This window comes from Aporhodopirellula aestuarii, from assembly GCF_023701485.1.
In the GTDB taxonomy this organism is placed as follows: domain Bacteria; phylum Planctomycetota; class Planctomycetia; order Pirellulales; family Pirellulaceae; genus Rhodopirellula; species Rhodopirellula aestuarii.
This window is the reverse complement of the sequence record NZ_JAMQBK010000024.1, coordinates 1-56,387: the sequence shown is the minus strand read 5'-3', so window position 1 is coordinate 56,387 and position 56,387 is coordinate 1. Positions and strand designations below refer to the sequence as shown.

At 54.4% G+C, this 56,387-nt stretch carries 53 protein-coding genes and 25 tRNA genes (1 of these 78 running past the window's edge); 56 read left to right on the top strand and 22 right to left on the bottom strand.

Features of this window, described 5'->3' with window-relative positions; all coding sequences use genetic code 11:
• The 4 genes from NB063_RS08560 to NB063_RS08545 form a co-directional block, all read left to right on the top strand.
• Positions 1-36, top strand: the 3' portion of a protein-coding gene (locus NB063_RS08560) for a hypothetical protein (protein ID WP_250928326.1). It extends 387 nt beyond the left edge of the window; the window shows 36 of its 423 coding nt (coding positions 388-423); its start codon lies off the left edge, out of view; the stop codon is at positions 34-36.
• A gap of 147 nt (positions 37-183) precedes the next feature.
• On the top strand, positions 184-429 hold the full coding sequence (locus tag NB063_RS08555) for a hypothetical protein (RefSeq protein ID WP_250928325.1): 246 nt from the start codon (positions 184-186) through the stop codon (positions 427-429).
• 1 nt (position 430) lies between these two features.
• Positions 431-1,156, top strand: coding sequence for a DNA alkylation repair protein (locus NB063_RS08550; RefSeq protein WP_250928324.1), 726 nt, complete (start codon positions 431-433; stop codon positions 1,154-1,156).
• Positions 1,141-1,761: an HD domain-containing protein gene (locus tag NB063_RS08545; RefSeq protein WP_250928323.1), complete on the top strand. Its 621-nt coding sequence runs from the start codon at positions 1,141-1,143 to the stop codon at positions 1,759-1,761. The genes NB063_RS08550 and NB063_RS08545 overlap by 16 nt, the downstream gene beginning before the upstream one ends.
• A 7-nt stretch (positions 1,762-1,768) precedes the next feature.
• Here the strand turns inward: NB063_RS08545 and NB063_RS08540 are convergent, their stop codons facing one another.
• Together NB063_RS08540 and NB063_RS08535 are read right to left on the bottom strand one after the other, a co-directional pair.
• On the bottom strand, positions 1,769-1,960 hold the full coding sequence (locus tag NB063_RS08540) for a hypothetical protein (RefSeq protein ID WP_250928322.1): 192 nt from the start codon (positions 1,958-1,960) through the stop codon (positions 1,769-1,771).
• A 4-nt stretch (positions 1,961-1,964) separates the two neighbouring features.
• Positions 1,965-2,264 carry a TIGR03643 family protein gene (locus tag NB063_RS08535; protein WP_250928321.1) on the bottom strand — a complete coding sequence of 100 codons (300 nt, stop codon included), beginning with the start codon at positions 2,262-2,264 and terminating at the stop codon, positions 1,965-1,967.
• 299 nt (positions 2,265-2,563) lie between these two features.
• On the opposite strand from NB063_RS08535, the gene NB063_RS08530 reads away from it, so the two are divergent.
• The 6 genes from NB063_RS08530 (at position 2,564) to NB063_RS08505 (ending at position 7,845) form a co-directional block, all read left to right on the top strand.
• A complete protein-coding gene (locus NB063_RS08530) occupies positions 2,564-3,496 on the top strand; it encodes a metallophosphoesterase family protein (protein WP_250928320.1) in 933 nt (310 codons plus the stop codon).
• Between the two features lie 86 nt (positions 3,497-3,582).
• Positions 3,583-3,813 (top strand): sulfatase/phosphatase domain-containing protein, encoded by a 231-nt coding sequence (locus NB063_RS32565; protein WP_407652572.1) that lies wholly within the window; start codon positions 3,583-3,585, stop codon positions 3,811-3,813.
• Positions 3,810-5,366: a sulfatase-like hydrolase/transferase gene (locus NB063_RS08520; protein ID WP_322975092.1), complete on the top strand. Its 1,557-nt coding sequence runs from the start codon at positions 3,810-3,812 to the stop codon at positions 5,364-5,366. The genes NB063_RS32565 and NB063_RS08520 overlap by 4 nt, the downstream gene beginning before the upstream one ends.
• 2 nt (positions 5,367-5,368) lie before the next feature.
• The gene (locus NB063_RS08515; protein WP_250928318.1) at positions 5,369-7,024 is read left to right on the top strand and encodes a glycoside hydrolase family 172 protein; all 1,656 of its coding nucleotides are present in this window, start codon (positions 5,369-5,371) and stop codon (positions 7,022-7,024) included.
• Between the two features lie 22 nt (positions 7,025-7,046).
• Complete coding sequence (locus tag NB063_RS08510; protein WP_250928317.1) at positions 7,047-7,292, top strand: CIA30 family protein; 246 nt, start codon at positions 7,047-7,049, stop codon at positions 7,290-7,292.
• Between the two features lies 1 nt (position 7,293).
• A complete protein-coding gene (locus tag NB063_RS08505) occupies positions 7,294-7,845 on the top strand; it encodes a sugar O-acetyltransferase (protein ID WP_250928316.1) in 552 nt (183 codons plus the stop codon).
• Between the two features lie 60 nt (positions 7,846-7,905).
• Here the strand turns inward: NB063_RS08505 and NB063_RS08500 are convergent, their stop codons facing one another.
• Both NB063_RS08500 and NB063_RS08495 read right to left on the bottom strand, forming a co-directional pair.
• Positions 7,906-8,469: a GNAT family N-acetyltransferase gene (locus NB063_RS08500; protein WP_250928315.1), complete on the bottom strand. Its 564-nt coding sequence runs from the start codon at positions 8,467-8,469 to the stop codon at positions 7,906-7,908.
• On the bottom strand, positions 8,466-8,855 hold the full coding sequence (locus NB063_RS08495; protein ID WP_250928314.1) for a CoA-binding protein: 390 nt from the start codon (positions 8,853-8,855) through the stop codon (positions 8,466-8,468). The genes NB063_RS08500 and NB063_RS08495 overlap by 4 nt, the downstream gene beginning before the upstream one ends.
• Positions 8,856-8,941: 86 nt before the next feature.
• On the opposite strand from NB063_RS08495, the gene NB063_RS08490 reads away from it, so the two are divergent.
• From NB063_RS08490 to NB063_RS08385, 22 genes are all read left to right on the top strand, one after another.
• Positions 8,942-9,400 (top strand): DUF1569 domain-containing protein, encoded by a 459-nt coding sequence (locus NB063_RS08490; protein WP_250928313.1) that lies wholly within the window; start codon positions 8,942-8,944, stop codon positions 9,398-9,400.
• A 398-nt stretch (positions 9,401-9,798) separates the two neighbouring features.
• Positions 9,799-9,870, top strand: a tRNA-Phe gene (locus tag NB063_RS08485).
• 42 nt (positions 9,871-9,912) lie between these two features.
• Positions 9,913-9,985: transfer RNA gene (locus NB063_RS08480), tRNA-Pro, on the top strand.
• Positions 9,986-10,183: 198 nt separating this feature from the next.
• Positions 10,184-10,256, top strand: a tRNA-Lys gene (locus NB063_RS08475).
• A 12-nt stretch (positions 10,257-10,268) separates the two neighbouring features.
• Positions 10,269-10,341 (top strand) — tRNA-Ile (locus NB063_RS08470).
• A 27-nt stretch (positions 10,342-10,368) separates the two neighbouring features.
• Positions 10,369-10,441: transfer RNA gene (locus tag NB063_RS08465), tRNA-Lys, on the top strand.
• A gap of 20 nt (positions 10,442-10,461) precedes the next feature.
• Positions 10,462-10,532, top strand: a tRNA-Thr gene (locus NB063_RS08460).
• A gap of 54 nt (positions 10,533-10,586) precedes the next feature.
• A tRNA-Gly gene (locus NB063_RS08455) sits at positions 10,587-10,657 on the top strand.
• Between the two features lie 8 nt (positions 10,658-10,665).
• A tRNA-Asn gene (locus NB063_RS08450) sits at positions 10,666-10,737 on the top strand.
• Between the two features lie 85 nt (positions 10,738-10,822).
• A tRNA-Gly gene (locus NB063_RS08445) sits at positions 10,823-10,894 on the top strand.
• A 106-nt stretch (positions 10,895-11,000) separates the two neighbouring features.
• Positions 11,001-11,075: transfer RNA gene (locus NB063_RS08440), tRNA-Gln, on the top strand.
• A gap of 2 nt (positions 11,076-11,077) precedes the next feature.
• Positions 11,078-11,153, top strand: a tRNA-His gene (locus NB063_RS08435).
• Positions 11,154-11,170: 17 nt separating this feature from the next.
• Positions 11,171-11,243: transfer RNA gene (locus tag NB063_RS08430), tRNA-Asp, on the top strand.
• A gap of 107 nt (positions 11,244-11,350) precedes the next feature.
• Positions 11,351-11,425 (top strand) — tRNA-Glu (locus NB063_RS08425).
• 21 nt (positions 11,426-11,446) lie between these two features.
• A tRNA-Ser gene (locus NB063_RS08420) sits at positions 11,447-11,530 on the top strand.
• 108 nt (positions 11,531-11,638) lie between these two features.
• Positions 11,639-11,709: transfer RNA gene (locus NB063_RS08415), tRNA-Trp, on the top strand.
• 8 nt (positions 11,710-11,717) lie between these two features.
• A tRNA-Val gene (locus tag NB063_RS08410) sits at positions 11,718-11,789 on the top strand.
• Between the two features lie 50 nt (positions 11,790-11,839).
• Positions 11,840-12,109, top strand: a complete 270-nt coding sequence (locus NB063_RS08405; protein ID WP_250928312.1) for a hypothetical protein — start codon at positions 11,840-11,842, stop codon at positions 12,107-12,109.
• A gap of 64 nt (positions 12,110-12,173) precedes the next feature.
• Positions 12,174-12,247: transfer RNA gene (locus NB063_RS08400), tRNA-Leu, on the top strand.
• Positions 12,248-12,274: 27 nt separating this feature from the next.
• Positions 12,275-12,345, top strand: a tRNA-Ala gene (locus NB063_RS08395).
• 5 nt (positions 12,346-12,350) lie between these two features.
• Positions 12,351-12,422: transfer RNA gene (locus NB063_RS08390), tRNA-Leu, on the top strand.
• 12 nt (positions 12,423-12,434) lie between these two features.
• A tRNA-Leu gene (locus NB063_RS08385) sits at positions 12,435-12,508 on the top strand.
• Positions 12,509-12,538: 30 nt separating this feature from the next.
• Here NB063_RS08385 and NB063_RS08380 read toward each other — a convergent pair.
• Both NB063_RS08380 and NB063_RS08375 read right to left on the bottom strand, forming a co-directional pair.
• Positions 12,539-12,889: a four helix bundle protein gene (locus tag NB063_RS08380; RefSeq protein ID WP_250928311.1), complete on the bottom strand. Its 351-nt coding sequence runs from the start codon at positions 12,887-12,889 to the stop codon at positions 12,539-12,541.
• A 166-nt stretch (positions 12,890-13,055) separates the two neighbouring features.
• Positions 13,056-13,406: a four helix bundle protein gene (locus tag NB063_RS08375; protein WP_250928310.1), complete on the bottom strand. Its 351-nt coding sequence runs from the start codon at positions 13,404-13,406 to the stop codon at positions 13,056-13,058.
• 57 nt (positions 13,407-13,463) lie between these two features.
• Between NB063_RS08375 and NB063_RS08370 the strand changes: the two genes are divergently transcribed.
• The 8 genes from NB063_RS08370 to NB063_RS08340 all read left to right on the top strand — a co-directional run bounded on the left by NB063_RS08370 (position 13,464) and on the right by NB063_RS08340 (position 16,637).
• Positions 13,464-13,536 (top strand) — tRNA-Val (locus NB063_RS08370).
• A 79-nt stretch (positions 13,537-13,615) separates the two neighbouring features.
• Positions 13,616-13,701: transfer RNA gene (locus NB063_RS08365), tRNA-Ser, on the top strand.
• A 93-nt stretch (positions 13,702-13,794) separates the two neighbouring features.
• Positions 13,795-13,866 (top strand) — tRNA-Arg (locus tag NB063_RS08360).
• A gap of 16 nt (positions 13,867-13,882) precedes the next feature.
• Positions 13,883-13,956, top strand: a tRNA-Thr gene (locus tag NB063_RS08355).
• 268 nt (positions 13,957-14,224) lie between these two features.
• A complete protein-coding gene (locus NB063_RS08350) occupies positions 14,225-15,082 on the top strand; it encodes a slipin family protein (RefSeq protein WP_250928309.1) in 858 nt (285 codons plus the stop codon).
• Positions 15,083-15,181: 99 nt separating this feature from the next.
• Positions 15,182-15,253: transfer RNA gene (locus NB063_RS08345), tRNA-Arg, on the top strand.
• A 242-nt stretch (positions 15,254-15,495) separates the two neighbouring features.
• Positions 15,496-15,693, top strand: coding sequence for an SEC-C metal-binding domain-containing protein (locus NB063_RS32560; protein ID WP_008700113.1), 198 nt, complete (start codon positions 15,496-15,498; stop codon positions 15,691-15,693).
• A gap of 368 nt (positions 15,694-16,061) precedes the next feature.
• Positions 16,062-16,637 (top strand): chalcone isomerase family protein, encoded by a 576-nt coding sequence (locus tag NB063_RS08340; RefSeq protein ID WP_250928308.1) that lies wholly within the window; start codon positions 16,062-16,064, stop codon positions 16,635-16,637.
• A gap of 68 nt (positions 16,638-16,705) precedes the next feature.
• Here NB063_RS08340 and NB063_RS08335 read toward each other — a convergent pair whose 3' ends face one another.
• Positions 16,706-16,915: a hypothetical protein gene (locus tag NB063_RS08335; RefSeq protein ID WP_250928307.1), complete on the bottom strand. Its 210-nt coding sequence runs from the start codon at positions 16,913-16,915 to the stop codon at positions 16,706-16,708.
• Positions 16,916-16,960: 45 nt separating this feature from the next.
• Between NB063_RS08335 and NB063_RS08330 the strand changes: the two genes are divergently transcribed.
• The 3 genes from NB063_RS08330 (at position 16,961) to NB063_RS08320 (ending at position 19,017) form a co-directional block, all read left to right on the top strand.
• A complete protein-coding gene (locus NB063_RS08330; RefSeq protein ID WP_250928306.1) occupies positions 16,961-17,284 on the top strand; it encodes an IS66 family transposase in 324 nt (107 codons plus the stop codon).
• A 192-nt stretch (positions 17,285-17,476) separates the two neighbouring features.
• On the top strand, positions 17,477-17,668 hold the full coding sequence (locus tag NB063_RS08325) for a hypothetical protein (protein ID WP_250928305.1): 192 nt from the start codon (positions 17,477-17,479) through the stop codon (positions 17,666-17,668).
• 98 nt (positions 17,669-17,766) lie between these two features.
• Positions 17,767-19,017: a DUF1559 domain-containing protein gene (locus tag NB063_RS08320; RefSeq protein ID WP_250928304.1), complete on the top strand. Its 1,251-nt coding sequence runs from the start codon at positions 17,767-17,769 to the stop codon at positions 19,015-19,017.
• 82 nt (positions 19,018-19,099) lie between these two features.
• On the opposite strand, the gene NB063_RS08315 is transcribed toward NB063_RS08320, so the two are convergent.
• Together NB063_RS08315 and NB063_RS08310 are read right to left on the bottom strand one after the other, a co-directional pair.
• Positions 19,100-19,516, bottom strand: a complete 417-nt coding sequence (locus NB063_RS08315; RefSeq protein WP_250928303.1) for a hypothetical protein — start codon at positions 19,514-19,516, stop codon at positions 19,100-19,102.
• A gap of 130 nt (positions 19,517-19,646) precedes the next feature.
• Positions 19,647-19,871: a transposase gene (locus NB063_RS08310; RefSeq protein WP_250928302.1), complete on the bottom strand. Its 225-nt coding sequence runs from the start codon at positions 19,869-19,871 to the stop codon at positions 19,647-19,649.
• Positions 19,872-19,909: 38 nt separating this feature from the next.
• Here NB063_RS08310 and NB063_RS08305 point away from each other — a divergent pair, with 38 nt between their 5' ends.
• The 4 genes from NB063_RS08305 to NB063_RS08290 all read left to right on the top strand — a co-directional run bounded on the left by NB063_RS08305 (position 19,910) and on the right by NB063_RS08290 (position 23,388).
• Positions 19,910-20,209: a transposase gene (locus tag NB063_RS08305; RefSeq protein WP_250928301.1), complete on the top strand. Its 300-nt coding sequence runs from the start codon at positions 19,910-19,912 to the stop codon at positions 20,207-20,209.
• A complete protein-coding gene (locus NB063_RS08300) occupies positions 20,206-21,078 on the top strand; it encodes an IS3 family transposase (RefSeq protein WP_250928300.1) in 873 nt (290 codons plus the stop codon). The genes NB063_RS08305 and NB063_RS08300 overlap by 4 nt, the downstream gene beginning before the upstream one ends.
• A 246-nt stretch (positions 21,079-21,324) precedes the next feature.
• Positions 21,325-22,665, top strand: coding sequence for a B12-binding domain-containing radical SAM protein (locus tag NB063_RS08295; protein ID WP_250928299.1), 1,341 nt, complete (start codon positions 21,325-21,327; stop codon positions 22,663-22,665).
• Between the two features lie 420 nt (positions 22,666-23,085).
• Entirely contained in the window at positions 23,086-23,388 is a 303-nt protein-coding gene (locus tag NB063_RS08290) for a hypothetical protein (protein WP_250928298.1), read from the top strand.
• A gap of 71 nt (positions 23,389-23,459) precedes the next feature.
• Here NB063_RS08290 and NB063_RS08285 read toward each other — a convergent pair whose 3' ends face one another.
• The 8 genes from NB063_RS08285 to NB063_RS08250 all read right to left on the bottom strand — a co-directional run bounded on the left by NB063_RS08285 (position 23,460) and on the right by NB063_RS08250 (position 42,850).
• Positions 23,460-25,106 carry a phospholipase D-like domain-containing protein gene (locus NB063_RS08285; protein ID WP_250928297.1) on the bottom strand — a complete coding sequence of 549 codons (1,647 nt, stop codon included), beginning with the start codon at positions 25,104-25,106 and terminating at the stop codon, positions 23,460-23,462.
• The gene (locus NB063_RS08280; RefSeq protein ID WP_250928296.1) at positions 25,103-26,056 is read right to left on the bottom strand and encodes a CBS domain-containing protein; all 954 of its coding nucleotides are present in this window, start codon (positions 26,054-26,056) and stop codon (positions 25,103-25,105) included. The genes NB063_RS08285 and NB063_RS08280 overlap by 4 nt, the downstream gene beginning before the upstream one ends.
• A gap of 194 nt (positions 26,057-26,250) precedes the next feature.
• Positions 26,251-27,315, bottom strand: a complete 1,065-nt coding sequence (locus tag NB063_RS08275; protein WP_250928295.1) for a sensor histidine kinase — start codon at positions 27,313-27,315, stop codon at positions 26,251-26,253.
• A gap of 15 nt (positions 27,316-27,330) precedes the next feature.
• Positions 27,331-27,993 carry a response regulator gene (locus tag NB063_RS08270; RefSeq protein ID WP_250928294.1) on the bottom strand — a complete coding sequence of 221 codons (663 nt, stop codon included), beginning with the start codon at positions 27,991-27,993 and terminating at the stop codon, positions 27,331-27,333.
• A 50-nt stretch (positions 27,994-28,043) separates the two neighbouring features.
• On the bottom strand, positions 28,044-30,011 hold the full coding sequence (locus NB063_RS08265; protein ID WP_250928293.1) for a hypothetical protein: 1,968 nt from the start codon (positions 30,009-30,011) through the stop codon (positions 28,044-28,046).
• Complete coding sequence (locus tag NB063_RS08260; protein ID WP_250928292.1) at positions 29,986-34,698, bottom strand: Eco57I restriction-modification methylase domain-containing protein; 4,713 nt, start codon at positions 34,696-34,698, stop codon at positions 29,986-29,988. The genes NB063_RS08265 and NB063_RS08260 overlap by 26 nt, the downstream gene beginning before the upstream one ends.
• Positions 34,699-34,760: 62 nt before the next feature.
• Complete coding sequence (locus NB063_RS08255; RefSeq protein WP_250928291.1) at positions 34,761-37,622, bottom strand: helicase-related protein; 2,862 nt, start codon at positions 37,620-37,622, stop codon at positions 34,761-34,763.
• Between the two features lie 5 nt (positions 37,623-37,627).
• Complete coding sequence (locus tag NB063_RS08250; RefSeq protein WP_250928290.1) at positions 37,628-42,850, bottom strand: DEAD/DEAH box helicase; 5,223 nt, start codon at positions 42,848-42,850, stop codon at positions 37,628-37,630.
• A gap of 265 nt (positions 42,851-43,115) precedes the next feature.
• Between NB063_RS08250 and NB063_RS08245 the strand changes: the two genes are divergently transcribed.
• Genes NB063_RS08245 through NB063_RS08215 form a run of 7 tightly spaced genes read left to right on the top strand, consistent with a single transcriptional unit; the run spans position 43,116 to position 51,549 of the window.
• A complete protein-coding gene (locus tag NB063_RS08245; protein WP_261367271.1) occupies positions 43,116-43,445 on the top strand; it encodes a helix-turn-helix domain-containing protein in 330 nt (109 codons plus the stop codon).
• Between the two features lie 26 nt (positions 43,446-43,471).
• Complete coding sequence (locus NB063_RS32425; protein WP_250928288.1) at positions 43,472-44,401, top strand: nuclease-related domain-containing protein; 930 nt, start codon at positions 43,472-43,474, stop codon at positions 44,399-44,401.
• 56 nt (positions 44,402-44,457) lie between these two features.
• Entirely contained in the window at positions 44,458-46,293 is a 1,836-nt protein-coding gene (locus tag NB063_RS08235; protein WP_250928287.1) for a DUF262 domain-containing protein, read from the top strand.
• Between the two features lie 60 nt (positions 46,294-46,353).
• A complete protein-coding gene (locus tag NB063_RS08230; protein WP_250928286.1) occupies positions 46,354-49,935 on the top strand; it encodes a DUF3427 domain-containing protein in 3,582 nt (1,193 codons plus the stop codon).
• A complete protein-coding gene (locus NB063_RS08225) occupies positions 49,932-50,285 on the top strand; it encodes a S24 family peptidase (RefSeq protein ID WP_250928285.1) in 354 nt (117 codons plus the stop codon). The genes NB063_RS08230 and NB063_RS08225 overlap by 4 nt, the downstream gene beginning before the upstream one ends.
• On the top strand, positions 50,282-51,250 hold the full coding sequence (locus NB063_RS08220; protein WP_250928284.1) for a metallophosphoesterase: 969 nt from the start codon (positions 50,282-50,284) through the stop codon (positions 51,248-51,250). The genes NB063_RS08225 and NB063_RS08220 overlap by 4 nt, the downstream gene beginning before the upstream one ends.
• The gene (locus NB063_RS08215; RefSeq protein ID WP_250928283.1) at positions 51,247-51,549 is read left to right on the top strand and encodes a cyclic-phosphate processing receiver domain-containing protein; all 303 of its coding nucleotides are present in this window, start codon (positions 51,247-51,249) and stop codon (positions 51,547-51,549) included. Before NB063_RS08220 ends, NB063_RS08215 begins: the two co-directional genes overlap by 4 nt.
• A 14-nt stretch (positions 51,550-51,563) precedes the next feature.
• Here NB063_RS08215 and NB063_RS08210 read toward each other — a convergent pair whose 3' ends face one another.
• From NB063_RS08210 to NB063_RS08190, 5 genes are all read right to left on the bottom strand, one after another.
• The gene (locus NB063_RS08210; RefSeq protein WP_250928282.1) at positions 51,564-51,821 is read right to left on the bottom strand and encodes a hypothetical protein; all 258 of its coding nucleotides are present in this window, start codon (positions 51,819-51,821) and stop codon (positions 51,564-51,566) included.
• Positions 51,822-51,910: 89 nt separating this feature from the next.
• Positions 51,911-52,309 (bottom strand): thiol-disulfide oxidoreductase DCC family protein, encoded by a 399-nt coding sequence (locus tag NB063_RS08205; protein WP_250928281.1) that lies wholly within the window; start codon positions 52,307-52,309, stop codon positions 51,911-51,913.
• A gap of 3 nt (positions 52,310-52,312) precedes the next feature.
• Positions 52,313-52,921 carry an SOUL family heme-binding protein gene (locus tag NB063_RS08200; protein ID WP_407652583.1) on the bottom strand — a complete coding sequence of 203 codons (609 nt, stop codon included), beginning with the start codon at positions 52,919-52,921 and terminating at the stop codon, positions 52,313-52,315.
• A gap of 120 nt (positions 52,922-53,041) precedes the next feature.
• The gene (locus NB063_RS08195; protein ID WP_250928279.1) at positions 53,042-53,437 is read right to left on the bottom strand and encodes a TspO/MBR family protein; all 396 of its coding nucleotides are present in this window, start codon (positions 53,435-53,437) and stop codon (positions 53,042-53,044) included.
• Between the two features lie 104 nt (positions 53,438-53,541).
• Positions 53,542-53,811 carry a toxin-antitoxin system HicB family antitoxin gene (locus NB063_RS08190; protein ID WP_250928278.1) on the bottom strand — a complete coding sequence of 90 codons (270 nt, stop codon included), beginning with the start codon at positions 53,809-53,811 and terminating at the stop codon, positions 53,542-53,544.
• An 882-nt stretch (positions 53,812-54,693) separates the two neighbouring features.
• On the opposite strand from NB063_RS08190, the gene NB063_RS08185 reads away from it, so the two are divergent.
• Both NB063_RS08185 and NB063_RS08180 read left to right on the top strand, forming a co-directional pair.
• A complete protein-coding gene (locus NB063_RS08185) occupies positions 54,694-55,104 on the top strand; it encodes a hypothetical protein (protein ID WP_250928277.1) in 411 nt (136 codons plus the stop codon).
• A 135-nt stretch (positions 55,105-55,239) separates the two neighbouring features.
• A complete protein-coding gene (locus NB063_RS08180) occupies positions 55,240-55,638 on the top strand; it encodes a hypothetical protein (RefSeq protein ID WP_250928276.1) in 399 nt (132 codons plus the stop codon).
• Positions 55,639-56,387 lie beyond the last annotated feature (749 nt).

Here is a 56,387-nt window from a genome sequence, read left to right as displayed (position 1 = left end):
GGTTGGTCAAGCTACGCTGATTCGTACGACGATTGAAATTCGTGGGCACGACAAACTCTTCTACACACAAGCCAGCGTCACGCTGGCTTGTGTCGTTTGGCACCGCCGGTATTCGATTTGTTGAAGGGAATGTACAACTAGCACTTCGTAACAAAACGTTTCATTTCAACATGGAGACACGAAGTGGCCAAGAAGAAAGCAACCAAAGCAGCCGTCAAGAAAACGCCTGCAAAGAAGAAAGCCCCAACCCTCAACGACTTATACAATGAAGTCTCTCGAAAAGCAGATACAGACGGTTTGAAAATCAGCGTCGCCGAGACCAAGCGAGTATTGGCATGCTTTTTCGATGTCCTCGAAGACTACAAACCGGCCGAAGCATTCGACTTCGTCGCCAAAGGTCTGAAGCGCGCGGGTACTCGGCGTCGCTAAGATGACGGCGAAGCAGGTTCTTTCGGCGGTTCGCGCGGTGGCTCGCGAGGATAAGGCTGCGTTTCTGCCTGGGTTCTTTCAGGCGGTGGCCGGTGGGTACGGCGAGGGCGATCGGTTTCTTGGCTGCGTGGTGCCGGACCAGCGGAAGGTGGCTCGGCAGTTTCGTGATTTGTCGCGAGATGAATTGATAAAACTGTTTGCGTCGCCCTGGCATGAGTGTCGGCTGACCGGAATGTTGATTCTGGTTGGTCAGTACGAACAGGCGGCGAAGCCGAAGAATCCTCATCGTGATTTTGAATGCCGCGAGATTGTGGACTTCTACTTGGCGAACCTCGATGCGGTGAACAATTGGGACATCGTTGACACGACCTCCCCAAAGATTCTCGGGGCTTGGTTGGTTGAAAATTACGATGAACGAAGCGTTCTCGATCGGCTGGCGGCGAGCGAGGTGTTGTGGGAGCGACGCGTGGCGGTGTTGGCGACTCTCTCGCTCATCAAGAATGACGAGTTCGAGGAAATCGTCGAGCTTGCCGAGCGTCTGATGGATGATGGGCACGACTTGATGAACAAGGCAATCGGATGGATGCTTCGCGAGATGGGCAAACGCGATCAGTCTCGATTGGAAAGGTTCTTAAAGAAACATGCCAGGACAATGCCGCGCACGATGCTTCGTTATTCAATTGAAAAGTTGTCGAGGGAAGACCGAACGAAATGGATGAACCAGTGACCGAGCAGCTTGTTGAGAAAGTCGAAGCCATCGTCCGCGAACGCATGGACGGGCAGGCTGCGGGTCATGGCATGGATCATGTGCTTCGGGTGCTGGTGTCTGCGCGTGCGATTCAATCAGAAGTCGGCGGCGAATTGCAGATCGTTGAATTGGCGGCTTTGCTGCACGACGTCGGCGATGCGAAGTTCCATGACGGCGTCGAGCGGAGTGCCGAGTTCGCTCGTGAAATTCTGAGCGGCCTGGGTGCGGGCGATGATTTGATCGAGCATGTCGCTCACATCGTCGATAACATCTCGTTCCGCAAAGGAGACTCCGCGAAACCGCTATCGCTGCAAGGCCAAATTGTGCAGGACGCGGATCGGCTGGACGCACTCGGAGCGATCGGGATCGTGCGGACGATCGAGTACGGTGCAGCGTTTGACCAGCCGTTCCATTTGCCTGACGCCGGTGACGCGAAAACGGGCGTTGGGCATTTCCACGAAAAGCTGTTCAAACTGAAGTCGTTGATGAACACCGACGCGGGCCGGCGTATGGCGGAAGACCGCGAGGCATTCATGCGAACTTTTTTGAATCAGTTTCTGCTTGAGTGCGGAGAGGCATCCTGACACCGCGTCAGTGACGCTTCTTGCTCTTCCACGTGCCGCCGTATTGGTAGTGCGAGTTGCCCGGTTTGACTTTTTCGAGGCACGCGGGGCAGACGAATATCCACTGGCCGTCTTCGTCTATGCGAACGCGGTAGAGCACGTCGCGGGTTTCTTCGCAGCGGGTACACGCCTTGGTGCGGACGCGTTTGATCTTCGCCATCGCACTAGCCACGCTGCGATTTGGCTCGGAAGCGACGTTGCTCGTCACCGGCGTCGGTTTCGGCGAATTTGGCTTCGTGCTTGGTCGTGCGGCCTTGCGTTCGCTTTCGCCACATTTTGAACGAGTTCGCGGTCATCTCGGATCGCATCATCTTGATGACGTCGCCGGGCGTTAGACCGAACTGGTCGCGGATCGCGTCGAAGCTGGTTCGATCCTCCCACGCCATCATGATGACGCGGTCGATCTGGCCGCGGGTGAGTTCACCTTTAGGTCGCGGGATTCCGATTTCTTTGTTGTTGCTCATGCATCATCATTACAGTGGGTCAAACTGCTTGGCTCCTGGCGGCATTTTTGGCTGGTCTTGATAGATTTAGACTATCCAGTCAATGAACCAAGGCTTGCCGAGCATCTTGGAAAGTTTGAATAGTGAACTGAGAAGTTTGAAAAGCCAATCGAGCAATCTCGGCGGCAACCGAGTGAAGTTCGTTTGATAAGGATTGACAAACAACTGTGATCGATGTGCCTGAATTTTGAAGCCGGGGAATGGTGCTACAATGCTGGATGATGATACGAGCCCGCCATTCGGCACTTAAAGGACGATCCATGTCGCTGCATCTGATTCCTGCTTCTCGAAGGCGATTTGTTCAAGCATCTCTGGCCACCGCGGCGGTCACATTGGGATGTCCTTCCCTGATGGCGGCGACGGAAGAATCTGCCGATCACTGGGCACTGTTGGCCGACACGCACATCGCCGCGGACAAGAACGCGGTCTCTCGTGGTGCGCACATGTTCGATAACTTCAACAAGATCATCGACGAACTGCTGGCTGAAGAAAACAAGCCGCTCGGCGTGATCATCAATGGCGACTGTGCCCGCTTAAGGGGACGGCCAGGTGACTACGCAACGTTGCGAGAAGCTGTCGATCGAATTACTACAGCAGGTTTGCCCGTACACATGACGATGGGCAACCACGACGATCGCGATCCGTTCTATGGTGCGTTCACAAAACAGAAACCCGATGCTGTGTTGGTCGACGGAAAACACGTCGCAATTCTGCCAGGACGTCACGCTAATTTGTTTTTGGTGGATTCGCTGAACATCGTCAATGAAGTCTCAGGCAAACTTGGAGAGATTCAGTTGCAGTGGCTTGCCAAGTCGCTAGCCGAACACAGCGACAAGACCGCGATCGTGATCGGCCACCACGATCCACAGTTCCTACCGAAAGGTTCAACTGCAAAAGTGAGTGGTTTGGCGGATACGGCGAAGTTTATTGATGTGTTGCATTCGCAGCCGCACGTTCAAGCGTATTTCTACGGTCACACGCATGACTGGAAGCTGACCAAAACATCAGAGGGCGTTCTTTTGATCAACCAACCGCCCTGTGCATACGTCTTCAATCCCAAGCGTCCAAACGGATGGGTGCTATTAGAAGTCCAAGTAGAAACGCTCGCGGTTGAACTGCGAGCGCTAAACAAGCAACATCCGCAGCATGGCGAATCCCACACGTTGGAGCATCGATTTACGACTGTGTCTTAGTCGCGGTCCAAGCGATCCTCAGCGACAACGGACGTTTCCATGGCTCCCACGGTCTCTATGACAAAGCGATCCTCTATGATGAGTCCGTGAAAGCTCCCTTCATTGTGTTTGACGGGCGCGTTGCGAAAGCAGATCGGGGGCGCCGTGAGCCTGCTCTGATGTCTTCAGTCGATGTCGCGCCGACCATCGTCTCGTATGCAGGGCTCAAGATTCCAGATAACATGCAGGGCCGCGACCTGACTCCAGTGATTCAGCAAACTCAAGACCGCGAGCGTCATGCAGTGATCAGCTCGCAAGAAGGGCATCCTCAACAATGATGAAAATGATCACGAAAATACTCTGTTCACTTAGCGCCATATCCGCGCTCTCTACCTGTGCGTTTGCCGTAACGGGGTTTGCTGATGAGCAACCCAACATCGTCCTGATTTTCGCCGACGATCTTGGTTATGGCGATCTCAGTTGCTATGGCGCGACCAAGCTGCAGACTCCAAACATCGACAGGCTGGCAAAAGAGGGACGTCGTTTTACCGATGCCCATTCGGCATCGGCAGTCTGTACGCCCTCTCGCTATGCCTTGCTGACTGGCGAATATCCTCACCGGAAAAGCCTGTATGCGCCAGTGTTTTTGAAAACCGGATTGGTGATTGATCACGACCAGCAGACGATTGCGAGCGTATTGAAGGATGCCGGCTATGAAACGGCAATCATCGGCAAGTGGCACCTCGGCTTTGGTGACAAGACCCCTGACTGGAACGGTGAACTAAAACCCGGCCCGCTGGAGCTGGGCTTTGATTATTATTTCGGGTTGCCTGTCGTGAACAGTCATCCGCCTTTTGTGTATGTGGAAAATCATCGGGTGGTGGGAATGGTGCCCGAAGATCCGTTTGTCTATGGGAAGAAGGCGAAGACCCAGGAAATTCCCGAGAAGATGAAACTTGATAACATCGGCGGTGCCGATGCGGCGCATGCGCTCTATGACGATTATCAAGTCGGTACCACGCTGACCAAAAAAACGGTCCAGTGGATTAAGGAATGCGGCGAAAAAAAATTCTTCCTTTGCTTGTCGACTACGAACATTCACCACCCGTTTACGCCGGCTCCCCGTTTTCAGGGCACCAGTGAATGCGGATTGTATGGCGACTTCGTGCACGAGCTGGACTGGATCGTCGGCGAGGTCGTGAAAACGCTGGAGCAGCAGGGGGTGGCGGACAATACGCTGATCATTGTCACCAGCGATAACGGCGGCATGTTTAATCATACCGGCCAGGAAACGTGGAAGATGGGGCATGCCTTAAACGGTAAATATCTCGGTTTCAAGTTCGATGCATGGGAAGGAGGGCACCGCGTTCCGTTTATTGTCCGTTGGCCTGGCAAGGTGGAAGCTGGAAGCACATCCGATGAGCTGATCTGCAACGTGGACATGATCGCCAGTTTTGCCGCGTTGACCGGTCAGACGCTGCAAGACGGCCAGGGTCAGGATAGCGTCAACATCCTGCCGGCTCTGACGGGCGGATCGGTGGAGCGGGATCATCTGTTGTTGTCACCCTTTAAGAAAAGCCACCTTTCCATCCGTAAAGGGAAATGGATGTATATTGGCGGGCAGGGCGGAGGCGGATTCACTTCTAAAGAGGTCGGAAATCACGGTTTCGGTGGCCCGGCGGCGATTACATTTACTGGGCGTGAAAACAGTGATATTGAAAACGGGAAGATCAAAAAAGGCGCGCCGCCTGCTCAGCTTTATGATCTGAAAAACGATCCGGCGCAGACGACCAATCTGTATAACAGTTATCCCGAAGTTGTGCAGGAGATGGAGGCTTTGCTGAAAAGCTACAAGCCGGCTACTTCGATTAAAAAGAAAGCAAAGAAATAATCATGAGAATAATCACGACAGTAGTCTGTTCACTTAGCGCCTTTGCTGCGCTCTCTACCTGTGCGGTTCACGCGCAAGAATCGGTAAGCATTGTGTCATTGCTAAAGGAAATGGTGGATCGCGATTCGGTGGCGCGTTTTCCGGAAACGGATTTTCGCCTCAAGCAACATAGCAGCTACAATCGAGCATCGAAGACACCCGAGGAGCCGAAGGGCTGGTTTACCAACCAGGACTATAATCCTAAGCGCGCGAATACCCACAACTTCATTCGTATCGAAGAGAACAATGGCCGCAAAGAGTGGGTGTTGATGGACCACCAGGCTCCTGGCGCAATTGTCCGGACTTGGATGCCTTGGCTCAATCAGAAGAAGCCTGGCACGGATATAACAATGCGGATCTATCTTGATGGTTCCGAGGAGCCTGCGTTTGAGGGGAATATGTTGGGCCTGTTCGACGGCACCGGCTTGATCCCTTACCCTCTCGCGCACCCGTCGCTGCGCTCTGCGGTGAGTTTCTTCCCGATCCCTTATGCCAAGAGCTGCAAAGTCACCACGGATAGCAAGCCGTTCTTCTTTCAGTTTACCTTTCGTGAATACACGGAAGGCACTCCGATTAAGACCTTCACCATGGCTGATTTCGATGCGGCCAAAGAACTGACCGAGGCAACGGGCAAACAGCTGCTCCATCCCACTGCCGTTGGTGCAGGCGATCCGCTGAAATTCAGTGCCACACTCGATGATCAAGCAGAGCAGTCGCTGCAACTGCCAGCGGGTGTGGCCTCGGTGCGAGAGCTATCGGTTAAGCTCGGGGATTACTCAAACCCAAACATCACACGATTGGTCGTGCTGAAGATGGAGTTTGATGGTAAGCCGACTGTCTGGTGCCCGATCGGAGATTTCTTTGGCTCTGGTATTGGTTTGAATCCTGTGGAAGGTTGGTATCGCACCGTGTCTGAAGACGGCACGATGAGTTGCCGCTGGGTCATGCCCTATCAAAAGGGTGGGAAAGTTTCGTTGCTCAATCTGAGTGGTGCACCGGTGGATGCGGAGCTGGAAGTCAAAACTGGCGACTGGAAGTGGGACGAGGATTCCATGTATTTTCATGCTGCTTGGCACGGTCAGTATCCAGTGCCAACACGTCCTTTTTCGGATTGGAACTACGTCACCCTCAAGGGCAAAGGCGTCTATGTCGGCGATACATTGACCATCATGAACCCGGTTGAAAAGTGGTGGGGCGAAGGCGATGAGAAGATCTGGGTCGATGGCGAGGACTTTCCCTCTATTTTCGGAACGGGAACCGAAGACTACTACGCGTATTCCTGGGGAGGTCGCAGCACAGACTTCTACCAACACCCTTTCCACGCTCAGCCGTTTGCCAATAAATACAACAAGTTAAACCGCAAACCAGAATCCGATGACTCCCGCAATGCGCAAGGGTTCAGCGTGGAAACACGTAGTCGTGCCTTGGATACGATGCCCTTTGGTAGCTCTCTCCAATTGGATATGGAAGTGTGGTCAGGCACGGATTGCGACATGGGCTACCAAGTTGGAACGTACTGGTACGCCTATCCAGAAACTACGTCCAACCGCAAGCCGGAACCCGCGGAAGTGCTCAATGTGCCGCCGCTACCGGATGGCATCACGGGACTCGAGCCTTAAACGCTGTCGAGTGAACTGTCCCGTGTCAATCAATCTTTACACACCCGATCGCCGTACCGCATTCTCGTACCAATTGGAGTTCGACACGAAAGCCGATCAATGGACCGAAGTCAAACTTCCCGTCGATAAGTTCGTCGCTCATTCCTACGGCCGCCCCATGCCCAACATGAAGCTGACGCCCAGCCAAGTTCATTCCGTCGGCATCTTGCTCGGTGACAAGAAGCCAGGGCCGTTCGAGATATTGGTTGACTCGATCGTGGTTGAGTGAGATGAGTGAAAAGCAAAAGATGCTCGCCGGTCAACCTTACGATCCCGCTGACAGTGAGCTGACGGCCGATCGCCTGCACGCGCGGAAGCTACTCCATGTGTTGAACAACGCCGAACCGGGCGACGCCGATAGTTTGAGAAACGTTTGCCGCGAACTGTTCGGAAGCGGTGGAGATACCGTTTGGCTCGAACCACCTTTTCGCTGCGATTACGGGACCAACATCTATCTTGGCGAGAAGGTGTATTTCAACTTCGACTGCGTGATCTTGGACGTTTGCGAAGTGCGGATCGGGAACAATGTGTTCATCGCTCCCGGCGTTCACATCTATGCCGCCACGCATCCACTCGACGCAGAACTGCGCCGCACCCAAGAGTTCGGCAAACCTGTCACGATCGGAAATGATGTGTGGATCGGCGGTAGAGCGATCATTTGTCCTGGCGTAACGATTGGCGACCGCAGTGTCATAGGTGCCGGCAGCGTGGTGTCGAAGGACGTGCCGGCCGGAGTTGTTGCGGCTGGCAATCCTTGCCGAGTGATTCGTGAACTTGAATAACTAAGAGGGTAGTGGACGGTTACTTCCTCAACATTTGGGTGAAAACTGCCGGACGCGGCTTCACTCGATCCAGTACTTCGGATGATTGAGGGCGTCAGAGCAGCGGATAGTTCCCTCGCAATTCTCAATCGTGCCGGGCGTCAGTTCCGCCACCATCCACGCATCTGCGTTTTGAGGTGGGATCGGGTAGGTTGCTTGAAGACCTTGGGCACCGGCGGGCTTGAATCCGAAACGAGAATAGTAATCCTGATAGCCGAGGACAAAGACGAGGTTCACGCCGGAAGCCTTCAGCTGGCTTAGACCTTCACGCGTTAGGCGAGCACCAATTCCCTGACGTTGCCGATTCTGAACAACGGCCAGCGGCGCGAGAATCCGTGTACTGACTTGGCTATGGTCCGGTTCAATTTTCACAGACGTAAAAAGAAGGTGGCCAACCAATCCGGCATCAGTTTCAGCAACGAGCGATAGCATTGGATCGCCGGAAGCGTCATCGAGCATCTCATCGACCAGCTTGACGATCACCGGACCTTCGTCCTCGCCGAAGGCGTTCATGTGGACCGCAAGAATTGCATCGCGATCCTGTTCCGCGGCTACTCGAATCCTGCCTGTCTCTTGGGTCTTCATTGAAGTGCCAACAGAACGAGGATACAACTGCCATCGTCGATGACGGTGATGCCCGATTCGCGTGCGGATTCACTGGCCTGATCGTCTTCGGCTCCGGGTTGCATCCAAATGTGCTTCACTCCGGCCGCGATTGCGTCGGCGACGACTTTGCGCGTGACCTCGGGCGGTGTGATGATTGAGAGAGCTTCGGGGACGAGCGGTAGGTCGGCGATCGACGGGTAGGCTTGGTGGCCTTCGATTTCGTCTTGGGCTGGATTGAGCGGGTAGGTCTCTCGGTTGGCGGCGAGCAGGGCGCGGAAGACCTTGTTGCCGTACTTGTGTTGACGATTGGATGCGCCGGCGACTGCGTAGGTTTTCGCAGCGAGAAACTTCTCGATTGAGTTCATAGAGAGTTACGTATCGAGGGTTGGCTCTGCATCGACAATGCTTGCACTACGGTTTCAACAATGTCCTATCCCGTTAAACTAACCGCATGGAACAACTGCGGGAACTACACTTCGACGATCTGAACGCGGCGGCCCGAGAGGCACGATCGCTACTGCAGAGCGGATACAACCAGAATGGCAATTGGTCGCTGGGGCAAATTTGCCGCCATCTGGTACTGGTGCAAGATCCGAGTGTTGATGGCTATCCGAAGTGGATGTCGTTCTTCGCGTTCTTGCGTCCTGTGATGCGGCGAATCCTCTTGCCGAAAGTTCTCAGTGTCGATTCACCGCGTGGAATTCGTACAGCGTCGATGTTCGTTCCGCCGGCCGATCTGGATGACGCTGGTGAGGTTGAGGCTTTTGCTGCGAGCGTGGATCGGTTCTACGCTCACGTTGGTGACTATGCTCCGCATCCAGCGTTTGGGCGACTGCCACGTGAGCGGATTGAGCAAATTCATTCTGCACATGCCGCTCACCACTTGCGTTTCCTTGTACCCCGCGACTGATTTATTTTCGCGTCCAATGAGTACTTTCGAGCCTGAGCGGTGTTTCATGTTCGTGTGAGGCACTGTCGGCCAAGAATGTTTTTCGCAGAAGCTGACATTTTTGGCGAACCATATCGCTGCGAAAGAGTCTATCTCTCCGAACACACAAGTCACATTCATAGACAAGCGAGTAACGAGCTTTCTGATGTTATCAAAAAACCAATCCAGTCGACTCGAACAGATACACGAAGGCAATGCGTTCGGCGGGCAACCGTTGAATACAGATAATGCCCCGGCGTATCCGCGTCTGATGTGACACTCGCTTTCAAAAGCGAACGACTTCTTTATGAAGGCTCGGTGTCACGCAGACATCGAGCCTTTTTTCGTGTCCATACCGGACGAACCCAACAAGCCAACATGGGCTGGTAGCTGAGACGGTCTAGCGGCGGTCTGAAGAACCGCAGACGAGGATTCGAGCGCCTCCCGGCCCACTGACAAGGAAGATATGCGCCGACGGAATCGGCAACACACATCGGATACAGGTGCAGATGGAAGCACGCCTGCTTTGGGAGCAGGAGGGTCTCGGTTCGACTCCGAGGTGTCCGACTTGAATAGGAACCACATGGTAGTCGAGGGCTGGTTGCCCAAACACGGCTGATAACCGAGTTGCGCTGAGTTCAATTCCCAGGGCTACCACTTTGGAAGTTTGAAGTTGGAAAAGTGAAGTTTGAAAGGAGAGAAACGATGCGAAGCATCCAACTGTCATGCCTACAGTCTAAACGCCTAATACCTAAGGCCTACTCTGGGGTTGTGGTGTAACTGGCAGCATGACGGACTTTTAATCCGTTCGGTGAGGGTTCAACTCCCTTCGGCCCCATCGGCTACGCATCGGCGTGTAGCTCAGGGGTAAGAGCGGCGTCCTTATAAGGCGACGGTCGCGGGTTCAATTCCCGCCACGCCGACTGAACGAAGCAACGACGACAACACATGGGATTGTGGCAGACAAGGTAGTGCATCGGACTCTTAATCCAAGCGATGTGAGTTCGATTCTCACCGATCCCACTTGAGACATTTTGAAAGAAGCACTGATGGTCTAACGGCAAGACTCCTCCGTCGTAACGAGGTGATGCGGGTTCGATTCCGGCTCGGTGCTCTTTTGACGCTTCGGCGTTATTGATTTTTGACAATTTGGTAGTGATGCATTTTTGCGCCCATGATGTAGCGGTAGCCTGCTGCCTTGCCATGGCGGAAGTGTGGGTTCGACTCCCACTGGGCGCTTTGCAGATTCCGGTGTGGCCCAATGGTAAGGCGGCTCCCTGTTAAGGAGACGAGTGATGGTTCGAGTCCATCCGCCGGAGCTTCGCGAAGTTTGAAGGGTGAAGCGAGAAGTGTGGAATAGCTCGCTTCGTTCCACACCTCGCCCTTCAAACTTCCGCATATTTCGTGTCCTTGGCCGAGCGGCAAAGGTTCCGGACTTCCAATCCGGCTAGGTGGGTTCGACTCCCGCAGGACACTCTTTTGATTGTGAGAACTCTCTCCGGCGCGTAGTCGCGACGTGAGCCTTTGAAGCTCGCTGATCGGGTTCAATTCCCGGACGGAGTGCTTTACAAAGTTTTGTTACGCCGGAGTAGCAGTTGTTGGTCGCTGCACCTCGCTCTGAACGAGGAGTTCATTGGTTCGATTCCAGTCTCCGGTGCTGTGGCCAGATCTGGTGTTGGTTTCCAGAGACTCACTGTGAATGAGTTTGTCGCCGGTTCAATTCCGGTTGGTCACCCTCGTGCGAACATTTTCGGTGGCAAGTTCCTCTGGGAAGGAAGCTTGATTGTCTATCAAGTTGCTGCGGGTTCGACTCCCGTTGCCATCGCTTTCTATTCGCCGCATTCGACTACTGGCTAGGTCGGCTGCTTCTCAGGCAGCAGGAAGGAGATCGAAACTCCTATGCGGTACTCGCTTCGATCGAAGCAACAAAACGGCGTGGTAGATTCTGATGGCAGAATCGTCTGGTTTTCATCCAGGAGTTCGCGGGTTCGATTCCCGCTCACGTCACTGCGTTTGATCACGCAATACGGAAGTCACCCGGCCGGATGAGGACACTGTCTTGAAAACAGCTGCGGTCAAAAACCGTTGTGGGTTCGAGTCCCACGGCTTCCGCTCGACAACATGGGAGCGTTTCCACACGGGAGGTTGTAACCCTTCTGCCTTTAATTGTGTGGTAGTCGGCGAGAGGTGCGATTCCTTGCGTTCCCACTTTTGAAACAGACGTCTCTGGTGTAACGGTAGCACTGCTGATTCCAAACCAGTTAGTCAGGGTTCAAATCCTTGGGGACGTGCTTTTCTCGGTCCTGTGGTCCAACGGCGACGACACCTGTTTTACACGCAGGAAACGATGGTTCGATTCCATCCGGGACTACTGCCGGCGTCACGGTGACGCTGGTCCGCGATTAACCAAGGAGAACGACGATGTCCAGAAATGTGAAGTACGTGCAATGTGCGATGAGACGCAACATCGCCGGCGGATCAGTGCGAACGACATCGTACATCCCTCAAGAGTTTGCGAAGATCGGCCGCGTCCTGAGGTTGAAAGACGACAACGTCGGTTGGGTCGATGGCTGGGTGGTCGAATGTGTCGGTGACGTGATCGTCGAAGGCGACCAACTCCCTGATTCGCACAAGGCGATCAAGAACCATCGCAAGTCGACCGGCGATAGCACGCCGCGCCTGCATGCGTAACACGTTGGCAGCCAAGGGAAGGACGCGGTCGGTCGCGTTCTTCCCAGCGGCACCAGCGATCAACGCCTAGATACGCCAACCGGCCGAGCGGCTCGACTTAAACCCGAGTGATTGCAGGTTCGACTCCTGCTCTGGGCACTTTTCAAATTCAATGAAGAACAACATGGGGCGCTCGTCCAACGGGAAGACGTCTGTTTTGCACGCAGAAAATCGGGGTTCGATTCCCCGGTGCTCCACTCGCGCTGAGGTAGGCCAACGGCGAGCCGCTTGTCTTAGGAACAAGTGCTTGCGGGTTCGACTCCCGCCCTCAGTACTGATTCAACATGCTGTGGTACGCAAACCGGCAAAGCGGCGAATTTCAAACGTTCGTGTTTGAGGGTTCGACTCCCTCCCGCGGCATTAGCCGATTAGCTTTTAGCTGATTAGCCGTTAGCTCTTCCGGATGGAGCGGATCAAGGCGGCTAGGACTTTCGATGTTTCGTTCAACTTGGATTGAAAATCCGTGTGGTCAGCTCCAAAACCAAGGCGGACGCCAAGCGAGGTTTGATACTCGAGTTCTCGTAGCGAACCGTATGCGATATCGAGGAATCGCAAAAACTCGGCTTCTGTCTGCCTTCCACATCCTTCAACGATGTTTGATGGGACCGACACTGCGGCACGCCGCATCTGCGATGTCAAGCCAAACTGCTCTTCACGCGGAAAGTTCGCAGTGAACTTGTACGTCAGCAACGCGACTTCATCGGCCAATTCAAAAGCACGTAGTTTATTGTGATCTCTCATTTGTTTCTCCTGACAAGTGAAGCTAATTGCTAAACGGCTAACAGCTAACAAGCTACCTCATTGCGGGTGAGCCAGGCTCATCCGGGCCTCATAAGCCTGGACCGTCGGGTGCGACCCCCGAACCCGCTACTTTTGGCTAGCTGATTAGCAGTTGGCTTGTTAGCGATTAGCTTTTTCGGATGGAACGGATCAACGCTGCCAAGACCTTCGATGTCTCGGTAAGTTTAGTCTTCAATTCCGGCGATTCCGCAGCAAAGCCGAGGCGGGAAGCGAGCGATGTTTGGTATTCAACCTCTCGCAGTGAACCGTAGGCGATGTCTAGGAAACGAACAAAGTCGGCTTCGCTTTGACGTCCGCATCCTTCAACGATGTTCGATGGGATCGACACCGCGGCCCGTCGCATTTGCGATGTCAGTCCGAATTGTTCCTCTCGCGGAAAACTGGACGTGAATTTGTAGATCAACAGTGCAACTTCATCCGCCAAAGTGAAGGCCCGCAGTTTCGTGTGGTCTCGCATGTCTTGTTCCCCATTTTTTGCTAACGGCTAACTAGCTAAATGCTAACAAGCTACCCCGATCGCGTGGTCCAGCGGCTAAGACGCCTGCGTGACAAGCAGGAGACCGATGGTTCGATTCCATCCGTGATCACTGAAGAATAGCTAATTCGCCCTTAGCCAATTCGCATTTAGCTAATTGCTAACACGCTAAACGCTAACGAGCTATTCCTGGAAGGCAGCCGGATACGGTTTGCCGGGCCGCACTGCTAACGCGTGCCACCTTCGGGTGATGAGGGTTCGACTCCCTCGCCTTCCGCTTATGCTAGCCGTTTAGCGGTTAGCAAATTGGAGGATTAGCAAGAACAGATTAGCTAACTGCTAACAAGCTAAACGCTAACCAGCTATTCCTGGCTCGATGGTGAAACGGACATCATCTCTGGCTTCTAACCAGAAGTTCCGGGTTCGATTCCTGGTCGAGCTACTAATGCGACAACCAAGCCGACGTGGCTCGACATAGAAAGGCGCTGCTCTTGTAAAGCAGATCATGCTGGTGCGAACCCAGTCGTCGGCTCTTGTGACTTAATGACCAATAACATGACTCGTGAGTGTGCTGGATAGCACGGCAGTCCTCGAAACTGTCGGACCAGGTTCGATTCCTGGACGAGTTACTTGCCTCGGCGGTGTCAGGAGCGAGCAGCCACCTGGTTACTGCGATCACCTCTCGGAATGAACGCTCTGAATTGCCACATCTGAAAGCTTGTTCTCCACATCGGCTCCGCTCCGAGGCTCCTTACACAATCACTAAAAACAGAAACGCAAGCATCGAAAGGAGGTGCGACATGATGATTTCAGGTGCAGGACGAGAGTTCATTATCAAGGACACGCACCGCGGCTTGTACTACGAAGACGGCAAGCTGACCAAGGTGCTCGAAGCTGGTCGTTACAAGATTCCACCGCGCAAGCAGTGGTTCAACGAACTGCCAACGGTCGAGTGCATGCTGGTCGACATCCGCGAACGCGAGTTGACGATCAAGGGCCAGGAAATTCTGACCGCTGACAAGGTCGCCATCCGAGTCAGCATCTTGGTGCAGTTCCGTGTGACCGATCCGAAGTCTGCGATCCACACAGTGGACCAGTTCGAGGACCGACTTTACAGCGATGTGCAATTGGCAGCGCGTCGATCGCTTGCGTCGATGAATCTGGAAGAGATTCTCACCAACCGAAACCGGTTGAGCGAAGACATCCTTTCAGACGTAACGGAGTCTGCGAATGGTTACGGTGTTGCGATTCGTCGCGCTGACGTGAAGGACTTGATCTTCCCAGGAAACCTGCAGGAGATCATGAACCGAGTGTTGGCGGCGGAGCGACAGAGCCAAGCACAGTTGGTGGAGGCTCGAACGCGAGCGGAAGTTGAGCAAATCGAGTCTGAATCACGAGCAGAGATCACGCGACGAGATGCTGAAGCGGATGCGGAAGCCCTTCGATTGCGAGAGCAAGCAGAGGCCGAGCGCCAGCGAGCGAAGGTGGATGCGGAAACGCAGGCCTACGAGCAACGTGCGAAGGCAGCATCAGTGTTGGAAGGACACCCAGCGTTGTTGCGACTGGCTGAGCTTGAAACGCTTCGTGATTTGGCAAAGAACGCCAACGCACGACTGTATCTCGATCTCGAAAGAGGTCGAGTGAGTCAGGAGGAATAATCGTCGACGAAGAATGATTCGCGAAGGACGCGAACCAGACCGAGTCGAACGATGTCACCTACGCAGTGCCGGCAAGCAATGTTTGTCGTCGCTGCATTCGCCTTGCGAGTGTGATGGACAGCACGACGGTCTTCGAAACCGTTAGACGGGGTTCGACTCCCTGGCGAGGTACTCGGCTTTACCTTAAAGCCGCATTTCAAAATGTTCTCGGAGTGTGCCGGATTCGCACGCGACTTTGCGAAGGTCGTAGACCAGGTTCGATTCCTGGCGAGAGCACTGACTAATCGACTGCAGACTCGGATTACATCTTGAAAATGTAAACCATCTGAGTTGTCCCTTCGCCGATTGGTCTTTGCACATTTAGACGTTTTCACACTCAAACCGGAGCAGAACGATGCGATACGAACATCTGTATGACGACGACAACGCCCAATGCTTTCGAGCCGATGAGTAAACGTCGCAAAGGCTACCCGTCAGAAACGAAAGTCAAACGCGGAGTCCGAATCATACAAGGCAAGCAACTTGAGGAAAAGCTCGGCCGCAACGACCTATGCCCATGCGGCAGCGGTCAGCGGTTCAAACGTTGTTGCCTACGATCGGGGCGTCTGTGATGGCGTCAATCGCGACGACTACTTTTAGAGAATGAGTCTTGAGGGATGAGACTTGAGTTGTGAGGGAATCAGGAAGATGAGCGAAGGGAGCGGATGAGCCCAGCGAGTACCCTTGCTGTTTCATCCGCTTTTATTGCAAGTTGTTCGGCGGTCTCGCCAGTTGTGTATTCAAGCCGCCGAGCGATCGTCAGTTGATACTTGATTCGGCGAGTCAGGCTACGGAGGAATGTAACGTTCAACGTTCGGGAAGGTAAAAACTCGGCTTGTCAAAGATCCAGATTCTTTACTAGGGTAAAAATCCCTGGCCCTGCGCCATCAGGTGCGCGAGTTGACGAGGTCGTGTCACGCTTATCTCAAAGGTTATTCCTGTGCCCAAACTCTCTTCAAAGATCACGGCTATTCTGCTCCTTTTTGTCGTTACGGCAATGGCGAATGACGCGACAGCAGAGGATTTTCCGCAACAGATTCAGGCGGGCCAACATCGACTGATCCTGAACGGATCGGGATCGCGTACGAAGTACTTATTAGAGATGTATGTTGCCGGGCTGTACCTTAGCAACGAAACCCAAAGTCCTGCTGCGATTGCCGGTGCCGACGAGGCGATGTCGATCCGGATCAAAATCACTTCGGGGTTTGTCAGCCAGGAGAAACTGGTGGATTCGCTGACCGAAGGATTCCGAAATGCGACCGGCGGAAACGTGACGCCAATCCAGCCTCAAATCAATCAGTTTCGCAAATGCTTCGCCGAAACAATCACCAAAGGTGACACTTACGATTTCATCTACCTGCCAAAGTACGGCGTTGCCGTTCACAGGAACGCTAAACTCAAAGGCGTCATTGCCGGAATCGAATTCAAAAAAGCATTGTTCGACATCTGGCTGTCAGATAATCCGGCCGATGAAAACCTGAAAAATGCCATGCTGACCAAACCGACGCGGCGTTAGGAAAATGCGTGCGAAGCAAGGATTCAGGATAATGAGTCCTGAGCGATGAGTCTTGAGTCGTGAGAGGTTTAAGACGACGAGCGAAGTGAGCGGATGAGACCTGCGAGCACGCTTGCTGTTTCATTCGCTTGGCTAGCAAGTTGTTCGGCGGTCTCTCCGTTTGTGTACGCGAAGCAAGCCTTCGCCGGCATCGTGCTGGTCTGCGTGGAGTGAAAGACGTGCTGCTGAAGGGCTTTAAGTATCGCAACCGATTTCGACGCTGGGAGATGACTGCTCATGGAATGAAAGTGATGGCGGGTCGGTTGACGATGCAGATGTAGAAGTTGGTTCGTCACCCGAAGACGCACGCTGCCAATGAACGCTTCGCCAAGTTCTCGGAAAAGCATCTCGATAGTCTGTTCACGTTCCTGCGTCATCTCAACCCTGACGCAACAAACTGGCGTGGTGAACAAGCGATCCGTCCCGCGGTCGTCAATCGAAAGGTGTGGGGCGGCAATCACACCGAAGTCGGTGCATTGGCTCAAGCACGAATCATGAGCGGGATGCAAACGTGCAAGCAACGACTGGCCGATCCTTTCGAATTCATCGGCCGTCAACTGACCGCAATGAGCCCGCTCGCCCTGTCACTCCCTATCACGGCACGGTAAGAAAGTACCGTTGTCGAACGGTAAGGGATCATAATTCTCGATAATGGTTCAGTTCATTATTGATGCATGAAGATTGATCCTTTGCATCAATCAGGCCTACTTCTACGATTCGAAATCGGTACAGTTAGCGGGATGACCAAATCTTTCAGAGTATCTCACGCTTCGATCACCCAATGACTTGCAGCACACACGATGCTTCTTTCACAAAGCGGATTAATACGTTGGCAATGCGTCCTTCTTTTTTCGGTCGCCTTGGTTCTAGGCTGTAGTGACACCGAACCCCACACCACAAGTGGTGATGAGCTCTCCAACTACTTGGAGCAACATCCCGAACTTGCCGAGGCAGTGGAAGATGATGTCGACCCTGCCATGAACCAAGAATAGCGGTTGGCTTCGGTCAATATTGAACTTTTCGATATGGTCAAAGTTCGTGCTTCTTTCACTCGCTATTGAAATCCACCTCTTACACAAACCGGTGTCCAATGTTTCATTCGATTAGTTCAAGACGACGAACCGCATTTACTCTTGTTGAACTGTTGGTGGTGATCGCCATTATCGGTGTTTTAGTTGGACTATTGCTTCCGGCTGTCCAAGCGGCTCGCGAAGCCGCACGAAGAATGAGTTGCAGCAACAACTTCAAGCAGTTGGGTTTGGCGATTCACAACTATCACTCCGCGTATAAAAGAATGCCCAAGCACAATGGCGGGACTTACCAAGTCACTGGCGGGACAACAGCCAACGAAACTGCGGCGGCAACGGCTGCTGCCGCGGCGGGAACCAATCGGAACGAATTGAGTACGTTTGTGGGGCTAACACCATTCATCGAACAACAAGGTCTGTGGGAACAAATCAGCAACGTTTTTCAGGTCACGGTCGGTTCCAACCCAGGAACGTATTTCGCACCAATGGGACCAGACACAAACATGGTTCTGTCGGGTCATGCGATCAATCAGTACGACCCGTGGATGACTGAATTACCGGGCTTTCGTTGTCCAAGCGATCCGGGCAGAGGGCTGCCAGCGTCTGGCAGAACTAATTATGCCGTGTCCTTGGGCGATTCATTCCGTCAAACTCATGTTGGTCCCGCCAACCAAAAAGGGGTCGTCAATGAGGAGCAATCGATTCTTACCAGACAGTGCTGCCGAGGGGTCTTTGTTCCACGGACGTTTGTCAAGTTTCGTGACATTCTTGACGGTCTGTCCAACTCCATCATGATGGGCGAAATCCGGACGGATCTAGGGGATCGCCACATTACCACGTTCGTTGCCAAGAGCGGTGACAACCTGCGAAAGAATCCCAATGTTGCTTCGGTGCACATTGACCCAGAGCGTCCCCAGTATTGGCTTGAGGGAACGAATGAGGCATCTGGAAGGGCAGACAATCGCCGCGGTTACAAGTGGGCGTCTGGCCGAATGGTCCATACGGCAGTCCATACAATTTTGCCACCAAATCGTCAGTGCAGTACGCATCAAAACGGCAACGTTGGGGACGAGGGCATCATGACAGTTTCGAGCAACCATCAAGGAGGCGCACACGTCTTAATGGCCGATGGAGCTGTGGTTTTCGTGACGGACTCGATCGATGCCGGTAGCAGTACTCACAGCATTGTTCGGCCCTCGGGAACCGCTGCCGACCCCACGCTCCCAGCAACTCCTGGTTCAAGAAGTCCCTTCGGTCTCTGGGGAGCCCTGGGGACACGCGCCAACAGCGAAGTTATCGACGAAGAGTTCTAAAGTATTCTACCTTTTCCTGTGCGAATAAGACAAAGGTTTCAGGTACGAAAGGCACTGCCGGTTGGTATCAAAGGACTTACGTTCACGCGACGCTTCCCAGTTGAGCTTGATAAGCGGCGCGTGGAAGGGTCGATAGTTTGAGGACTTTCGGTCGTCGCTTGCTCGCTCGCGGTTCGATGCGGCCCTCGCGATGTCCAACTAATTCGTCGAGCGGCTGCGCTTGCCCAAGTTCGACCAGCGATTCATTCACTCCCCTCGCGCCAAATAGCAGCCACGACGTTCCAAGCAGAACCAAGCTTCGCGTGAAGCTCATCGACCGAACGTCACGCGATCCCTCGATGCCGCTTTGGAGCATCTTCATCCGGGTTAGATTGTTGGCTAATGGGCATGACCATAGCTCCGTGCGAACCATCGGTGGCGTTTTCGCTCGCAAGATGTCCATCCCCAGCGAACACTTGATCGAGCGAATGTCCAACTCGGTTTGTTGATCTATAGCCAATTGGCGTTGCTTTTGATGGTTTCCCCCTTACCCCCGCCTTCGACGATGGCGCAGCGGTAGCTGCGAGGATCGTCGAAGGGTTGAAGGAAAGACGGACGGGTGAGGTTGGCACGTTGCCGGGAGGACAAGCCTACGGTACCGACGCTCGGGCTTGGGGACGACTCAGGCTCAGCAGGCGATGTAGGTTGTGGGCGATGCACAGCAAGGTCCACTCCGCTCGCACCTTATCCAACCCGCGAACCACGAACTCGCGGACGCCGAAGCCGCGCTTGATTAACGCGAACGGACGCTCCGTGACAGCCGCTCGCCGAGCGTACTTCTTGCGAGATGAGGTGGCCTGGGATTTGGGGGCCACGCGAGTCCTTAAACTGAAAGGAACTCAAGGAACCCCAGATGCCACGAAAGACCAAGCCTTCAGCTAGTCCTGAACGACGTACCTACACAGACGAATTCAAACGTGATGCGGTGGCCATGCTGCTTGATGGTCACTCGGCGCCATCGATTGTTGAGCGTCTAGGGATCTCTGGAACAAACCTGCTTTACCGATGGAAGAGGCAGCAAGTCGAGTCGGCCGGGCCGGTCGGCGAGGTGCTCGATAGCCGCGTTGCCGAACTCGAGGCAGAGCTGCGGCGAGTCGAGCGTGAACGCGATGTTTTAAAAAAAGCTTTGATCATTTTCGGCCGAAACGAGTGAGCCAGCTTTACTCCGCAGCGGACAGCATCATTCGCGATGGCACTGCATCGCAGCGCGAAGTCGGTGAGATTCTCGGTTTCTCACGCTCCGCGTTTCAGCGATTTCAAAGCGAACCTTCAAGCCGAAGAGAACAGAGCGACATGGATGTCTTGCCAATGGTGATCACCACGTTTCATCGACACCGCAGACGCTACGGTGCCCGACGGATCGCTGCAGACCTGAAACTACAAGGAGTTGCGATCGGACGTGAAAGGGTCGCCAAACTGCTGCGAATCGCGGGGCTATCGGCGTTGCAGCCGAAATCGTTCAAGCCGCGAACGACCGAAAGTCGGCACACGCTGGGCTACAACGAGAACCTATTGCTCAAACAGCCTGAGCCAACGAGTGTGAATCGTTTATGGGTAGGTGACATCACCTACATTCCTATCGTACGAACCGGATTCGCTTACATGGCGCCCCTCATGGATCGCTTTTCCCGGCGGATCATCGGCTGGTCATTGGACATGGACATGACCGAGAGCCTGGTGATCAAGACGCTTCAAAAGGCGATTCGAAGTCGACAGCCTTCGGAAGATCTCATCCACCACACTGATCGCGGCGGTCAGTACGCCAGCAAGAAATATCGTGCGATCATCCAACGTAGTTCGATGCGTCAAAGCATGAGCCGAGCTGGTGACTGCTACGACAACGCGTTTATGGAATCTTGCTTTGGAACGATCAAGACGGAGCTGCAGATGACCGAATATGAGAACTATCGCGAGGCATTGAGTGAACTGACTGAGTTCATTGCCTACTACAACACATCGCGTCTTCATTCATCGCTCGGCTATCTCTCGCCGACCCGATTCGAATCAACCGTCCCCTACTAAAATAAGAGGACGCGTGGCCCCCAAAACCCAGGCCACCTCAAGATACTGCACAAAAACACGGAAGTGCTTCAGGTTGCCGCAGGCAACTTGGTGTGTCGAACCAACCTGTATGCGTGGTAAGTTGGGCCAATTAAGAAAAGAGGACTCCACCAAACAACTCGCTATGCACCAGTCAGCAGTTTGGGATGAGGCGGGTATTGGCGATTCAGTACTTTTGCGGCAACGGGCGTTGAGGGCAATCCGATCATGACCAAGAAAAAACTGGTTCTCGTTAATCCGGTCAACTGCGTGCGGTCTGGCTTTTCGGTCAATCCTAGTTCCCGTTTTCCACCACTGGGTCTGGGCATCCTCGCTTCGTTGACTCCCGACACGTGGGACGTGAAGCTTTTGGATGAGAATTTCAGTCCCTTTGAATACCACGACGCCGATCTGGTAGGCGTCACCGCTTTCACCTCCGCAGCCAATCGTGCCTACGAGATCGCCAGCACCTACCGCAAACGGGGTGTCCCCGTTGTGATGGGAGGCATTCATGCGTCAATGTGTCCTACGGAGGCGTTGCAGTTCGCAGATGCTGTGGTCGTTGGAGAAGCGGAGTCTGTGTGGGCCAAAGTGCTGGCGGATGCCGAATCAGGGAAACTTACCGGACTGTATCACGGCGAATGGCTTGCCCCCAATCGACTCGCCCCGCCCCGTCGTGACGTCTACGAAGGCGACTACGTGTTCGCCTCGGTACAGACATCGCGGGGGTGTCCGCTGGATTGTGAATTCTGCTCGGTCACCGCCTACAACGGCCGCCGTTATCGTCGTCGCCCCATCGAGGATGTGCTCGACGAATTGGAGTCGGTACCGGACGAACTCTTGTTCTTTGTCGACGACAACATCATCGGTAATGGCGGCGCTTGCCGGGCGCAGGCGTTGGAGTTGTTCAAAGGGATGGTCGCACGCGACCTAAAAATGTCCTGGTTCTGCCAGGCCTCGATCAATGTCGCGGACGATCCCGAGGTGCTCGACTGGGCCGCCCGAGCGGGTTGCCGGATGATTTTCATCGGCATCGAAGCGGAGGACGATGATGCCTTGGCCGAAGTCAACAAGCGGCTGAATCTGAAAAAAGGCGCTGGTTCCTACACGCAAATGTTCGACCGGGTTCACGCAGCGGGCATCGCCGTCTTGGGCGCCTTCATCTTTGGGATGGACAGCGATACTCCGGAGACACTCCGCCGCCGCGCCGAATTCATGGTCAACAGCGATGTCGACGCGATGCAACTGACCACGATGACCCCGCTGCCTGGAACGAGACTGTTTGAGCGTCTCGAGAAAGAAGGCCGTCTGCTTTACACCCAGTTCCCTGCCGATTGGGCGCACTACGACCTGACCAAACTGGTGCACCAGCCCAAGTCGATGGAGCCAGACGAGTTGTGGGATGTTATTCGAGATTGCACCGAGCAAGTGTACGCCCTCCCCACGCTGAAGACGAAAGCCCGCCGCACGCTGGAAACAACCGGTAGTATCGAAACCACCGAATTCGCGTACCGCACGAACATGAACTACCGCAACATCGGCCTAGCTCTTGGAACGCTGACGGAGTGAGGATCTACGTTGTTTATTGATTGTGGGACGCAGGGATGAGCTGCCCGTTCGGTCAGTAAACGAAAACGACTATTCTGGTCGGCAATTCCTGAGTTCACATTCGCAGGCTTCCTCTCCACGGTCTGTTACCTCGCCGCAGTTGCCTTCGTCTAGTACTATCGTGGTACAGTTCCTGCCACCTTGTGATCATTGCTTGGCTGGGTTCGGTTGTCACGGGATTCCTGTCAATCGTGAAGTTACCTTCGTTTTCGTATCGATCAGACGGTGAGCGGCACGAGTCGCAGCAAGGAGTGCTCAGCGAATTGATCCCACAATATAAGTGAATCGTGTCGATGAATTGAGCGGTCTCATCATGCAGGAATTTGATGCGACCAGCCGGTTTCAAAAAGTGTTTACGCGAAGCAAGCCTTCGCAGGTATCGTGCTGGTCAGCGACAACGAAAGCTGGATCCCCTCGGGACGACGTTACGGCTACGGCCAAAACGGCTCAACTGGAGTGATGACCCAATGGGAGAAGTTCAAGAAGACCCAGCGTGGACTCGGCGTTGTCGATCCAAAGCTAGTCTGCATCGACATCCAACCCTATGGAACCAGCCAAGCACCCGAGCGAGACGACATCCTAAACATCGGCGGCTTCAGTGGCGCCGTGTTCAACGTAGTCTCATCGTTCCTAGAAAGCGACGTATCCCGCTTCGTCTGCGAAGTCGAATCCGTCGAACTGTAAGTCGAAAGACGAACAAAACCGAAACGTCCGCGGAGGAGCAATCTCCCGCGGGCGTTTACTTTTGCGCGGAACTATTTTCTTCCGTCGGGATGCTGCGTTTTACCCCGTTTCATTTGAGCAGCATGCTTCCAAACTTCTTTGAGCTTCTCGATTTTGGTCGTGAAAACGCGTTGAGAACGCTCGACCACCTTGGCGTCCCGTACGAACAAAAATGACTGTTTTGCGACATCATCATTGTCGGGCGGATCGAGGTTTGGGGCCAGTAAGTCTTCGCTGACTTTGAAGTAGAGTTCGTCCGGAAACTTCTCGACTTGTTCCGAAATAAATGTTTCGTGTACCGGGCTGGTCGCGAACCTTTTTCCAAGCTTGACTCGTTTCACTCGGGATTCCGGATTCGGAAGTGCCTTCGCCGAAACTTCGCGAAGTTGGATTCCGAAATCCCGTTCGAGTGCAACGACGATTTTCTGGTACCGTTCGTCGGAAACGACATAGCCCTCTATTTTTTCATATCGAGCTTCTTTCCTGTCGTGGGCGACGGCAAAGGTGGATCGGTCCCAAATATACTGAGACTCGGTAGACGAACGATCGGCTGGATCCACCACTGCGGTCACATCCAACAGGTATTGATACTTCGGTGAAACGGACCGATCGTAGTCCTTGCAGTCAGAATGGGCAGCCGGATACTCAAAATCGAAAATCTGCACGTCGGTGCTCTTTCGCGTAGAATGCTGCGATCGAGACGGCGTATCATCGCCTTCGGCCAGCTCCAGTTGCTTTTGATCAAAAAGCACCGCGTCAAATCCGCGAATGGGATCGTCGGCTTGGTTCGTTCCGCGAAGTTCGGATGTTTGGCTGGGATTGCGTGTTCCCTTATTGCAGACCAATATCGTTGGTTGCTCGCCGGCGGCCAGATCTTCCGGATTGTCCCACACGAGTAACAAGGTTTGATCCGGAGCTTTCCAAACAGCGGATCCCTCGTCCTCTTCAAGGCACTGCAAGTAGATGCCCTTGCCGCGCAGGCGTGAGAGTGGCGGTTGTCCGTTTTGCACCGGGAGTCGGACAGCCAGGATTAGCAAGACTTCGTCCAAGGAAGACGGGGTTCGATTCTTGCAGGCAGCTTGCGTCCATTCCTCAAACGTTTGTTGATTTGGTTCCGTTGCCTCAAGGCAGCATGCACTAGCGTACGCGGATCGTAAATGGCGATTGACCTGTGCAGGCATTTCGTCGCCACGTCCTTCAAGGTGCTCTTCCTTGAACGGAAACTCGAACCGATGAGAGGCTTCCGCATTTCGCGGGCCGGTGCTACCGCCGAGAGCTCTGGTCGACCAGTTGTGCGAGCCGATATAAACAACGGATCTGGGTTCGTTGTCAATCATGACTCGAAGGTAGATCACCTTGGAGTGCATCAACGCGATATCGTCCGGTTCATCCGATTTCTGAATGGCCGGATCCAAGAAATACTTCAGCCGGGGCGGATCGAGCGGAAGGTTACTTTGCAGATCCACCAGCGGTTTGAAGCCGCAAGCACAGCTCATGGAACCGACGCCAAAGGAAAGCTCGTTTTCCAAGACACTGCAAAGGCGATTGATGCCGATTTGGTCAACTCCGCTGCTGGAGATGTAGGCAACCAGAAATCGACAAACATCGGCACGATCGAGGTCGGCGCGTAGCGATCGAACGAATTGATCGTCGATCAGTGATTCGCTGAAGAATGTCATGCGGTTGCCGCCTCGATCTTTGCCTGCTTCGCGTTTTCGATCTCGCGGTGGTAAAGCTCGAGGTTGTACCGAAGCTTTTCTCGAAAGCGACGCAGGCGGTCGGTGTCGCGGGGCGTGATGGCGCGGCGGAAGTGGAAGACGACGTTCCGCAGATCATTGACGTCTGACAGGTCGATATCCACAAGTTCGCGAAGTGAGTCGAATACTGGCTCAAATCGTGGCCAGTTCTTTTCGGAACAGATGATCGCTTTGTACTGGGAGAACGTCAGGTCTCGCAGCGATTCGAGCGGACGACTTCGTGGTGCTTTCAGTAGCTTCATCGCCTTGCCGACCGCGGCGCTGGGACCGTTCTCGTCGATGAAGTCCTTCAAATTGGCGACAGCCTCCATCGCCGGCCGGTTGGCCGACTCGGTGATCGAATCCAACACCGATTGCAACTCGTCACCAATGAACACCACTTCGATGGTGTCACGAAGGGCGTGTTCGACCTCGTAGATCAAAACGAAGGCTTCCGCAAAGTCATTCAGACGACCGAAAACGTCTGAGACGCAAAGGATGCCGAGCAAATCGTTTGGCGATCCAACCAAAACGTAGTCGAGATCGGACCAGTCGGTTTCTGTGTCAATGTAGACGTCGGGACTGATGAAACGAGCTTGCTCCATTGCGTCGCCGATTGGCAGGTCGGTTGGCTTGATCGCTGTCGAATGCAAATCAAGAGCCCGTTCGCCAAACGACTTCCAGCTAAACACTCCAACGATGTCGCCCGTGCGATCGGTCACCGGTATCTGAGAGAACCGCTCATCCATCATCCGCTCGACCGCTTCGCGTGCCGGAGTCTTGCCGTCCAAAATGACCATCTGTTGGTCGCTGGGCAGCAGGACACGAGCCGGCCCGAATGGTCCGGGACGTTTCTTCGTTAGGTTCAGGGCGTTGTCGTCTTGGTTACCCATTTGAGCTCGATGTCTGGACTTGTCTGGGCTTCGCTGCTCTGTCGTGTGCAAGCATAGTATAGACGTGTTGTTCGTGTGCGGCTTCCCTGGTCACCGATTTGCTGAAAAGCAAGCGGTGGCTGTACATGTCTGAATTGCGTATCAGACTGATCACTCCCTGTTTGGGAAATGCAGATATTGCTTACTCCGAAAATCTAAACAATTTGGAAATCGACGGAGAACTCGCAATTGACCAATGCTGTCGATTCTCGAACTGAAGTCTTAGTGAATTCTATCGACCCGCCATGCTGCCGCGCAACCAATTGCGCAAGATAAAGCCCCATTCCTGATCCATCTGTATCGCTTGCTACCCTCTCGCCTTTCTGAAAAATTCGATCATCGAGTCTTTCGTGGTCTTCAGCAAAATTCGAGATGGTTATGCCGCATCTTTTCCCAGCACCGGGAGCCGGGTAGACCTCGACGCGAACGGGAGTGTTATCGGTCGAGTACTTTGCTGCATTGCTGAGCAATACTGACGCGAGAATTGGGAATGTTTTATCGCAAGCTCGTATCTTTGGATGGTAGAAGTTTGCGCAGTCCATCTCGATAACAAGGTTGTCATCCGAAAATCGGTATATGTGTGCAAGTTTGTCAAAAACTCGATAAGGCTCTGAGATAGCATTCAGTGGGAGATCCGCGAGCGACTCATTAGCTATCAGTTCCAGTACATCGAACTGATTCGACATCAGCTCAGACGTTTTCCAGATTGTCTCGAGCTTTCGTTTTGTTTCTACCAGATCGCTTGTCGATGACGAATGTAATCGCTCCGACGTATGCTTGACAGTGCGATTGAGTTTTCGGATTTCATGTAATGCCATCGACTGCTGACGCGCAACAAATATTTCGATTTCATCAACCTGCCTCGTGAACTCTCGGCACTGCTGGACAACGGATGGTAACGCTGAGCTCGCGATCTTCTTTTTCGGAAACTGTTTGCCAAGCTTCCGTTCGAGATTACCTCCTATTCGCGGAAACGGAACAAATGAGGTCAATGCAAATCGCGAGGTTCCGATTGAGAATGCGCACGATGAAAAACCATGCGGGCATTGGACTATCAAACCGTCGCGAACATTCTTCAGTTTTTGATAATGCTGCTCGCAAGCTTTGGATTCCGAATATTTTTGCTCGCAGAATTGAAGATCTGTGTCGAACAAGCCCGGCTTTGGAAAGCCTGGTGAGTTCAAGCTCACGATTGGCAGAAGGGAAGGAGGACTCTTCATTGATCGCTTTCTCCCTCACGCTGACGCTAGAATGACCAAAAGTTTACCCGCAATTACGCCAGCAGCCTTCTGTGTATTTTCATCGTCGAGAACGGAGTTTAGATACTTGTTAAACCGTTCACGTTTGCCGGGATTCCGTGCAGATGCCCAGAGTTTTTTCTGGAGTTCTACCTCCTGTTCGGTCCCAGGTTTGATGTCCATTCGAGCCAGCAATGACTTCCACAGGCTGCCGGCGCTATTCGCCTGACGTAGCGCGTCCTCGACCTTTTCGAGAGACTCGGCGATGCCGGTGTCTTTCGATAGAACTCCATCCGTGAGGCGGTAGAAGTCCGCTTGAGTCGCATCGAGAGATTTTGAGGTATACGACAAGACTGACACCCCTGGGCAAACGCGTTTAATGTGCCTCAAGATGGCTAGCCCCTCCTCATGTCCCATTTCCTTGCCCACGCCCCCGAAATCGAGCAACACAAGATCATAGAGCCCGGCTTCAATCTGGCGCTGAAGGTTTTGGTCCATATCAGGACTCCAAGTAACGGCAAATCCCCTTTGCTCAAGATCTTGTTTCAGATCAGGTTCTTCGTCGTCAATAATTACGGTCCTGCTATTCCGTATTAATTGCTCGCGTGGAATTGAGGCCTGCATTTCGTCTATTGGTTTTTCTTTCTTGAACGACCACATCTATTGGATTCCCTGTCAGAGGACTGTTGGTTTTGGCGCGGACGCCTGAATCAAAACGAGGTTAGTAATAGCAACCCGGACAGTTTTCTAGCATCGAGGGTTAACACGGTGCTGGCGGACGTTCCGAGGTCTTCGGGTGGTGGGGTTGTGGTGGCGATGATGTATTGAAAATTGATCGGGTTGGTGCCGTGGTCGGATTCGAGGCGGGCGATGAATCGGAACAGGCGGTGGTAAATGTGCGGCTCGAGGTCGCCTTCGCGGGGGCTGTCGTGGATCATGAAACGAGGATGGACACCGAGACCACAGATGCTGGCCGAGAGACACGCCAAGTCGAATGCGAGAGCGGTCTCGGATGCCATTGCTTCGCCTGGGTCGCTCTCGTCCTCGCCCGCAATGATGCGAATGCCGTTGAGGTTGAGCTGCAACCGGGCATCGCTGGATTGCTGAGTTAGTCGAAAGAAGACTCGCCGCAGATGAGCGTTGAGTCGCTGGTGCCGCTCGGCCAGTCCTTTCTGTTCAGACTTTTGTACGTCGCGCGAACGAGTAATTTTGCTTTCGAGTCGCACCAATTCGTCGGTGGCCTTCTCTAATGCCGTCCGATCGTCTGTAAAGGATTCCGCTTCCTCGATTTGGGCGTCGATCTTGGCGATTTCCTTGTTGATCGACTTGACCGCCTCTGCGAGGCCCTGCTTGGCTTTGTCGTATGAGGCCTTGGTGGACTGCTCCTTTGATTCGAGTGACTTCAATTCGATCTCGACGTCGGCGAGCTTTGGCTTCAATTCGGCGAGTTCTTCCTCGACTTGATCCTTTGCGTGATCGCGAGCGTGTTTAGGAAAATCGTTTTGGAATTTTGCTCGCTTGACCGGGCAATCCTCCATCGAGTTGGAACAGACATCGGCTCGCAACGCCAAAGACTTTTTGATCGTTTTGTCCGTTTGATTTTTGATCTGGACCAGTCGGTCCTCGCGGGTCTTGATTTCACCGCCAAGCATCTCGACATCACGTTCTTTGCGGATTCGTTTGGATTTGGCGTCATCCCAAGTTTGGTAAACCGACTCAAGTTCGTGCTCGAGCTCCAGTGCCAGGGCTTCGACTTCCTTGGCTTCACGTTGGCGTTGGAGTTCCGCTATGGCGGTTGATGCGAACAGATTCGTGTCGACTGCGCCGGGATCAAGGCCTAGCCGTCGTTCCAGGAAACTGCGAACTTGATCGGTGGATGATTCGAGTCGCTTGATTTCGGACTCTTTGGCGGATTGCTTTCGGAGCAAATTGTGATGCTTGACGATGAGCTTGCGTTCAGTTTCGTCGAGCAAGCCCATCATGCAGCGGACCAGAACGCTGGCGTCGACCTCTTTGAGGTTCTTGGTATTCGATTCGGAAAACTCGCTTCGCCATTCCAATGGACGGCGATAACGGCAGTTTTGATCACGACTGAGCCACGCCAGCAGATCGAGCCAACGGATGGGCCGGTCTGCCTTGGGCATCGTTACTTGGAAAGCTTCATTCGGTTCGCTGGTCCCCAGTGTTTCCGCGAACAGCAAGTCTGCGAACTGCGATTGATTCATGTCTGACGGCTCATGGACCGCCATTTGCCATGGCTTGTCGCGCACCGCTTTGTAGGAATACGTGCCGGTTGCCCCCAGGGGCCGGACAACAGTCCAATCCTCGGTGCCGACGGTCAACTCCAACGCTACGAACGACTCCGGAAGGGCGACTGCGATCTTGTTGCGGGTCCGCTTCTTGCCAAAATTGGTTTCACCCAAGCAGTATCGGATCAGGCGAGTGAGTAGCGTTTTGCCAACGTCGTGGCCGACCGCACCGTCCTTGTCGGGATCGGGTGGTGCGGTGTTGATGATGTTCAAGCCAAGCTTGAACTCGACGTCTCGGATTCGCTCAGTCTCGTCTTCGTTTAAATTGAAAACGACCAAACGTCGAATGAAGAATGACGGTGCAGTCCGCGTCGCCGCGGGCTCGAATTCGTGGTCTTCGTCGTCAAACGTTAACAGTGACTGCGACATTGCCCCTCCGTAGTCGTTCGATGGTTTCCTCCGGTCTATCAAACCTCTTCACCGCTTCGACTGCCTCGCGAGCCTTGTCGAAGTACGCTTCGCTAAGACCTTCAATCGCGGACTTGTCCTTGATCTGATAGGCGTTCTCGCCGACGGATTCGATCAACCCGCCCTGGGCCATTTCGTAGTACAACAAATCGAAGTGGGTGATGAGATGCGTCGCGTCACTGTCTCTTTCAGTTTCTGGCGGCAAGTCTGCGACAGGTTTTTCGTCAAGGATGATCTGACGCGAGCGATCGTCACGCATGAACAACACGCCGAGTTCGATCGCGCTGACATGGACGGCGATATCCCAATGATGCAGCAGCAGCATAATGTCGGTGATCGTGTCCTCGCGTATCAGCTTTTGCCCGCGCGGTGGGTGGATGTGGGAGGGCCAGTTGTTTTGGTCCCACTGGGCCATGGGGATGAAGTTGCCGGCTTCGTCGGTGGGTGGACCGGGCGGCGGGTCGAGGCGGGTTTGGTAGGGGACGCCAGTGGCGATCGCGGTGGCCATCTCGTCGTAAATTTCGAGGATGGTGTCTTTGGTGACGTAGGTGCCCGGCGTGACGACTTCGCCCGCTTCGTTCTTGACTTCCGTGCGAGCGATGTCCTTTCGCTTGACGATCGGAAACGTCTCCATGATGTACTCGACCGCATCACGCGGCGTATGGAACATCGCGCGAAGCTCGGAATTGTCGGCTCCCCATTCCTCCGGTTCCCCCATATATAGATGGAAGTAGGCGGCATCCAACTCGCACCGCAGCCGAAATCGACGCTCCTCATCCCAACGAAACGGCGGACCTTTGTAACCGAAGTCCAACGCAAACGCTTCCAAGTCCCATGCCGTGAACGTCAGTTCGAGGACACGATTTGGAAGCCAGACCAAGTTACCTGCCAACAACTTCAGCGAATTCAGTTGATCATGGGAGGGTATTGGGAACTGTCGAAGTATGTACGGGCTTAGAGTTACACCAGCAAGTTTCTGCCGTGCAAAGTAGTCCATGGCGAAGCTATTGAATACTCCGACGACATGTACGGCGTCATTCATATCGGTGACGAGCAGTGTCGCACTGTCTGATATGCCGGCTTCTGGAATGAGTGCCGAGATAAGCGACCTTTCGTCAGTGGATCGCGTGATCCGTCGAACGAGGAGTTGAGCCGGTGTGCCTTCTGCACGCCGTTTAACTTCGCTCTCTGGCACCCAGTAGCGTGGAACGGGATATTCTGTCGGCTCGTCACGGGTTGGACTGGGCGCGCCCTCGCAGAACGACAACCATCGGTGGTCAAACTGATGAACCATCTTCGATTCGTACAACGGCACCATAACTCTGTTGGCATCTTCGTAGTTTGAACCAATAGAGTCAAAACCATCCCTCTGAAGTCCATCCGCCGTGTGGAAGAAAGCGGAGTCATTGGCTGTGTGAAACAAGCCGGGGCGGGTTTTGATCTTCCAGTCGTTTGCTTGCCCCAAAGCTTCGTTCGTAATCACCGGAAGCCTTGCATACACATGCCTTGTCAACTCTGCATCTGTGGAACGACGAAACACTGGACAAGTGCGACTGTTTGGATTCATTGCAGCGATGTCGAACGCGCTTAAACGGAAATGTCGCAGTGCATCTCCCAGTTCATTCACATCTGACATAAAAAAGGCAAAGTCAGCTGCCACCGATTCTCCAGATGCTCCCGAAATGCAGAGGAGCGCGAACTTGTAACTGCGGTGAACGCCAGCAAAAAGTGGCTTGTTGTTCTCAAAGTCGTAAACATGCACGAGCCGATCTGACTCGACGACTTCCTTGAAGAAGAGCTTTCCTGCATGATCGGTTACGATCGCAGACGGGACGATAACACCGTTGCGTCCTCGCGTAGCGACCAAGTTTGAAAGTAGTTCGGCAAAAACAAATGCAGAGTTGATGTCTCGGCCGCCTCCACACAATGGAAACTGACCAGACAGTCTTAGGTACTGGCTTTCACCGTCCGATTTCCTCGTAGCTGTCGAGAACTCCTCGAACAGTTTTGGATCGGACTCTCGCAGTTCGGCTATAAGCTTTCGACGTCGTGAAGCAGTCCGCGCGTCCGCTATTGTTTGATTTCGCTCCGCGAAAAACTCTTTCTCCTTTAAGACTACCCGCTCCCACGGCGGATTGCCCAACACTACATCAAATCCGCGGCTCCACCCTGTTTGGTGGTTCTCGGCCTTACCCGTCTCGTTTGGCAGAACGAAAACATCCGGAAACGCCATATACCAATGAAAAATCGCGTATTGCTGAGCAAGACGCTGCACCTCCGTTTCCATCAACTTCGGAATGCTGTGCGGGTTTTTCTCGACTTCCTTGAGGTAATATTGGGTGGGACACAACCGACCAAGGTCGGTTTCATCCTTCTTCCAAAGGAACGCGGCGCACCAGAGGTCGGCTAGGAGACACGAGTATTTGTATTTGTCGCCTCGGACGGCTTTGGCGTACTCGAGTTCCTTCTGGCGGATGGCTTCGACGGTATCGTCGTCACCAGCGGACAATCGGGCGAAGGTTTCGGCCATGTTGCCAAGTTTGATGCCGTCGTCGCGGTTCCATAGTTCTTGTTGGATGCCGCCGTGTTCAGCGTCGGAACGTTCGCGTGCATTTCGCTTCTTCAGATCTTTGCAGACCTCTTTGTCGTCGCCTTCGATCGGTTTGAACGCATCGTTGGGGATGCCGGCGGCGAGCAGTTCGGGAGTCGTACCGAGCAAACTGTTGCCGCATTGGATGTGGTGGTCGAGGAACGAGAGTGGTTTGCCGGGTTCGATTGCTTCCATCCACAGGCTGACTTTGCATAGCTCAACGGCCATCGGGTTGATGTCGACGCCGTAGATGCAGCGGCCAATGATGTCTCGCAGCGCGTGCTGGTGATCTTCGGGGCTGGGTTCGGATTCGCCGGTGCGAACGCGGGCGAGCTGACGGGCGAGCCGGTGCGCGGCGGCGATGAGGAAGTGACCACTGCCGCAAGCGGGATCGCAGACGGTAAGGGCCAGGATCGCTTGCTCTGCGATTTGGGTGTAGTTGCCGGAGGTGATGACGTCGCGGCGGTCGGCGGGGATGCGGTCGATCCAATCGGGCAGGTCGTCCGGGAGGGAGCCGGGGACTAACGTCCGGCGGCTGATTGTTTTGGCATCCTTGAGTCGTTGTTCGACGACGGGTTCAAGTGCGGAGTCGAGGAGGCACTGCACGAGGGAGTCGGGCGTGTAGTAGCTGCCGGTGGTTTTGCGTTCGTTGCCGGCCGCGGTGTTGAGTGAGAAGGTTTTGGCTTCGACGTGCATCTGGGGATGCAACTCGAGAAGCGATTCGTAAACGCTGCCCAGCTCCTCACTGCCGAGGTTGCGGTAGTCGACGCTACGGAGCACGCGGTCTTGTTCGACGTAGGCGAGTGCTCGGATGGAATGCAGCAGGTCGTCGTTGGAGATGTAGACGGGATCGGTTGGCTCGGTGTTTTCAGTGGCGGAACCGTGAGCTATCGCTCCGCGGCCGATGGCGGCTGGACCGTTCAGATCGACCGTGCTTTCGGATCGCCAGAGGAACGAACCGAGTCCGATGAGTCCGAGTTGCGGGCAGCCGTCGTCTTTACTGAGCGAATCGAAAACGAGCGAAAGTGAGTGCCACAGATCGGCGTGCTTGCTGCCGCGGATTCGTTGTGACATCTCCCGTAGCCGGCGGGTGGAGTAATAGGTGTCGTAGAGTTCGGCGGTGGACGATTTGACTTCGGAAGGATGCAGTAGCTCGCGGTCTTCGGCGACGAACAGGAATAGCAACCGGTAAACTATGCGGAGCAGTTGGCGGTAGTAATCGTCTTTGGTCAGTTCGCCCGACTGCAGCTTTTCGCGAAGCTGGTCGTTGCGGGGATGACTGATGAATCCCTGGCCGAGGGCTTCGATGGACTTTTCAACGCCGCCCCGTAGATCTTTCAGGATCCGCGTGCCTTGTTCGCGGGCGAGTTGGCTCCATTTTTCCAGCCAGCATTGCTCGGGCTGGTCGGCTTCGACGCGGGATTGATGGCACAGCAACCACAACAGCGCGAAGTCGGAATAGACTTCGCCCTCCATCATCGCTTCAAGATCAAACTCCACGAACGCTTGCCGCGATAGCGAGATGTTGTCACGAAGGATGCGGAGATGGGTTCCATTGCTGACGAACGCCCACAGGTGATCGTCGCTGCGGTTGAGGAACTCCTGCATCATCGAGTGCGGGCTGGCGGTCGCGGCTCCGCGAGCGCCCTTGGTCCGTCGATCGAGCCCGAGGTTGCATCCAATTAAATGAATCGGCGTGTTGTTGTAGAACCGCTCGATTGGATACGTCTTTTCGTCAATGACCGGGGCTTTGTCGGTGGTCAACCGTCCGTAGTCGAGTTCTTTGAACAGCGGCAGTAACCAACGGTCGTTGGTGATCGCGGTACCGGTGTCGTCACCGTCGAGATTGGCACGGGCTTCTTGGAAGTTAGTCCAGTGGGCGCGCAGGGCTGTCCACGATGCGGTGATGGCTTCCTTGACTTTGAAACCGGGCGGAAGGTGGTAATCGTCCACCCGCGTGCCGTTGACTTTCAGTGAAGCGATACGCTGCAGAATGTCGGGCGGGAAAAGGGCTCCCTCGGTTCGGATCGTTTGGAATGCTGAGTTCGATTTGGCCATCGTGGCGGATTGCTTTTTGATACGTTTGGTTGGATGTTTGTTGCCCGTGATGCGGTCGTCGGCTACGGCAGCAGAATGAATGCGCCGAGCAGGTCGACGGGGTACATGGGCTCGACTCGCATTTGGCCGGTCATGCGGACGCTCTTGCGAATTCGTGTGTGGGCGTCGCGGAGGGCTTCGGCACGCTCCGTGGCGACGCGGTCGATCGCCGGCCGCAGACTTTCAAGAGTGCTGATGAAGTGCGTGAGTTGCTGTTTGACTAAAGACGGTGGAAGGTTGCCGCTGGGGGAGATGTCCAGCAGTGCCCGTGCTTCCTCGTCGGGTACCCACTGCGGATCGTCGGCGGAACCGGTGAACGCGACGATGCGGACTTCCTCTGCCAGCATCGGGTCGTCATCGCTGGCTCCTTTGCGTTTGACGTAAAGCTGGTATCGGAAGCGGGTGATGATCACGGATGTCTTTTCAGTGACGCCGCTGGTCTTGGTAACGCCACAACGCCGTGCGAGCGGTGGTTCGCCTTGGGCCTGGACTTCATCGAGGGCAGTTTCGAGAACGTACGAAGCCAAGCCTTCGACGATCGGATGCGTTCGACTGAGGTAGATCGTGTCGTCTTCGACGGGCAGATCGAATCGGCCGACGAACGAGCGGTCGCGGGCGATGGCATGACGCATGGCACGGGAAGTATCGTTGTCGACCGTGACTTCGATGCAATCGAGCGGCTTGTTGGCGACAGGGACGCCGGCCAAGTGCAGCGTGTCGCGGAGGAAGCGGTTGACCGTGGGTCCGGCTCCGATGGCTTCGCGGATGGCGGCTAACTCGGATCGGACTTCTTCAGTTTTAATGGAAAGTTGAGCAAACCGGGCTCGCGATTTCTTTTCTTGTTCGCGCGCGTCGTCCCACTGTGTGTGCAGTTTGTCTTTGATCGGATCCATGCCGGGCAAGAACATCTGGGGCGTGGTGTCCTGGCCGCGGAGTTCCATGCCCTCGAAGAGGGCTTTGACAACATCGTCGCTGCCACCGGGAACGGCGACGGAGATTCCCAGGTCGCTTTTGATCTTTTTGTGTTTACGAAGCAGCACGTCCAATACGATGCCGTCGATTTGGTTGTCGACGCCGAAATAGGTCAAGACACGAACCTTTTCGCTGGCTTGCCCAAACCGGTCGACGCGGCCTTCGCGTTGTTCGTGACGCGTCGGATTCCATGACAAGTCATAGTGGATGACGGCGTCGAATCCGTGCTGCAAGTTGATGCCTTCGCTGAGGCAATCGGTGCAAACGAGGACTCGTTTCTTGAAGTCGATCAGTTCAGCGATCCGGTCTTCACGTTCTTTGGGTGGAAGCGTGCCGGTGACGGCGGCAATTTCGACATCGACTTTATCCACCTTTTTGATCTTTTCCCGTAGACCGGTGGCAACGTAGTCGGCGGTGTCGATGAATCGGCAGAAGACGATTGGTTGGTAGCCTTCTTTCAATAGCTTCTTGAGTAGTTTGACGAGTTTGGTGAACTTTGCGTCATGGTCGTAGAACAGCTCTTCGGCGCTTAAAGCAAGGCGATTCAGACGCTGGCTGGTTTCGCTGGCGGAATCGTCGGACGGGTTGCTTCCGGGCGTGAAGTCAACGGCCAAGCTGTCATCGGATTCGTCTTGGTCCAAGACGGTGCGGCTGGCGGTTTCCTCAAGTTGCTTCTCGTCTTTTTCGTCGGCCGTGATCGCTCGGTTGCGCATCGTGGCGGCGGCAGCGGCAGGGCTGGACGCCATCGCTCGTAACAATGCCAACGCGGACCACCAACGAACGCGACGGTTGCGCTGATTTCCGGAATCGTCGCTGACCAATTCGCCGGCGAAACGAACGACTCGTTGGAACAGGGCTTTGTACTCGGGGGTTAGCTTGTAGCTGTCTTCGGCGTCTTCCCGATCGGGGAACGAGGTCGTCGTGCTCATTTCGCGATCCATCTCGATCACGTTGCCACGCAAACGTTGAACCAAGTGTTTAGAAAGCTCAACACGGAGGGCGGATTTACTTTCGGCTTCCAAGTCTCGCGGCAGGTCGCTGAACTTCTTGTCGACAAGTGAAAGGAGCGAACGGAAGGCGTCTTCGTTGCCGGAGTGCGGTGTGGCGGTGACCAGGACGAGGTGTCGCTCGGGATCGTCGGCGATGGCTTTGATCAACTCAAAGCGAGCTTGCCGACTCTGACCGGGCCTGCCGCTGCTGGTGCAGGTGTGGGCTTCGTCAACAATGACGAATTCGGGACATTCGCGAACGAAATCGTGACGGTGACGCGTGGATTTGACGAAGTCGGTCGAGACGATCACGAAAGGATAGTGCCGGAACAGAGATTCGCCAGCACGCAAACCACGTTCGAGTCGCTGGACGGTGCTGCTGAGTACGAGTTCGGCGTCGATGTGGAATTTTTCGCGGAGTTCCTTTTGCCATTGCTCGGCCAAGTGCGGCGGGCACAGCACGGCCATGCGGGTGATTTCGCCGCGCTCGATCATCTCTTTGGCGATCAACGATGCTTCGACGGTTTTGCCAATCCCAACGTCATCGGCGATCAGCATTCGGACGGGATCCAAACGCATGGCCATCAACAACGGCACGAGTTGGTAGGGCCGAGGTTCGACAGCGATTTTTCCAAAGCTACGGAACGGTCCGGCGGCGCTGCGGGTGGCGATCCGGGCGGCATCGCGAAGCAGCCGGCATGAGTTGAAGTCGCCGGGCTGGTTGGGGTCGGGGGGATCAAATTCGCCGGAGGTGACATTCTCGATCGCGCGGCAAATTCCGACGACCTCATCGTCGAGTCCGCCGATCGGACGGACCATCAAGATCTCGTCCGTGGAATCGGGCAGGACGACCCAATCACGGCCACGAGCTTTCACAAGCGTGCCGGGGGTGAAGTGCGGTTGGGGTTCGGTTGCAGTCGACATGGTGTTCAGGTGGCTGGTGTCTCGAGGGGAACTCGGCGACCAAAGATGTCGCTGTATTGATCAAAGATCTCGTTCCAGTTCGCTTTGTGATGGAACCGGATGGGCAGGTAACCGGCGGCGGACAAATTTCCGTCGTGCTGGTCATCTTCCTCGCGCACCTGCGGTGAGTCATGGGGTGGACCGTCGATGAAGATGACCGTGTTGTCGTCTTGGTAGAAGAAATCGGGTTCGACGTAGAGGTTGGGAACCCGGTACTGGGCGTGCGACGGCAGTTTCATCTTGCAGTCGTGAACGTACTTCAGCCACTTGCGTTCCAATCTGGACTCGGTCAGTCGCATGAGTTCGTCGAGGTGATCGACTCGCGAACGAGAGCTTCCGGAGATCGCCGTTGTTGATCTGGAAAGATCCAGCAACAGCGATTGAATCAGTTTGCGGTCGATGTGTGGATGATCCGGTTGATTGCCGTACTCGAGCAGGCAGTCGTAACACGCTGCCTCGCAATCAATCTTTTGATCTGGATCGTTCACCGCCTCTTCCCCGGTCACCGGGTCGAAGTGACAAATCTCCAATGACACTTTTGCGACCATCGCCATCGCATCGGGATTTTCGGCAAGCTGACGCAGCACGCCCGCACCACCCTCGGCGGCTTCATAGAAGAACAAGCGTCGCCGATCATCAAGGCTTGGTAACGGTTCGGCCGATAGCTCGTTGGGTTCCAGTTGAAAAACCTTTTGAATGCCCTGCTTGATTGCCGACTGAAGCGTCGCCATCGTGCCGACATCGTGGTTGGTACTGAACTCGATGGTGAGTGCATTCCGCCGATCTTCAACGTAGGGCACGACTTTGACGATTCGCCGCGACATCGGATCTTCTTGGTCCATGCCAGCTGCCGCTGAATCCGCTGCGGCTTTGTTTGTTGCCCAGTAGCCTCGCTCGACATCGAGATGGAACCCTCGGTCGGCTTCGTTCTTTCTTTGTCGCCAACCCATGTTCACTCGCCAGATCGTGGCGGTTTCACCATAGACAACGGTGGCGAGTTCTTGATCGCCAGCGCTCACTTCTGCTTTTCGGCAATCCGGTTCACCATTGACTTCGCCGAAGCGAAATGAATTGCGGATTTCGTAGCCGATACGTTGCCGTTCTTCTTCATCAGATGAAATTCGGCGGAGAGGTTTTGCAGTGACATTCTGCAGCCGAACTAGTTCGCGGATCTCGTCTTGCGGATCAAGCGGATCGTTGCAGCTTTGGCAAACATCGGGATTAAAGTCATCGCGGAGTAGATGCCCATAGCCGCATGCAGAGCATACTTTCAACGTGTATTGGGTCAGCTCCTCGGTGGCTTCGTCGAAGGCAAGGTTCACTTTGTTGACGCAATAGTGAACCCCCTCGTGATAGATAATGGCTCGCGGGCCGAACTCGGAGATCGCTAGGAACCGGGGCCGCGACAAGTACTCGTCTCGGCCGCGACGCCCACGACGTGCGGGGATGAAAGCGGACAGCGGCAACCGCGGGAAGTTGTAGCCAGGCAAGAATCCTTCGCTGGCGAAATAGCGGTAACTGTAAAAATCCCCTTCGGCTGCGTTCTTGGCGTCGGTCAACAGTGACAACTGCGATTCCGCTTGCGCCCGCAGATTCTTCGCACGGTTGCGATCGCTTTCTTGTCGCGTGTGATCGCCGATCACTTTGTTCATCTCACGGCGATGCTGAACGGCGGCGCGATAAAGACTCCGCCAGCGATTACACGCTTCGTCGAAACTTTGCGGGATTCGGCGAAGCACATCGTCAAGCCAGTCCTCGCGATACCACGTTGCTTGCGTCAGCTCTGGGCCAACGCTTTGGAGCAGGCGTCGAGCATGGGTCAAAGCTCGCCCGCGAATGGCCGGGTCGTTCAATTTCTCTTGAACGTTTTCATTGAGCGGAAGAGCCAGATTGTCTTCGGTGACAACAAGGACTTCGGCAAGCGTCTGTTTGAGGTTGAGGTTGGCTTCGGCCAGCCAAACGGCATGGACGTGAGCACGCAGCAAATCGGGATTTAGCAGATCCAGACGCGGCGCGGTGACTGCTCCAGACACCATGCGAGTTGGGTTCTTGAAGTAGTACTGATCGTGAGGGCTGTAACCGGAGCAATACGTGTAGACGAGTGCGGGTTGCCCGCCTCGTCCGGCACGGCCGCTCCGCTGGGCGTAGTTGGCCGGCGTCGGCGGGACGTTGCGCATGTTGACGACATTTAGGCGAGCGATGTCGACGCCTAGTTCCATCGTCGGCGAACAGAAAAGCACGTCAAGTTCACCGCTGCGAAATCGCTGCTCACGTTGCTCGCGATCTTCGGCGTGTACTTGTGCCGTGTGTTCGCGTCCTTCGAGTCCCGCGCCGAGTTCGGCGAAGACACGATAGAATTCGATGAAGTACTCGTTGGCGCTTCGGTCCGCTTCGGTGGCTCGGGTGACGCGAAGTTCATCGAGCATTTCTCGCGATCCGTCACCGCATTGCCAGATCATCACGGACGCAGGTATTTGGTATCCGTGAACCAGGCTTCCTTCACGCGGCGACCGAACTTCTTCCACCAAGCCGAATGGTTTCAAGCAGCGAAACAGATCGAGGATGATGTCACCGACGTCATCCGTCTTTAGAGCGGCTCCCAAGTCGGGCAACACACCCGGACGCTTAAGGAACATTCCGAAATTGCTTTGTGGCGAAATGCAGATATCTTCGGCACGCTCTCTATCCATCCGCGATCGCGGCCAAGCGATGCCAGCCTTGACCATCTCGCGAGCCTCTTCAACAACCCAATGTCCGCTCAATCGCTGTCGGCTTTGCTCGCTGATTCGATCTTGATATTCCGGCGACAATGAATCGTGCTTGATTGCCAACGAACGTCGCAGGTAATCCAACAAGACTCGAACGATGCGTTTGCGTTGATCGGGCGACGCTGCAATGAGTGCTCCGTGCGCGTTCTTCTCCGCCCAATATCCTTGATCCGACGCAAGCTCATCAAGACTGAGATAATCAAAGATTAGCAGACCACACTTTTCGAGGTTGGGGCTGGTGACCCGCCAGCCCTGCTCGAGATCGCGGTAGAGAAAGTAAGTTAATACGCTCTTTAACGCCCGACGCGTCTCTTCGAGTGCAGCACCACGCAGTTCCGTGTCATTGGCATAGAGATGCAGCGGCAAGTCCATCGCTCTCACGACATGGTCGACTAGTTCGTCGTACCGAACACCACTGCCGCCGAGACGACTCATCGCGCGATACAAAGCACTGCGAATCAAACCGACTTCGACAAAGTCGTTGAAGTGACCTGATTGAAGCGATGCATCCTGCCGGTTGTCCGTGAAGCTAAGCAGCTTCCGTGCTTCTGGTTGTAGGGTGTGATCGAATCGCAGCTTCAGAATCGTGGACAGAGCCAGGACAGTTGTTGCAGTGCTTCGACCATCCACTCCGAGCGTCGCGAGTTTGCCGAGGTCGCTTCGTTGCCGGGCGTTGTAGGCGACGCCGCATTTGGGATTTAGGCAAAATTGGAACGGGGCTTTGATGAACGCGACCGGGATACCCTCGCGGTCGTGCCCACCACCGGTATCCAGTGTCATCACCTCAGGGATATTCTTACCACGCTTGATTCGGTCCGGTTTGTTGGGTCGTTGTTCGATCCAATCCTCCGGAACCCGCGCGAGTACATCTTGCTCATCGCCCGTCCACGGTTCTTCAGATGATAGATAGAGGTAGCCGGCCTCCAGCCCTGACGAGGCCCCCGCACCGAAGTCTTCTCTGGGCGTGATGTGACCGTCGTGGTGGTGCTCCGGGCGATAGACGCGATAGTAGGGCTGGCCGCACGAGCGGCAAAAGACGAGCGGCAGAAGAATCCGTGTTCGATCGCCGGGGACATAGCGTTGACCTCGCAGCGTTATCTCTCGCTTGTCTTCTGCCTCTAAGCTGGCCCACGCGGTATCACCGCGGGTGATGAATTGGTGCAATCGAAAGGCAAAAACGGGAAATCCGTTTTCGGGCTGTTTGCAACGGCTGCCACCGTACAGATATCGCTCAATGGCCTGTTCGGATTGTTCGATGGATGTTTTGGCGAGTTTCGCTAAATCGGCGGTGGCCCCGTCCTTGCCGCGCAACGCTTGCGGTTGGCGACGAACAAGCCGGTCGGTTCCTTCTTCCCGCCGAATACCAAACGTGGTCTCGATCCAAGAGGCCAAGGGATCGGCTTTGAAGTCATCGTACTCAGGCGGTGGCTCTTCGGCGTCGGAGATGAGTTTCGTAAGCTGCGAACAGACCGCTTCATCATCGAAGTTAAGTTCGTTGGTCGCTCGACGGAGCTTCTCGCCGATTACGTTTTCTGGGGCAACTTCTTCGCCGAAAATTTTGGATGCAACCGTTGCGACGACCGCGGCTTGGTCTTCGCTTGTGCCGGACGATTCCATCGTTGCCGAAGTGCCGACGCAGTGCAGGTTCTCACTCTTAAACGCTTCGCGGCAACGCCGGATCAGCATCGAAACATCCGCGCCCTGCCGGCCTCGATAGGTGTGCAACTCGTCGAACACCAGGAATCGTAAGCTGCTCGATTTTGCGACCAGCTTTTGCTCTTCGATCCGCGTTAGGATCAGTTCGAGCATGACGTAGTTGGTGAGCAAAATGTCGGGCGGATTGTCCGTGATTCGCTTCCGTTCTTCTTCGCGTTCTTGGCCCGTGTATCGTGCGTAGGTCACCGGTGAACCGTCGCTACCGAATCCGCGCTTTAAAAACTTGTCGAGTTCTTCTCGCTGACTGTTGGCGAGCGCGTTCATCGGATAGACGACAATGGCCTGGATACCACGCCCGGAACCGTGCATCAGCACGTGATTCACGGCGGGGATGATGTAGGCGAGGCTTTTGCCCGATCCGGTGCCAGTTGTGAGTACGTAGGGCTGGTCATTGGCCGCGACACGAATCGCCTTGGATTGGTGCGTGTGAAGCCGCAATGGCTTGCCGAAGTCGCCATCGTCTTTCTTGATGCGAAAGATCTGACCGCAAGTTTCGTGAAGCACACCTTCTTGAATCAATTGTTCGATGGTCTCGCCGGGCTCGAACGAAGGGTTAAGCTGCAGCAGTGGCTCAGGCCAAAGCAAGCCTTCGTCGATTTCGTAGCGAACCGCATCGTCGATTCTCTTGTCGCCGATACGAATAAAGCTGCGCGTATAGGCCGAGTAGTCCTTGATGACATCTCGGTGCAGTTCGAATACGTCCATTTGATTGTGTCGCTGTTAGTTTCGTTACCAGCCAAATTGAAAGCGTCGCGGGGGACGCAATGATTCATCATCATCGAGCCGGTCTTCATTTTCCGGCGGCAAACGTCATTGCGTGTAGCTGCCCAGTGAGTTGTAGGCTTCTTCCGAAAGAGCGTTTGATTTACACAGCACGCTGGCTTTCGCGTACATGGAGTATTGTTGACCAGAAAGTTCGGGTAGCATACGCTCATTCGGGGGCCTTCACAATCAGAGGAGAGCCGGTGCTATGCAGTTCGGAGAAAGAGTGCGAGTGCTTCGTGCGCAACGAGCAATGACTCAGCAAGACCTTGCGGATTGTATGGATGTTAGCGTTTCGTACATCAGCAAAGTGGAGAACGGAAGATTGCACTCCGGTGATTACCCGTCGGAGAAGTTCATCCACAAGTTGGCCAGCGAGCTGAAAGCCAATGAAGACGAGTTGCTCTTGTTGGCGGACAAGGTGCCTGAGTCGATTCGGAAACGCATTCAGCAAAGGCCCGCGTTGTTTCGGAAACTAGCAGCAATGGACAAGCAATCGTTGGATGCCGTTGAGTCATCGATAGACACCGCCAATTAGCCAGCTGACTAATTTGAAGGGGCAAAGTGGAACGATTTCTAAGTTGGATGATGCTTGTTTTGTTGCCGGCCGCCGCAATGGCGGTGGCGATGATCATTCCCATTGCGATTGTCAAACGTTGGCGTGGGAACGAGGAACGGTCGCTTCGGAAGAGTCCCTTGACGAGGGAACTCTTGCGAAGTCCGGGACATTCGCTGCGCCAAAAGATAGATGAGGTCGAAGAAGACCTTTACAGTTCGCTGGCAATGCTGCTGATTGCTCCGTTCGCTCTGATCTCGATACATGTTTGTGATTCGTATTATCGAGGGACGCCAGAATCGTTTTGCCGGTATACGGTGGGCGTCGGCGCTCTGATAGTTGCGGGTGTGATCTTTGGGCGAAGGATTACCAAGAACCTCAATCAGCGCCGAAAACTGGTGCTTGGAATGGAAGGCGAACTTGCGACAGGGCAGGAACTCGACCAGTTGATGCTCGATGGTTGCCAAGTGTTTCATGACATCAAGGCTAAGCATGGGAACATCGACCACGTGGTTGTAAGTCGCAGCGGAGTTTTCTGTGTCGAAACCAAAATGATAAGCAAGTACACGGCTGGCAACGACAAAGCGGAAGTCGTTGTCGATCACGATCAGAATGTCTTGAGATTCGCGAACTTTGAGCAAGAAATCCCCAGCGGGCAGATCGAAAGCCAGACCGCGTGGCTATCGGAATTTCTTAGCTCTGCAACAGGGGATTCGGTGCGTGCTGAAGGCATACTCGCTCTACCAGGCTACTTCATCACGAAACGAATCGGCCGAGGCAGCGTCTTTGTCATCAATCCCGTCAAGCCTACACGCTTCTTCGTCAATTCTCGCAACGTCTACTCCGACCAAGTGATCAAACGGATCTCGCATCAGTTGGACCAACTTTGCCGAGATGTGCAGCCATCTTTCCGCGACGACCCGAGTTGGCAAGATTGACTACGCCCGAACCTTTTACCCCATCATGAATTTCCCGTCTGTAGGACCAACGATCGATGTCTGTTAATGCCAGAGACCGCAAACTTGAAGATTGGTACCACGAAGTGTCTGCTGGCACGATCAAGCTACCACGCTTCCAACGCCACGAAGCTTGGGACCGAAACCGTATTTCTAGCTTGATGCAGACGGTGATTAGCAATTTACCCCTGGGAATCACACTGGTCTTGAACGTCGGTGACGAGGAGCAGTTCATCTCCCGATACTTGGCGACCGCCCCAGAAACGAATGCTCAGGTTCGTGAGCACTTGCTTGATGGCCAGCAGCGTCTAACGGCGATGTGGCGAGTGCTGAATAACAACTATGAACGAGAGACGTTCTATGTTTATCTCGAGGAATTCGACGGCTACGAAGGTGACGAAGAACGTGAGGACAAGACGATCTATTGCCGAAATCGTTGGAGAACAAAGGATGGGGAACGACGCCCGCTTTGGTGCGACCAGCCCGCCGGGTGTTTCAAGCGTGGGCTATTTCCCGCGAGTTTACTTCGGCCTGGCGACATTCAGCCTGAGATTGATCAATGGATCGAAAACGCAACGTCGCCTCTGGAGCCAAAAGAACCAAGCAAGGAAGAGTTGAAAGCGTTTTACGATACGCAGAAACGGATCAGTGATCGAATCAAAGACTTTCGGTCCATCGTGGCGAATTACAACTTGCCGTACTTGGCCCTACCTGCGACGACGGATAAAGCGGTTGCACTGGACGTGTTCATCAACATGAACACCAACAGCAAACCGCTAAGCCAGTACGACATCATCGTTGCGGAAGTCGAGAGCGTGATGGGAAGCTCCCTTCACGATCTAGAAGAAGCGTTGGGGGAACAGCATCCCGAAATCCTGGACTTTGCCGACCTTTCCGATTTGATCCTGACGACCTCGGCGTTACTTCAGGGACATCTACCCAACCAGAAGGGTGCTTGGGCTATGGACAAGCGGAAGATGGTCGACAACTGGCCTCGTTTGACGCGTTGCATTGCCTTGATGGCAGCTTTTTTGAAGGCTGAAGGTATCTATGACTCCACTCGTCTACCGACCAATGCCGTACTCGCGCCCATCGCCGCTCTGTTCGATGCAATCCCCGATTCCGGCGACAAGCGAGGAAGAGACGAATTGCTTCTGAAACGCTATCTCTGGCACTCATTCTTTTCCGACCGGTATGAGAATGCAGCCGCAACGCATGCTTTCTCAGATTTCCAAATGCTCCGTCGCGTGATCAAGGGCGAAGTGCGTGAAAACGGATCGACTTACTCCGTCGACGACGTTCCAGTTTTCGAGCATTCGTTGGCGACGGCGGACGAAGTGGTACAAGCCGAATGGCCGAAACGAGCTACGATTCGCGGTCGCGCCGTATTGGCGGTTATGTGTCGTCTGGGTGCAAATGACTTTGCAACTGGTCAGCAGTTAAATGCGAACAACATCAAGTCTCGCCACTACCACCATGTCTACCCCGACGCCTTGTTGCAAGAGGCCGAAATCGAAAGCTATCTGGCGGTCAATTGTGCTTTGATCAGTGACAAGACAAATCTATCCATTGGTCGCAAAGACCCGGTCGACTACTTGAAAGGGCACTATCAATGGGCATCAGAGGCTGTGGTAAGCGATCGACTTCAATCGCATTTAATCCCGGTACCGGAACTCGCCAACGGTGGATACGAGAACCTGAGCGACGAAGAGAAGAACGCGAAGCTAGCGGATGACTTTCGAGCTTTCACGAATCGCCGCGCTGCGCTCGTAGTTGCTGCCCTTTCTAAGCTCATCGAAGGTAGAGCCGTGAGCGCCAGCGAGCTTTTCTCGGAAGTTCAAGTTGTGACACGAGATGAATTTCAAGACTCCTAGTGACTCCCCTCAGCGCTGGTTTTGCCAGGAATTTGATTCGTTTTTTGATAGATGCGTTTTATGACATCCCCGTTTCTAGAAATGTCACCAGACGATTGGATTGCATCGAACGATTTGGCTTTTGCTATTTCGGACGGTTTCCCGGTGGCTCCGGGACACTCGCTCGTGATTACTCGGCGGCTTGTCTCCACTTGGTTTGATGCAACTGCCGAAGAGCAGGCTGCCTTGATGGAACTGGTGAACGTCGTCAAACAAAAGCTGGATGAAACGCTTCGTCCTCAGCCAGATGGGTACAACGTTGGCTTCAATGCCGGCAGTGCTGCTGGTCAAACAGTCGATCATGTCCACATCCACGTGATACCGAGATACGTCGGCGACATGGATGATCCGCGCGGAGGTGTTCGTCACGTCATTCCAGGTAAAGGGAACTACCTAAAGGCACCTGCCGCAGGAGTTGATCTGCTTCAAGGCAAGTCGAAGGAAAGCCTTCTAATTCGGGGATCGGAAGATCCGTTCCTTCCGCATATGCGATTGTGCATCGATAAGTCCATTCGTGTTGATTTCGCGGTGGCATTTATCTTGAAGAGCGGAGTCGGCCTAATTCGAGAGCATCTTCGTGATCTAATGGACCGGGGAGGTCAGGTAAGGATCGTTACTGGTGACTATCTGGATGCAACCGACCCTGATGCGCTCGTTGAGCTTCTGGACCTCGGTGACGATCTCCAGCTAAGAGTTTTTGAGGCGACAAATACGTCGTTTCATCCGAAGGCCTACATTTTCTACGACGGTGAAGACCAAGGCACCGCATTTGTTGGCAGTTCCAACCTGACAATGCCGGCCCTTCGTGGCGGTGTCGAGTGGAACTATCGAGTGCTCCGCGCCGACGCGGATCGAGGGTTCGCCGAGGTCGCGAACGCGTTTGGCGATCTATTCACCCATCCGATGACGCGAGTTGTCGACCCGGACTGGATCGACTCATATCGATCACGGCGAGTCGAGGTCACCACGCGACGTGTTGTCGAGGTCGTGGAGGAATCGCCCGAGCCACCGCCTAAACCACACGCAATTCAGGAAGAGGCCTTGGCAGCGCTGAGCGCGACACGACGAGCTGGAAATGAAGCGGGACTGGTAGTCCTCGCCACCGGACTTGGAAAGACCTGGCTTGCCGCCTTTGATTCGGCGTCCGATGAGTTCCAGAATGTTCTATTTGTCGCCCACCGGGAAGAGATTCTGACCCAAGCGATGCAGACGTTTCGGCGGATTCGGCCCCAAGCGAGACTTGGTTTCTACACAGGGAAAGAGAAAGCACCTGAAGCGGATGTCCTCTTCGCGTCAATCCAAACGCTGGGGCGAATTCAGCACCTTGAACAGTTCGAACGCGAAAGATTTGACTACATCATCGTCGATGAATTTCACCACGCCGCCGCCCGAACCTATCGCCGACTGATTGACTACTTCACACCTCGTTTTCTACTAGGATTGACCGCAACTCCAGAGCGGATGGACGGCGGCGATCTTTTGGCTCTTTGCCAAGAAAATCTCGTCTATCGCAAGGATCTTGTGGCGGGGATTGAAGCTGGCCTTCTCTGCCCCTTCCGGTATTTCGGTGTTCCGGATGAGGTCGACTATGCAAATATTCCTTGGCGCAGTAGCCGGTTCGACGAAGAGGCACTCACGAATGCCGTCGCTACGAACCAACGGGCCGAGAATGCTCTGGAGCAGTACTGGGAACGCGGTGGTAAACGAACGCTAGGGTTCTGTTGCTCACAGCGCCACGCAGATTTCATGGCCGATTTCTTCGTCCAGAACGGAGTTCGCGCCGTCGCAGTTCATTCGGGAGCGCGATCGGCGCCTCGTGCCTCGGCGTTAGAAGCTCTGGCAGAAGGCGAACTAGACATTCTGTTCGCCGTGGACATGTTCAACGAGGGATTGGACATGCCCAACATCGACACCGTTCTAATGCTGCGTCCGACCGAATCGAGCATCATTTGGTTGCAGCAGTTTGGTCGTGGACTGCGGCGTGCCGAAGGAAAGAAGAATCTTCAGGTCATCGACTACATTGGAAACCACCGGGCATTCTTGCTAAAGGTGAGATCTCTTCTGGCGCCCGTGTTTGGAACAGGAGGTTCGGATTCTGAAATCTCGGCGGCGATGCGACTACTCCAGCAGGGGCGGGCGGATCTGCCCGAAGGTTGCGAGATCACTTATGACCTGGAGGCGATTGATATCATCAAGTCGCTACTTCGGATTCGCCCTTCAGATGATGCGATATTGGCGTTCTACGATGATTTCCGCGAACGTCACGGAACGCGGCCGACTGCCGTGGAGTTGTACCACTCGGGATACAATCCGCGGTCAGTGCGAAAGACGCACGGTTCTTGGACGAAGTTTCTTCGGTCCATGGGCGATCTTGATGACGGAGAAACCAACGCGTTGGAGTCCGCCGGGAACTTTCTTGATACTCTCGAATCGACGCCCATGACCAAGAGCTTCAAAATGTTGACGCTCTTGTCGATGCTCAATCAAGATGCGATGCCAGGGAAAATCGGAATCAAGGAATTGACGGCTGAGTTTCAGCGCATTGCAAGGCGCAGCCAGACGCTTCGTGCAGACGTCGGAGACAGTCTCGATGACGTATCGCGATTAAAAACGCTCATCGAGAAGAACCCAATTGAGGCATGGTGTGGCGGGAAAGGAACCGGCGGCAATGCGTATTTCCGCTACGAGGACTCGCAATTCTCTTCTGAAATCTCTGTAACGGAATCGTCGAGAGGCCAATTCCAGGATTTGGTACGCGAAATCGTGGATTGGAGGCTTGCAGAATACCTGGATCGAGATCATGAATCGGCGGAACCCAATCAGTTTGTATGTCGCATCCTGCAAAACAAAAGTGGTGGGGCGATATTGAAGTTGCCGGATCGCAAGAAGACGTCAGGCATTCCATCTGACTGGGTCGAAATTTTGGCGAACGGAAACTCCTATGTCGCAAACTTTAAGAAAGAGTTTATCAACGTCATTCGCGAAGACCATAGCACGGACAACAACGTACTAACAGAAATTGTGCAAGAGTGGTTCGGTCCGGATGCGGGGCGTCCCGGAACACGATACGAAGTGCGATTCGAACCTGCAGGCGATGGACTCATCATGGAACCATCGTCATCGTACAAGCATGCGTCGACAGCGGAGACCTGGCGTCACTACATGCGAGAAGATATCGCGCCGTTATTCGGGCTGTCGTTCAGCACAGCGATCTGGAACCAGGGTTTTGTCGTTGCCGGCGGGCACGTGTTTCTTCTGGTAACGCTCGATAAGGGCGGTCTCAACAAAGACCACCGGTACGAAGATCATTTTCTATCGGAGGGCCGATTTCAGTGGCAGAGTCAGAACAGGACGAAGCAAGACAGCAAGCACGGACGGATCATCAAAAACGCAAAAGCCGAAGGCTTCGAAATCCACCTGTTCATCCGCAAGCTCAAAGTACTCGACGGGAAGGCAGCTCCCTTCGTCTACTGCGGACCCGTAGATTTCGAGAGCTGGGAGGGCGAGAAACCGATTTCCATTACGTGGAGCCTTCGCGAACCAGTGCCGGAAGAGCTGCGAAGCATTTTGGATGTGCCGGCAAAGACTAAGGGTTCGCAGTGAGAGCTCTGCACAACACCTTATCTGAAGGAATGTTTGCCGCTCGCGTCACTGGGCACTCCATGGAGCCGAAGATACCGGGCGATTCTTGGTGCCTTTTTCGCCCTATCACGCCTGGTTCACGCGATGGGAAATTGATATTGGTTCAAGTCAATACGCACACAGATCCAGAAGACGGCGGCCGCTACACGGTCAAACGTTATCACTCCAACAAGCGAGTGACGGAGGACGGATGGCAGCACGAAACCATCGAGCTCCAACCGCTCAACGAGGAATACAAACCCATCCAAGTTTCACCTGAACAGGCAAACGACTTGAGGATCATCGGTGAATTCGTTTGCTTGATTGATTGAAATCGCCACTTCCTGAATACGAACTGAAACTGGAAATGCAAGATTCATTCGACATCATCGGTGACATCCACGGGCACGCGGATGAGCTTGTCTCATTGCTGGAAAACCTGGGGTATCGACGGCATGGCCAAGGCTACCGCCATTCGGATCGGAAAGTCATTTTCGTTGGCGACTTCGTAGATCGCGGTTCAGCAATCGGAAAAGTCGTCGACATCGCTAGGGCGATGGTGGCTGCGGGGGACGCCTTGGCGGTGATGGGGAATCATGAATACAACGCGATTGCGTTTCATACTCCGCGGCCGGGGAAGCAGGACGAATGGTTTCGGCCTCATTCGGAAAAGAACTTGAAGCAGCACAGGGCGACGCTGGATCAGTTGTCGCCGAGTGAATTGGCGGATGCGATTGCTTGGTTTAGAACGCTGCCGGTTGCGATTGAGATCGGTGGGATTCGTGTGGCTCATGCGTCGTGGCAGACACGGGATATCGAGTGCATCAACGACGCATTGGCCGACGCGGGCAGATTCACGCCTAAAGTTCTAGCGATGTCGGAAGATGCCGGCAGTGATTTGAACGACGCGATCGAGAATGTATTGAAAGGTCCAGAGTTGCAGATGCCAGATGGACACTCAATTGTTGACAAGGCTGGACATCGGAGAGACTCGGTTCGGATCAAATGGTATGAGGACGGTACTGGACGCACCTATCGTCAGCATCACCTGGGCAGCGACGAAGTGCCTGATGTTCAGATTGCCCCTGGCGATCTGGCGACCGTTGACGTTTACCCCCGTGACGCAGTGCCGGTGTTTGTGGGCCACTATTGGCTAACCGGTACGCCGACGCCACTGGCGGCCAACGTGGCTTGCACAGACTACAGCGTGGCGAAGGGCGGCAAGTTGGTTGCCTACCGCTGGGATGGCGAGTCGGAACTGAGTGCCGACAAGTTTCATTGGGTCGATACCGAATGAAAGTCTATCTCGACGATGAACGAACGACGCCTGATGGTTGGCACCGCGTCTATTGGCCCGATGAAGCCATCGAGTTGTTGAAGACCGGCACGGTCACCGACATCAGCCTGGATCACGATCTTGGCGATGACGATCGCGGCACGGGTTACGACGTTGTCCTTTGGATCGAAGAACAGGTGGCCTTGCACGGCTTCGTTCCACCATCGGTGAAAGTTCACTCGGCGAATGTGTCGGCACGAACAAAGATGGAGAATGGAATTCGTGCGATCGAGGCAATGGTGAGTCGGCGTAACGGCTGAAGCTCAGCCGGACTTCAGCCATCGACGTATTCGAGATGGTTTCCAATACGTTGAACTCGCCTCTTGAGCTTGAGGCCTCCTTCGTCAGCAATCAGGCTGAAATCGAAGTCCCTGCTTAACATCTCCAGACAAAGAGCGGATAGATAGTGTGCTCGAGCGGTCACCCAGGCGTTGATGCCAACTTGGGAGTTGAAAACGGAAATCAGCTCGTCGTCGGTCGATCCACGGAACTGAGCAATAAACCCGTACCGATCTTCTTCTACACTGCTCATCAATTTCTCCACATGTGCTTGAACTCACAACGAGTTCAGACACGCTGCGTTCACCTCGGTTCGCATCGTCGCCAATGATTTGCAGAACCTCAGCCGATTTCGCAAGTCTCTTTCGTGCAGCGGCCGGTGAGGCGAAGGCGGTTCTTGGCGAAGACTTGGTAGCCGAAGTTGAGGGCGTGCGAGATGCCGGGTAGGCGGGTTGGCCAGACCAGTAAGCCGAAGCCGACGGCCGAGTAGAGTTGGCGGAAGACTTCGACACCGATGATCCACTGGCCGTCAGGAAATCGACCGTGGATTTCATCCATGAACTGCGCGGGCGTCTTTTCGTATTCTGTCGCGTTGAAATAGTCCGCTGCGATGTCGGTGAACTGGATGCGGTCTTTGCGATCGAGCCATTTCAGCAGCTTGATTTCACGCAGGCACAGTGGGCACTCGCCATCGTAGAAGACTTCGACGGTTTGGCCGGCGGCTGAGGGGTGGTTGCTCATGAATTACTTCAACCGGATCAAAACTTCGTTTCGACGCAGTGGGCCAGGTGTGAAGGGCGGATCGTAGGATGCGGATTCAACACCACTGGCTTCAGGAGATTCGTCGGCAGCGAGGCCTTTCGATTCCATCCAGGTTCGGAGCTTGGTCTCGGATTCTTTGGCGAGCTTCTTGTTGAGTCGGCCGGAGAATCGGAGGACTGCGAATCGGCCGCCGGCCCGTTTGCGAACGTCGACATCGGCACCGGTGGGCGATGGCACGCCTTCGACGGCGATTTCTTTCGGCATCACGAATCCCATTTGGACTTCCGAATCCGCTTTGTCATTTTCCATGAACACTGGCGTCGTCATGGAGATCTTCTGCTCGGACTCGTTCGCGCCCGAGATGTAGCGGAACAGTTTCATGAAACTGCCGTCGCGACCTTGGGCGTCGATCTTGGTGGACGTGGCAACCAGCATCAGGTCGGGGTATTCGCGGACTTCAAAGTTGCCGTCGGATTCGATGACCTTGTATTCGGCTGACTCGTAGCCGGCTCGAGTGGTCTTGTTGAACACAAACACCCCGATCGCGACCAATACCGCGACACTGAAGAAATACACCATTCGTTTACGCATCATCCATTCACCCAACGAAAACCCGCAGCGACGATCCGGAAATCGGACCGTCCACCATAGAAGGATAGGTGTCTGACAAGGAGGCGAGTAGAAACCGGAGCTAACGCCAAATCGGTGACTTCACCAGTTGTTCCAGGTGATCGAGAACTGCAGGACGCTCGCGATCGTGACCCAGATCAGGTACGGGATCTGGGCGAAGGTGATCCAGCGATGATGGGGCCAGATGGCTTTCATGGCCCAGAGGATCGTAATCCAGACGATGGCGATGTCGAGGGCGGCGAGCGGGAGGTTTCGCAGGCCGAACTGGATCGGAGTGAACGCGATGTTGGCGATCAGGTTGATGGCGAAGGGAATCGCGACCGGCCACGGGATCTGCTTGCGGGCGACTCGGTAGAAGACATAGCCGAATGTGACCAGGATGATCGGGTAGAGGAGTTGCCAGATCAGACCGATGGTCGACGGCTCGGGCGTCCAAGCCGGTTTATCGAGGGCGTCGTACCAGTCTCGCCAGGTCATTGAGGGAAGTTTGAAGAGTGAAGGGTGAAAGATGTGGATTGCGATTTCCGGGTTATGAAGTCGGAGTGTCGCGTGGTGAGCGGGCCCCCACTATCTCAAGCCGTTTACTCTCCCGAGACTGCTCGCTCAATCTCGGCTGGAGTCGGCTCGGTTCCGGTTTGGGTCTTGGACATGAACTTCAGCACTCGTGCATGCAACTTTTCCCGATCGACATTGCTCAGCCGGTCGCCCATCATCGCGAGCGTTTCGGATTGAGCGATCGTGGCTGCAAGTGTTGCGTTGATGTAGCTGTTTAACGAAACGCCCTGTTTGCTGGCCAACTCTTGCGCCTTTGCTTTTAGGTCATCTCGCATTCGCAAGGAAAGCGTTGCCATGATCAATTCTCCAGGTCATGCGGATCAGCGAAAAGTGCTACGTGGGCGGCCGCGGACCGGCTATGGAAGTTTGAATAGTTAAGGGTGAAGTTTAAAATTTGAAAATACCGGGTAATGAGTGTCGCTTCCACGACTCCCATGGAGCAGGGGGCTGTTTTGAGTAAGCGTTTACCACATTTTATGACGAGGGCGGTTCAAATGCCGCTAGTGGATAACTTGTGCGGAGAGACCTTTTGAAAGGAGTTCGGTTCGCTCAACTTCAATAGGACCCATCGGTTTACTCCGACCGCCGGGTTAACGAACAAGCCGACGTTGGTCCCATGGACTGACGCCGGCTTTTTTTGTGCTTTACCGCAGTCTAGGCAAGGACTTACGTCGACGCTGGCCGGCCAAAGTTCTCTCCGGGTGTCGCTGAAAAAGTACTATCCGATTGTCGCCGGAACGCTCCGCGGTCCGATTCTGGGCAAAGGTCTCACGTGTCTCTGTACGATTTGACCTCAAGGTTATGAAATTGCGGACTGCTAGTATCTCCGATCCCCGAGTGATTGCTGCCTAGACTCGCGTGCTGCGAAACCACCATGGGGTCTCTGATCAACTGGCGAGTAACGCGGTAAGTGCCCTGGCGAAACTTGGTTCCGATGCAACCGTCGCTGTTCCGGTTCTTCAAATGCTTTCACAAGATCCGAGCATCTCAGGTACAGTTAATGACGACGTTGCCGCTGCCCTGGAGAGCATTCGCTAGACCCCATACCCAATGCAGAAGACGCCGGAGCTAAGCAATGTACCCGAGTTGGGCAGTCGGGCGGTTTGGCAATGAAGAATCTCCCGTCGCGACCGGGCGATTGCAGACGTTACGCGACAATATTTTTCCGAGCATAAAAGGTGACTGCAATTCCGTTTCTCTATCTCGCGATCTTCTTGCTTCTGCTCACTTTCTGGGTCGTTGGTGAAGTCCAGGACAAGCCTGTGCTTCGCCGCGTGTGTGGGCCATTGTCCGCTCTATTACTCGCCACCGCGGTCGGTGGGTTTGCCGTACTTCACGTCGCGTTCGACGATTCGATTCGATACTCTGGTGCGATGAAGCGATTTGTCTCCGCGTTAATTGACGCAATTGACCGAGGGGAATCGGAACGGGCTCACGATGAACTGCGTCGATTCGACAAAATCAGCATCGAAACATACGAAGGCGGAGCGCTACTTGAGTGGCTGACAGACCCGGTCGAACGCCTCGATGTAGATCACGCTAGTGGCGATTCTTCCTCGCCCAACACCGAAGACGACGCGGTACAATGACGCGTAACCATCGCGTGCTTGCAGAGGCCCGTTGGTTCGATTTTTCGTATGGATACTCAGTTCACGAGTCTCGGTGACGCGGGCCGTTATCCGCTCAATTCAACATCCCCGATTTGCTGCACGTGGAGAGTAGCCTTGCCGAGATTTACTGACCAATCGGAGATCGCAACGGCGTTAAAAGGACTCGGTATTGCCGACACTATTGCTGAGGCCTTGGCCGCAGAACAAGTGAATGACGGGAGCCCTCATGTCGAGACGACAAGTTTCCTGCGCATTGTGAACAGCTTTGTGTGCAAGCTGGACGCCCCTGAATCGCTAGACTACGTCCATTCACTCTCCGCCGAAGAATTGGAAACGAACCTGTTTGCGAAATCGGTAAGACGGATGCTCGATTCGGGCGTCTCTCCTCTGGATATCAAGACCGTGATTCGTGAAACGCAATGCGATTTACTTGAAAACGTGTTTTCACTTCTCGATAACGTGTCTGATTACGACGGTTTACATGAGAACATCAACGCAATGAAGAAATGGTAATTCATGTCGGACCAACTGCTGGGCGGATATCCCACGGAGAAAGAATCAGTCCAGCAACATCTACCGCCACAGTCACTTTGCGAACGTGACACCGGACGGCTCGCGCCGTTCCGCTAGCAAAGCAGAGGCGAATCACGACCACGAACCACACGAAAGACAACACATACCCCGCTTTCGTGTCCTTCGTCGATTTCGTGGTAAAAAACACACCCACCATCACTCCAGCGACGGATATACCACTGAGAAGGACAGGTGCCAGGACTTTCAGCGGCGACAGTCACTTTGCAAACGTGACACCGGACGGCTCGCGCCGTTTCGCTAGCAACGCAGAGGCGATTCACGACCACGAACCACACGAAAGACAACCACACCCCACTTTCGTGTCCTTCGTCTATTTCGTGGTAAAAAACACACCCACCATCACTCCAGCGACGGATATACCACTGAGAAGGACAGGTGCCAGGACTTTCAGCGGCGACAGTCACTTTGCAAACGTGACACCGGACGGCTCGCGCCGTTTCGCTAGCAAAGCAGAGGCGATTCACGACCACGAACCACACGAGAGACAACCACACCCCACTTTTGTGTCCTTCGTCTATTTCGTGGTGAAAAACACACCCTTCATTGCTTCAGCGACGACAACTGACGGCTGACCCACGACCCCACCATCCCCTTCGCCCGCACGGAAGGCCCGAGAAACAAGCCCCGATACAGATAAAAGCTTCCTGTCACGAATGGCACGGGCGTAA

Coding starts and splice junctions, on each gene's coding strand:
- NB063_RS08210 (WP_250928282.1), bottom strand. CDS start 51,821: ATGAGCAGTGTAGAAGAAGATCGGTACGGGTTTATTGCTCAGTTCCGT.
- NB063_RS08495 (WP_250928314.1), bottom strand. CDS start 8,855: ATGAACTCAATCGAGAAGTTTCTCGCTGCGAAAACCTACGCAGTCGCC.
- NB063_RS08245 (WP_261367271.1), top strand. CDS start 43,116: ATGCAGTTCGGAGAAAGAGTGCGAGTGCTTCGTGCGCAACGAGCAATG.
- NB063_RS08255 (WP_250928291.1), bottom strand. CDS start 37,622: ATGTCGACTGCAACCGAACCCCAACCGCACTTCACCCCCGGCACGCTT.
- NB063_RS08535 (WP_250928321.1), bottom strand. CDS start 2,264: ATGAGCAACAACAAAGAAATCGGAATCCCGCGACCTAAAGGTGAACTC.
- NB063_RS08230 (WP_250928286.1), top strand. CDS start 46,354: ATGACATCCCCGTTTCTAGAAATGTCACCAGACGATTGGATTGCATCG.
- NB063_RS08325 (WP_250928305.1), top strand. CDS start 17,477: ATGCTTCTTTCACAAAGCGGATTAATACGTTGGCAATGCGTCCTTCTT.
- NB063_RS08545 (WP_250928323.1), top strand. CDS start 1,141: ATGGATGAACCAGTGACCGAGCAGCTTGTTGAGAAAGTCGAAGCCATC.
- NB063_RS08190 (WP_250928278.1), bottom strand. CDS start 53,811: ATGGCAACGCTTTCCTTGCGAATGCGAGATGACCTAAAAGCAAAGGCG.
- NB063_RS08335 (WP_250928307.1), bottom strand. CDS start 16,915: ATGAGCAGTCATCTCCCAGCGTCGAAATCGGTTGCGATACTTAAAGCC.
- NB063_RS08265 (WP_250928293.1), bottom strand. CDS start 30,011: ATGTCGCAGTCACTGTTAACGTTTGACGACGAAGACCACGAATTCGAG.
- NB063_RS08540 (WP_250928322.1), bottom strand. CDS start 1,960: ATGGCGAAGATCAAACGCGTCCGCACCAAGGCGTGTACCCGCTGCGAA.
- NB063_RS08270 (WP_250928294.1), bottom strand. CDS start 27,993: ATGTGGTCGTTCAAGAAAGAAAAACCAATAGACGAAATGCAGGCCTCA.
- NB063_RS08280 (WP_250928296.1), bottom strand. CDS start 26,056: ATGGGTAACCAAGACGACAACGCCCTGAACCTAACGAAGAAACGTCCC.
- NB063_RS08375 (WP_250928310.1), bottom strand. CDS start 13,406: ATGCGAGACCACACGAAACTGCGGGCCTTCACTTTGGCGGATGAAGTT.
- NB063_RS08320 (WP_250928304.1), top strand. CDS start 17,767: ATGTTTCATTCGATTAGTTCAAGACGACGAACCGCATTTACTCTTGTT.
- NB063_RS08205 (WP_250928281.1), bottom strand. CDS start 52,309: ATGAGCAACCACCCCTCAGCCGCCGGCCAAACCGTCGAAGTCTTCTAC.
- NB063_RS08305 (WP_250928301.1), top strand. CDS start 19,910: ATGCCACGAAAGACCAAGCCTTCAGCTAGTCCTGAACGACGTACCTAC.
- NB063_RS08200 (WP_407652583.1), bottom strand. CDS start 52,921: ATGCGTAAACGAATGGTGTATTTCTTCAGTGTCGCGGTATTGGTCGCG.
- NB063_RS08215 (WP_250928283.1), top strand. CDS start 51,247: ATGAAAGTCTATCTCGACGATGAACGAACGACGCCTGATGGTTGGCAC.
- NB063_RS32560 (WP_008700113.1), top strand. CDS start 15,496: ATGACGACGACAACGCCCAATGCTTTCGAGCCGATGAGTAAACGTCGC.
- NB063_RS08350 (WP_250928309.1), top strand. CDS start 14,225: ATGATGATTTCAGGTGCAGGACGAGAGTTCATTATCAAGGACACGCAC.
- NB063_RS08530 (WP_250928320.1), top strand. CDS start 2,564: ATGTCGCTGCATCTGATTCCTGCTTCTCGAAGGCGATTTGTTCAAGCA.
- NB063_RS08275 (WP_250928295.1), bottom strand. CDS start 27,315: ATGAAGAGTCCTCCTTCCCTTCTGCCAATCGTGAGCTTGAACTCACCA.
- NB063_RS08505 (WP_250928316.1), top strand. CDS start 7,294: ATGAGTGAAAAGCAAAAGATGCTCGCCGGTCAACCTTACGATCCCGCT.
- NB063_RS08550 (WP_250928324.1), top strand. CDS start 431: ATGACGGCGAAGCAGGTTCTTTCGGCGGTTCGCGCGGTGGCTCGCGAG.
- NB063_RS08490 (WP_250928313.1), top strand. CDS start 8,942: ATGGAACAACTGCGGGAACTACACTTCGACGATCTGAACGCGGCGGCC.
- NB063_RS08295 (WP_250928299.1), top strand. CDS start 21,325: ATGACCAAGAAAAAACTGGTTCTCGTTAATCCGGTCAACTGCGTGCGG.
- NB063_RS08285 (WP_250928297.1), bottom strand. CDS start 25,106: ATGACATTCTTCAGCGAATCACTGATCGACGATCAATTCGTTCGATCG.
- NB063_RS08235 (WP_250928287.1), top strand. CDS start 44,458: ATGTCTGTTAATGCCAGAGACCGCAAACTTGAAGATTGGTACCACGAA.
- NB063_RS08250 (WP_250928290.1), bottom strand. CDS start 42,850: ATGGACGTATTCGAACTGCACCGAGATGTCATCAAGGACTACTCGGCC.
- NB063_RS08195 (WP_250928279.1), bottom strand. CDS start 53,437: ATGACCTGGCGAGACTGGTACGACGCCCTCGATAAACCGGCTTGGACG.
- NB063_RS08515 (WP_250928318.1), top strand. CDS start 5,369: ATGAGAATAATCACGACAGTAGTCTGTTCACTTAGCGCCTTTGCTGCG.
- NB063_RS08260 (WP_250928292.1), bottom strand. CDS start 34,698: ATGGCCAAATCGAACTCAGCATTCCAAACGATCCGAACCGAGGGAGCC.
- NB063_RS08520 (WP_322975092.1), top strand. CDS start 3,810: ATGATGAAAATGATCACGAAAATACTCTGTTCACTTAGCGCCATATCC.
- NB063_RS08405 (WP_250928312.1), top strand. CDS start 11,840: ATGTCCAGAAATGTGAAGTACGTGCAATGTGCGATGAGACGCAACATC.
- NB063_RS08500 (WP_250928315.1), bottom strand. CDS start 8,469: ATGAAGACCCAAGAGACAGGCAGGATTCGAGTAGCCGCGGAACAGGAT.
- NB063_RS08380 (WP_250928311.1), bottom strand. CDS start 12,889: ATGAGAGATCACAATAAACTACGTGCTTTTGAATTGGCCGATGAAGTC.